We start from the raw sequence: 50762 nt of genomic DNA on the forward strand, positions 1-50762 counted from the left end.
CAGGATCAAACTCTCAAGTTTGATGTTCGAATCTGCAAAGGTGGAATATCCCTCGCAAACCCGCTCATTTTAAGGAGCCTGGCCTACACAAGAAGCAACCTCGTGAAAGGCTGCTTCCACGTTATGGAAACGTGTAAGACATGCAGGTCAGGCTTGGCTTTTTATCCTGAGCACCCGGCACCTTAAAGCTGCCGGACCCAGGGCCGCCGCCCACATGTCCCTTCATCGACAATCACAATGTCAAAGAGCTCACCGACAAGAAACGGCGGACAGTTGTCGTTCCCCGCTATTTCTATCGGGGGACATCTGTCCGTCTATGTTGGCGACCGTCTGGAGCGTGGCGGTTAGTGCCGCGCCCCGTCCGGTGAACAGGCCTCTAGGCCCCTCCTCGATTCGCGTCAACACCCTTTTTGCAATTTTGTTTCAAAGGTTGTGCAACGAGCCGCTATAGCCTCGGCCGAAAGGACCAAATGGTGAGCGAAAGCGCGGATTTCAAGCCGGACAACGGCATCGGGGAAAAGACCGGAGGAAAAGGCGAGGCATTCGGCGACCGCGTGCGCCGCGCGGTCATCTGGCGTTCGGGCAGCCAGATTCTCGCGCAGATCATCACCTGGACCTCGACGCTGTTCGTGATTCGACTGCTCGATCCCGCCGATTACGGCCTTTTCGCGATGACGCAGGTGATTCTGTCCTTCCTCGCCTTCCTCAACGGCTGGGGATTCGCGAGCGCGCTCGTCCAGTCCGATTCGGTCGATCCGTTCCGAATCAGGCAGGCATTTGGGCTGCTGCTGCTGCTCAACGCGATGCTCGCCGCCATCCAGTTCTTCGGCGCGCCGCTCGCCGCCGCCTATTACGGCCAGCCGATCGTCGCCGACCTGCTCCGCATCCAGGCGCTGATCTTTCTCGCGACTCCCTTCATCGCGCTGCCCGAGGTGATGATGTCGCGCGCGCTCGATTTCCGGCGTCAGGCATTCGTCAACCTGCTCGCCGCGCTGGCGGGGGCGAGCACCGCGCTCGGCTGCGCGCTCGCCGGCTTCGGCGTATGGACGCTCGTCTATGCCCCCATCGCGATGTTCTGGACGCGCGCAATCGGCCTGACGCTCGTCGCGCGCCTGCTCGTATGGCCGAGTTTCGATTTCCGGGGCTGCGGGCAGATCATCGGCTTCGGTTCCGCGATTCTCTTCACCCAGCTCTTCTGGCTGGTGCAGAGCCAGGCCGACATCGTCATCGCCGGCCGCCGATTCGAACCGCACGCGCTCGGCCTTTACGCCGAGGCGCTGTTCCTCGCGCAGATCTTCATGGGCAAGTTCGTGCCGCCGCTGAACGAGGTCGCCTTTCCCGCCTATTCGCGAATCAAGACCGACCGCGCGGCGGTGCGCTGGAATTTCCTGAAGACGGTGCGGCTGCTGACGCTCGTCGCGGCCCCCTTCTATTGCGGACTCGCGGTCGTCGCCGCGCCGATGGTCGAGACGCTGTTCGGCATCAAATGGATCGGCATGGTGCCCTATATCCAGATCATCGCGCTCGCGCTGATCTTGATGACGGTCCAGATTCTCTTCTCGCCGGTCAACAGCGCGCTCGGCAAGCCGTGGGTGTCGACGCTCGCGTCAATGGGCGGCGCGATCATCTTTCCGACCGCTTTCCTGATCGGCGCGCAATGGGGGCTGATCGGCATGGCGCGCGCTTGGTTGATCGCGGCGCCGCTGCTGCTGCTGCTGACCGCGCGCCTGTCGGGACCGCTGATCGGCGTGTCGCTGGGCGATGTCGCGCGTGCGATGCTGCCCGGCCTCGCCCCCGCGCTGCTGATGGCGGTCGGAGTCGCCCTCGCCGGCGAAGCGCTCGCGCCGTTCGCGCTTGCCGCGCCGGTCCGGCTCGCGCTGCTCGTCGCGCTGGGCGTGCTGCTCTATGGCGGGCTGCTGTGGTTGTTCGCGCGCGAGGCGCTCGCCGAGGTGCAAAGGGTTGCGTTGCGGCGGTCGGCGCCCGAGTCGCCGTGACCGCCGCCGCGGCGATCAGGACGCGATATAGTCGCGCATCGCGGCCGCCTCGGCCTCGATCTTGTCGATGCGATATTTGACGAGATCGCCGATCGACACGAATCCCACGAGTCGCCCTTCGTCGACCACTGGCAGGTGCCGAATCCGCTTCTGCGTCATCTGTGACAGCGCGCCGATTACCGCCATGCCCGAATCGCACGTCACCGGCGACTTGGTCATCACATCGTCGATCTTGCGGTCGAGCGCATCGGGGCCGTAGGAGGAAATCAGCCGCACCAGGTCGCGCTCGGAAAAAATGCCGACGATCATGTCGCCGTCGAGCACCGGAACCGCGCCGATGCGATGCTGCGCCAGCAGGTCGATCACCGCGCGCACGCTGTCGTCCTGCCGCGCCGAAATCACCGCGCCCGTACGCCCGTAGAGGATGGCTCCAATCGTCATTCCTGCCGCTCCCACCATATATCGTCGCGGCAAAGCCTATCATGATTCGCGCCAAAGCCGAAACGCCAGAGGCCCGCATGCCGTCATTCGGGCTTGGCCTCGGCGCGCGGTTGGTTCATGGGGGGGCATGGTCAAACATTCGCCCCTCGACGATGGCGACACGTCGAAAGTCGCCTGGGCGCGCTATCGCCGGCTGATGCGCGGCATGGCGATCGTCTCGCTGGTCGCCGTCGTCGGCGCGCTCGGCTGGCTGCGCTATACGATGGGCGACGCGCTGACGATTCACATGATGATCGCGACCGCCGCCGGCGTCGGCCTGTCGGTGATGCTCGGCGCGGCGCTGATGGGGCTGGTCTTTCTGTCGAGCGGCAGCGGGCACGACGAAGCGATCGACGATCCCTTCGCCGACGACCCGGACATGAAGAATGACCGATAGCCCGCGCGACCCGATCCTGCGGGTCGTGCCCCAACCGTCCGACATCAACAGCAACGGCCATATCTTCGGCGGCTGGGTGCTGTCGCAGATGGACATCGCGGGTGGCATCGTCGCGGCGCGCATCGCGCAGGGGCCGACCGCGACCGTCGCGATCGAGGCGATGGAATTCATCGCGCCGATCCTGCTTCGCGACCTCATCTCCGTCTATGCGCACCTCGAGCGGCGCGGCCGCACGTCGATGGGCATCCGGATCGAGGTAATCGCGACCCGCGGCCGCGACCAGCGCGAGGTCAAGGTGACCGAGGGGCTTTTCACTTTCGTCGCACTCGACGCGGATCACCGCCCGCGCCCGCTGCCACCGGTCTAGACCTTATTTAGCGCGATAATCGAGCGTCCGGCTGTCGTTGGCCGGCACGGTGACGATCCAGGTGGGCAGACCGTCCTTGCGCGGCAGTTTGCGGAGCCGCGAATCGACCGCTTTCATGTCGTCGATGGCGAACCCGAGTTCGAGGACGACCGCAAAGGGGTTCGCGTTGGTCACGGTCACGCGATAATCTTCGCCTTGCTTGCTCGGCGCATGATGATTGTCGGCGGTGACGAGGACCTGGCGACTTTCGCCGATGACGAGGTTGACCGTCTCGCCAACCGCATGGTCGCGCATCGCGCCCTCGCCCGCGAGCAGTTCCTCGCCGAGCGCCGATTCGAACACCGCGACCTGTCCGCTCGGCAAGGGCACGCCGAGCTTGCCCGCCTCCTTGTTCTCCATCCGCAGCACGATCTGGGTACCTTCGTTTTTCGGTTCGCAGGTCGGACAGGTCCGCAGGCGATGGATGGTGCGGAAAGGCACCTTGTTCTTCGCCAGCAAAGCGACCTGCTTTTGCGCATTGGCCGCAACTGTCACGCGCATCGGCACGCGATAGAGCTTGAGATCGCCCAGATCCTCCAGGCTGGCGGTGCCGGCGACAGCGATCGCCATCGGCGAATCCATCAGGCTTGCCTCGCGCCGCTGCGCGGTGACTACGATATCGTAACCCGCCATTGCGGCGGGCGCCGGCGGTGGAGGGGGCGGTGGCCGGATGCCGTTGCGCCCGCTGCCGGTCGGGAAGCAGGACAGGCGAAGCTGCGGCTGCGGCGGCGCCTCGACCAGCTCATCGAAATCCTGCTCGATATTCAGCGTCCCCGCGAGCGCCGACAGATTGGCATCGGCAAAGCTCTCGCCATTGCTGTTGGCGACGGTCAACCAGGCGAAGAGATCGAGCGTCTTCCCGTCGCCCGCGACGCGCGCGACATAATTGCTCGCCCAGTCGAAGCCCGTCGATAAATAGGTGAGCGACACCGTCACCCGCTGTGCGGCCGGACCGCGCGTCGTCACTGACAGCGTCGGCTTTGCGGTCAGCCCCTTCGGCACCCTGTCGTAAAGGAGCATTTCGGGAAGGCCCGAACAGCGCAGCGCCTCATAGCCGGCGGCGGTTCGCAGCACGACGGCGCCGTCGGGACCCGAGCGGATGAAGGCATTCTCTTCGGTGACCTTGCCCGTCGCGCGATCGGTGCGGCGGAGGTGGACGCGATTGCCGAGCGATCCGTCGAGCAGGCTAACGGGCGACAGCAGCGCCGCGTCGCGATTCTTCTGCACCACCCCGCCGGGCAGGCCTGTGACGATCGCCGATACCGCGACCATCCCTTCGGCCACGCCCTCGAAGCGCAGCAGCGATTCGCCCGCCGGCAGGTCGATCGTGCGCTGTTCGGAGATCAGCGCGAAGCCTGCGAGGCTGTCGAGGTCGATCTCGCCGCCTTCGCCGCGTCCGGGATCGCGGAACGCGCTGATCGAAACCAAATCGGGGGCGGTCGAAGTCACGACGCTCTGCGCCGCCGCGGGCGATGCGGACAGAAGCAGTAGCAAAGCAAGCGACCGGCGCATCGCGGCGCGGATCAATAGCGCGTTTCGAAGGTGGCGGTGATCGTCGTCTCGCCATTGGCAGGAACCGTCACGCGCCATCGCGTCCCGTCGCTGTCGAGTCGTTCGCTCTTCCGGCTTTCGGTGATGATGCGCGTGTCGTCCCAATACCAGTCTAGCCCACGCTGGACGAGGTCGATCGTCACCGGCTGCGGCCGCGCATTGGTGAGCAGATAGGACATCGACGAGCGCCAGATCGACGGCGACCGTCGTTCGCGCGATACGACGGTCGCCTTCACCTTGACGTCGAAGGCGTCGCCGGTCTTGAGGCCGAGTTCGCTGCCCATCGGCGTATGGCCGATCCGGCTTTCGCCGATGAACTGCGGGTCGCCGCGCATGTCGCGCTGGTAGAAACGCACCGTCCCGGCGGGCAGCGCGTCGCCCAACCCGCCTTGCGCGCTCGAACTGAACTTGATCACGCTCGCCGCGCTCTGCGGCTCGGTCATATTGTTGAAGCCAGCCACTGTATATTCGTAGATCTTCTGCGCCGGCACCTTCGCCACGTCGAGGAAGCTGACCTGCTTCGTCTGCGCGTTGGCGATCGTCGTGCGCTCGGCCAGCGGATAGAGATAATAGTCGCCCAGCTGTTCGCGCGGCGCGGTCTCGGTGCCCGCGCGGCGCAATTCGCCCGGCGCCACGGGCCGCGGACGATAGACGCCGCCACTGCTCGCCGCATTACCCGCCGACGGCGTGCCCGCGACGAGCAGGGTGCGCGCCCGGTCGAAGGTGGTGCCGGTGGTGTTGGTCAGCGTGACCCAGCCCTGGACGTCGATCGTCCCCGCCTTCTCGTCGTAGAGCGACACATAGTCGGCCGCCCAGCCGAGCCCGCCGGTCAGATAGGACAGCGTCGCCGGCCGCGTTCCGGTGCTCTTGCTCTCCACCGTGATCGACAGCGTCGGCTTGGCGCGCAGGTTCGGCGGAATCTTGTCGAAGATCACCCGCACCGGCAGCCCATCGTCGCGCAATATCTCGATGCGTGACCCGATCTCGAGCACCACGCCGCCGTTGACCGCGAGCACCTTCGCGCGCTCGCGCGTCTCAGCACCGGTCGCGGGATTGATGCGCAGCAGCGTCACCGTCTCGCCGACCGCCTTCTGCATCAGCGCGTTGGGCGACAGCAGGTCATAATCGAAATTCTGTTCGACGATCGCGGTGCCCGCGGCGCTGAACGACACCGTCTGCGGCCGGATCTGCGCCGACACGTCGGGAAATTCCTGGCGCGTCCGGCCGGCGGGGAAGGATATCTGCCGGATATCCTGCACCAGCGACTGGCCGCCATTATAGATAGTGACCGACAGGTCGCCCTGCGCGTTGCCGGCGGCCGGGTCCTGCGCCGCGGCGGAAGCGGCGCCCAGCGCCAGTGTCAGAAAGCAAAGGCTTGCCATGGCTTGCATGAAAAACTCCCCCGAACGGTGGTTCGGGGGAGGCTATGGCATGTCGATGGCAAAAACCAGCGTCGAATCGAGGACTTATTCCGCCGCTTCGACCCCGGTGTCGCGCGTGGCAAGCGTCCGGCGCGTGCGCCGCGGCTTGGGCGCCGGTGCCTCTTCGGCGCCATCCCCGGCGGCGGGAACATCGGCGTTGCGTTCGCTGCGTCCGATCGCGGGGGGCAGTGCGGCGCTGTCGATTCCCGCTGTTTCGCGCGCATCCTCCTCACGCTCGCGCGTGCGGCGCGGGCCGCGGCGCGCGGTGCGCGGTGCGGGGGGCGCATCCTCGGGCGTCTCGCGCTCGGCGCTGCCCCCTTCCTTCATTTCGGTACCGGCTTCGCTGCGATCCTGATCGCGCTCGCGACGGCCGCGGGCGCGCGGCTGGCGATTGCCGCGCCCATCCTCGTCGTCGCGGCGGTCGCGGTTGCCGCGCGTTTCGCCGTCCTGCTCGGTTTCGGTCCGCTCGCCGTCGCTGTCGAGATCGCTCTCGTCATGGCCGTCGAAATCCTCGACCCCGCGTACTTCGCGATGGCGGTCGGGGCTGCGCTCCTGACCGCTCTGCGCCGCCCTTTCCTCCTGGCGGGCGCGGAAATCGCTGTGGACGCGGAAATAATGGTCGGCGAACTGCAGATAATATTCGGTCTGCACCCGGTCGCCCGAAAGCTGCGCGTCGCGCGCGAGATTCTTGTATTTCTCGATCATCTGGACGGCATTGCCGCGCGCCCGGCTGTCGATCCGGTTGGCCTGGTCGACGCCCCCGCGTCCGCCCGACTGCGACCGGTTGTTGCTGTTGTTGTTGCGGCCGCGACGGCGACCGCTCTGCCGGTTGTTCATGTTCAACTGAGACATCCTGTCGAAAGCTAATAAGCTATGCCAACCCCTTTTGGCCGGCGGCACCAAATCGGCGTGCCGCACCCGCGCTCGCTGCGCGGTTCTAGCCCTCTGTCGCCCGCGCCGGACCCAAAGTCCCGCACCGGCATCGCAAGTGGGAAGCAGACCAGCCGGCCCGATGAAGGGACCCCGGTCGGGCCTGTGAGCCGCCCCCTACAGCGCTTTGCGGCGGAAACCAAGAAAATTCTTGTATGGGGGCGCTATCCGACGCGGGTCAGCAAAAGCGCCCGGTCGCGACCACCCAGATCCCGGCGGCACCGTACGGCAAATCCCGCCGCTTCGGCGAGCTCTGCCACCAACATATGCTGTGTGGACCCGATTTCAAGCACCGCCGCGCCGCCGGGGGCGAGATAGTCCGGCAGCATCGGAATGATCCGGCGATAATCGTCGAGCCCGTCCACCCCCGCGAACAGCGCGCTCGCCGGTTCGTATCGGACGACGTCGGGCATCAGCGCCTCGCCGTCGGCGATATAGGGGGGGTTGCACAGGATGAGGTCGAACGATCCGGCCATGCCCGCCATCCAGTCGCCGACGCGGAAGGCGGCGCGGGCCGCGAGCCCGAGGGCCTCCGCATTGGCGCGCGCAAGGGTCAGCGCGGCCTCGCTCGCGTCGATCCCCAGTCCGGTCGCCGCTGGCCATTCGGCGAGCGCCGCCAGCAGCAGCGTCCCCGGCCCGGTGCCGAGGTCGAGGACATGATGCGGCGACCGCGCACCGAAATGATCGAGCGCCGCCTCGATCAGCGTCTCGCTGTCGGGTCGCGGGATCAGCGCACCGGGACCCACCGCGAGCCGGATCGTCCAGAAATCGCGATAGCCGACGATATAGGCGACGGGTTCGTGCGCCAACCGCCGCTCGACGAGCATCGCGAACGCCTCCGGCACGGCGTAGCGGGAGGGATCGAGCAGCAGCGCCGCGCGCTCCACCCCCAGCGCATGCGCCATCAGCAGTTCGGCATCGAGGCGCGGGGTTTCGGACACGGCGGCGAGGCGGGTCGCAGCGGCGCGGAGAGCCAGCCCGACCTCGCTCACGCCGAATTCCGTTCGTGTCGAGCGAAGTCGGGACACTCATCGAGACGATATCGAGCCGAGGGGCATCTCGACTTCGCCCGATGCGAACGGGTTCGGATCAGGCGGGGTGCTCCGAGGCTAATCACCCAGCCCCGCCAGCCGCTGCGCCTGATCCTCGGCGATCAGCGCATCGATCAGTTCGTCCATCTGCCCCTCCAGTATCTCGGGCAGGCGGTGGAGCGTCAGGTTGATGCGGTGGTCGGTCACGCGCCCCTGCGGGAAATTATAAGTGCGGATGCGTTCGGACCGGTCGCCCGACCCGACCATCGACTTGCGCGCCGACGCCTCGGCGCTGTGCGCACGCGCACGTTCGAGGTCATAGAGCCGCGCGCGCAGCACTTGCATCGCCTTCGCGCGATTCTTGTGCTGGCTGCGCTGGTCCTGCTGGATCACGACGAGGCCGGTCGGGATATGGGTGATGCGGATCGCCGAATCGGTCGTGTTGACGTGCTGCCCGCCGGCGCCGGACGAGCGATAGATGTCGACCTTCAGGTCCTTCTCGTCGATCGCGACGTCGACCTCTTCAGCCTCCGGCAGCACCGCGACGGTCGCGGCGCTGGTGTGGATGCGCCCGCCGCTTTCGGTGACGGGAACGCGCTGGACGCGGTGGACGCCGCTCTCGAACTTGAGCTTCGCGAACACCCCCTGCCCCGTCACCGACGCGACGACCTCCTTGTAGCCGCCGACCTCGGCCTCGTTCGCCGAGATGATCTCGACCTTCCAGCCCTGCGCGTCGGCATAGCGGCCGTACATGCGGAGCAGATCCCCCGCGAACAGCGCCGCCTCGTCGCCGCCTGTCCCCGCGCGGATTTCGAGCATCGCCGCGCGCTCGTCGGCGACGTCCTTCGGCAGCAGCCTGACCGCAAGGTCGTGCTCGGCGGCCGGCAGCGCCTCCTTGACCGCGGCGATCTCCTCCTCGGCCATCGCCTTCATCTCGGCGTCGGATAGCATTTCATCCAGCGCCGCCAGCTCGCCGCGCAGCCGCACCACTTCGCGCGCCGCCGCCGCGACGGGCTCCAGCTCCGCGAACTCCTTTGAAGCCGCGACGAAATCGGCGGGCGTCATGTCGCCCGTCGCCATGCGGGCCTGGAGCGCGGCATGGCGCTCGATGATCGCGTCGATCTGTCTGGCCGAAACGTTCGCCATCACCCGATCGAACGAAACAGCGCTTCGGCGCGGGCGGCGGCCTCGCTGCCATCGGTCTTGGCGTTGGTGAAGGGAGCGCCGTCGCGCAGGCTGATCGAAATCAGCGCGCGGGCGCCGATCTTCGCGGCCTTGTCGAAACGCTTGCGCGGCGAACCCGTCGCGACGATGTCCGCCGACACCCGATTGTCGCGCAGAAGGCGAAGTCCGCGCATCGCGAGATCGAACATCGCATCGTCCTCGACCGCGATCACCGCGTCGAGCCGCGTGTCGACGGCATTATCCGCGAGCAGCATCGCCAGTCGCTCAATACCCGCCGCCCAGCCGACCGCCGCGGTCGGCGGCCCGCCGAGCGCCTCGATCAATCCGTCATAGCGTCCGCCGCCCAGCACCGTGCCCTGCGCACCAAGCCGGTCGGTGACGAATTCGAACGCGGTGTGGCGATAATAGTCGAGCCCGCGCACCAGCCGCGCGTTGCGCTCCCACGCCACCCCGGCGGCGTCGAGCCCCGCGGTCACCGCGCCGAAGAAATCCTGCGCCGCCCCGGTCAGAAAGGCGTCGATGTCGGGCGCGCTGTCGGCAATGGGCCGGTCGCGCGGGTCCTTGCTGTCGAGGATGCGCAGCGGATTCTTGTCTAGCCGCGCGAGGCTGTCCTCGGACAGCTCGCCGCGATGGACGGTGAAATGCTCGACCAGCGCCGCACGCCACGCCTCGCGGCTTTCCGCGTCGCCGAGCGTGTTGAGCGTCAGCGTCACCCCCTCGGCGATCCCCAGTTCCTTCAGCAGCTGGTCGGCGAGGACGAGCAGTTCGGCGTCGGCGAGCGGGCTGTCGCTGCCGAGCACTTCGGCATCGAGCTGGTGGAACTGCCGATAGCGGCCCTTCTGCGGCCGCTCGTAGCGGAACAGCGGACCATGCGTTGCGACCTTCAGCGGCGCGAACTGCTGCCAGCCATTGGAGATATAGGCGCGCGCGATTCCGGCGGTGAATTCGGGGCGCAGCGTGATCGATTCGCCGCCGCGATCCTCGAAAGAATACATTTCCTTCGACACGACGTCGGTCGTCTCACCCAGACTGCGCGCGAACACCGCGGTCGGTTCGATCACCGGCACCTCGACGCGCTTGAAGCCATAGAGGCGGCGCACGCGGTCGAAGGTATCGACGACATGCTGGAAACGGTCGGCGAAATCGCCGAGCATGTCCTGGGTGCCGCGCACCGGCTGCGGCGTCGGGATTTTCTTCGCGCGGTCCTTGCTCATGGCCGCGGCGTCTAATGGCTTTTCGTCGAAACGCAAAGGGTCCTCGCAGACCCCGCGCTGGACCTTCGCCGCTTTTCCCGGCAACAGGCTGACCATGAAAATGGCACCGTTCGTCGCAGCGGCCCTGCTGGCCGCTCCCTTCGCCCTCGCCTCCTCCTCCGCCGCCGAGGAGGCCAACAGCCGCCCGCAGCCGGTCGTCCAGCCGCATGTCGTGCCGCTGCCCGCCGACAAGGCCTATCCGGGGACGCTGCAGCTTCGCGTCGATGCGACCGACGTCGCGCGCGGAATCTTCCGCGTCCGCCAGACGATTCCGGTCGCGAAGAGCGGCAAGCTGACCCTCCTCTATCCGCAATGGCTGCCCGGCAAGCATGCGCCGCGCGGCGCGATCGCGGAGATCGCGGGGTTCCGGCCCAGCGCCGGCGAGACGCCGCTGACCTGGGTGCGCCAGCCGACCGACGTCTATGCCTTCGACATCGACATACCGGCGGGCACCAAGAGCATCGACGTCGCCTTCGACTTCCTGTCGCCGACGCGGCCGAGCGAGGGCCGCATCGTCGTCACGCCCGCGATGATGAACCTCCAGTGGGAACAGGTCAGCCTCTACCCGGCCGGCTATTTCACGCGCAACATCCCGGTGCAGCTCGAGGTGATACTGCCCGAGGGCTGGACCGGTGCCGCGGCGCTCGACGGGCTGAAGGTTTCGGGCAACCGCTACAGCTATGCCCCCACCAGCTACGAGACGCTGGTCGACAGCCCGATGTTCGCCGGCAAGTTCTTCCGCAAATGGGACCTCGGGCAGAATGTCACGCTGAACGTCGTCGCCGACGAGGCCAAATATCTGGAGGCGACCCCCGACCAGATCGCGCGCCACGCGGCGCTGGTCGCCGAGACGGTGGCGCTGTTCGGGACGAAGCATTTCGACCGCTACGAATTCCTCCTCGCGCTCACCGAAGAGCTCGGCGGCATCGGCCTCGAACATCATCGCAGCAGCGAGAACAGCCGCGCCACCGACTATTTCACCCGCTGGGACGACAATGATTCGGAGCGCGGGCTGTTGCCGCACGAATTCACCCACAGCTGGAACGGCAAATACCGCCGCCCCGCCAAGCTGTGGACGCCCGATTTCCGGACCCCGATGCAGGGCAATCTGCTGTGGGTCTATGAAGGCCAGACGAGCTTCTGGGACCTCGTACTCGCCGGCCGTTCGGGCATGCAGAGCAAGGATACGGTGCTTGGCGAATGGGCGACCAACGCCGCCTTCTTTGCCGCGCAGGCCGGCCGGGCGTGGCGATCGGTCGAGGACACGACGCTCGACCCGGTGATCGCCGGCCGCAAGCCGCGCCCCTTCCCCAGCGCGACGCGGACCGAGGATTATTACAATGAAGGCTCACTCGTCTGGCTGGAAGCCGACATGATCATCCGGCAGGCGACGAACGACACGAAGAGCCTCGACGATTTCGCCAAAGCCTTCTTTGGCGGCCGCGGCGGTGACTGGGGCGAGGTCACCTATGATTTCGGCGACGTCGTCGCGGCGCTGAACGGCGTCCACCCCTATGACTGGAGCGAGTTTCTGCGCACCCGCCTCCAGACCCCCGGCCAGCCGGCGCCGACCGGCGGCATCGAGAAGGCGGGATACCGGCTCGTCTGGCGCGACGCCCCCAACGCCTATGACCGGGCGCGGATGGCGCGCGCGAAGACCGCCGACCTCACCCACTCGCTCGGCCTGGTGATCGACAAGGACGGCGTCGCCACCAGCATCCTGTGGGACGGCCCGGCCTTTCGCGCCGACATCGTCAACGGCACGAAGATTCTCGCAGTCGACGGCCTCGGCTACAGCCGCGAGCGGATCGAGGCCGCGATCCGCGCCGCCGCCGACGGCAAGACCCCGGTGCGCCTGCTGGTCGAACGCGGCGGCCGCTATCGCACGATCGAGATCGCCTATCATGGCGGCCTGCGCTGGCCACACCTCGAAAAGACCGGCAGCGGGCCGGACTGGTTCGACCGGCTGCTCGCGGCGAAACGCGCGCTCTGATTTCCCTCCCGCTTGCGGGAGGAGTAAGCTCCCCCTCGACTTTGCGCGCCGTCAGGCGCTAAAGGCGCGCGCCATTTCAAAAAAAGACCGAAGGATATTCTCTCCCATGCGTATCGACCTGATCCCGGCCGGCGACAATCCGCCCGACAGCCTGAATGTGCTGATCGAGGTGCCGATCGGCGGCGAGCCGGTGAAATATGAATTCGACAAGGCGTCGGGCGCGCTGTTCGTCGACCGCTTCCTGCACACACCGATGCGCTATCCCGCCAACTACGGTTTCATCCCGCACACGCTGGGCGAGGACGGCGATCCGCTCGACGCGCTCGTCGTCGCGCGCACCTCGGTCATCGCCGGCGCGGTGGTCAAGTGCCGCCCGATCGGCGTGCTTTTGATGGAAGACGACAAGGGCGGCGACGAAAAGCTGCTGTGCGTCCCGATCAACGCGACCTTTCCCTATTATGCCGAAGTGGCGAGCTATCGCTCGATGCCGCCGATCGTCATGCAGCAGATCGAGCATTTCTTCACCCACTACAAGGATCTCGAACCCGGCAAATGGGCCAAGCTCAACGGCTGGGGCGACGTCGACGAAGCCAAGCGGATCATCGTCGAGGGGATCGAGCGCGCCAGGCAGGCCGGCGTCTGAGCCGCAGCGGGCTACGCGCCCTATTCCGGCGCGTCGCCATCCGAAACGAAGCGTATGTCCTGGCGCGGATAGGGGATGCGGATTCCCGCTTCGCCGAACCGGTCCCATATGTCGAGGAACACGCTGCCCTGGATATTGCCCAGCCCCGCCTCGGGGTCCGATATCCAATAGCGCAACTCGTGCTCGACCGCGCGCTCGCCAAAGCCGATGATCCACACCACCGGTTCGGGATCGGACAGGATGCGCGGATTGGTCCGCGCCGCTTCGACCATCAACCGCTGCGCCAGCCGCAGGTCGCAGTCATAGGGAACCGGAACCCGCATCCGCACGCGCACGTCGCGGCTCGAATAGCTCCAGTTCTCGACCGCCTGCGTCATCAGCAGCTCGTTCGGGATCAGGTGCTTCTTGCCGTCGCGGGTCACGACGCTGACCGCACGCACCCCGATCTTCGCGACATAGCCGACATTGGGCACGCCGCCGAGCGTCGCGACGCCCATCGAGGCGGCATCCCCCACCACGATCACGTCGCCCGGCTTGATCGAACGGTCCATCAGCAGGATGATCCCGGCGATCAGGTTGCCGACCGTCTTCTGCAGACCGAAGCCGATCGCCAGCCCCGCTGCCCCCGAAAAGACCGCCAGCGCGGTCAGGTCGATGCCGAGCAGATCGACCCCGAACAGCAGCGCCAGCGTGAACAGCGCGATCGCAATCAGCTTTTCGGCGAGGATGCGCTGCGTGTCGTCGATCTGCCGGTTGCGGCGCAGGACCCACTTGATCGCGCGCAGCACGACGCGCACCGCGACATAGAGCAGCACCGCGACGACCAGCGCCGCGAACAGCGAATAGAGCGACAGGCGATAGTCGCCGATATCGAGCCCGATCGCCTTCATCGCCGCGATCACCTCCGCGACGCCGTGCCGGGCGCTCGCCGCGACGCTCATGCCGCGAGCGCCGCAAGGCCGCGTTCGAGGTCGGCGATCAGGTCGGCCGGGTCCTCGAGTCCGATCGACAGGCGCACCAGCGCATTACGGTCGGCCCACGTCGTCGCGGTGCGAATGCCCGCCGGATCGCTCGGCACGACCAGGCTTTCGTAGCCGCCCCAGCTGAAGCCGATCCCGAAGCGCGCCAGCGCATCGACGAAGCGCGCGCGCGCCGCGTCATCGGCACCCGCCAGCGTGAAGCCGAACAGCCCGCTCGTTCCCGAAAAGTCGCGCGCCCACAGCGCATGGCCCGGATCGCCGGGCAGCGCGGGGTGGAGCACTCGCCCGACTTCCGGCCGCTCGGCCAGCCAGCGCGCGACGGCGAGGCCGTTCTCCGCATGCCGCGCCAGCCGCACGTCGAGCGTCCGCAGACCGCGCAGCATCAGGGCGCAATCATCGGGCGAAACCGAATGGCCGAGCTGGTAAGTCGCCTTGCGCAGCCGCGGCCACAGCGCGGGCGTCGCGGTAAGCGAGCCCATCATCGCATCCGAATGGCCGCCGACATATTTGGTGAGGCTCATCATCGTCACGTCGACGCCATGCGCCAGCGCCGGGAACAGCAGCGGCGTTGCCCAGGTGTTGTCGAGCATCGTCACGACGCCGCGCTCGCGCGCGACGGCCGTGATCGCGGGCACGTCCTGCACCTCGAAGGTCAGGCTGCCGGGCGATTCGAGGAAGATCAGCTTCGTCGCGGGTTCGATCAGCGCGGCGATGTCCTTGCCGATCAGCGGATCATAATAGGTCGTGCGCACGCCATAGCGCTTCAGCATATCGTCGCAGAACAGCCGCGTCGGTTCATAGGCGCTGTCGACCATCAGCAGGTGATCGCCGGGCGCGAGCAGCGCGAGCAGCCCGGCGGTGATCGCCGCGACGCCCGACGGGTAGAGCAAGGTTCCCTCGGCCCCCGGCTCGAAGTCGGTCAGCGCGTCGGCGAGCGCCCAGACGGTGGGCGTCCCCCGCCGGCCATAATAGAGCTTGTCGTGCGTCGCATGGCCCCGCGCGCGGAGATCGGCGACCGAATCGTAGAGGATCGTCGAGGCGCGCCAGACCGGCGGATTGACGACCCCGCCGCCGAGCCGCGGGTCGCCGGTCCATTCGGGCCGCCGCCCGCCCTGCACCAGTTTCGTCGCGGGGCGGAGGCTGTCATCGTCGCTCTTGCTCATCCTCGCCTTGTTAGCGGAGCGCGGCGCAAAATCCAGTGGCCGGCACCTTCCCGCTCGCGCAGCGGGGCCTCAAAATCTCACACGAAGACACGAAGAGGGCCGTTCATGCGCGCACTATTAGCGCGTGAACGGCCCTCTTCGTGTCTTCGTGTGAGTCAAAAAGGGTGCTGCGCGCGGAAGGTTAAACACCGTCCGCGCTTCGCACCGCCGCCTCAGGCCGCGCCGGTCGCCTTCGGGGTTGCCGGGTCGGCGCCCCATTCGGTCCAGCTTCCGTCATAGACCGCGACATCCTCCTTGCCGAGCAGGTGCGCGCCGAAGGCGACGACGGTCGCGGTCATGCCGCTGCCGCAGGTCGTGATGAGCGGCTTGTCGAGATCGATTCCCGCGGCGTCGAAGGCCGCCTTCAGTTCGTCGCCCTGCTTCCAGGTGCCGTCGGCGTTGAAAAGCTGGCTGTGCGGCAGGCTGCGCGAGCCCGGGATGTGGCCCGGCGCCATGCCGGGGCGCGGATCGCGCTCTTCGCCGGTGAAGCGCGCCGCGGGGCGCGCGTCGACGACCTGTTCGGCGCCGCTGTCGACGTTCGCGAGCATCTGGTCCTTGCTGCGCACCGCCTTCGCATCGCGCCACACCGTGAAGTGGCGGTGGCGCAGCGTCTGCTTGCCCATTTCGAGCGGGCGCCCTTCGGCCTTCCACTTGGCGAGGCCGCCATCGAGGAGCGCGACGTCGTGCGCGCCGAACAGCTTGAGCAGCCACCAGGCGCGCGCCGCGCTTTTCAGCGGGCTGTCGTCATAAAGCACGATGCGGCTGCCGTCGCCGAGGCCGAGCGACTGCATCCGGCTCGCGAACTTCTCGGGCGGCGGCGCCATATTCTCGACATCGCTGTGCGAATCGGCCAGCTCGGTCAGGTCCATGAAAACCGCGCCGGGGATGTGACCCGCCTCATATTCCGCGCGCGCGTCGCGGTCGGTCCCCACCATGAATTTCGTCGCATCGACGACCCGCAGGTCCGATGCCCCCAGTTCGCGTTCCAGCCAGTCGGTTGACACCAAGGCGTCCATGTCATGCTCCTGTTACGACCCGACGGTGGAACCTGCATTGTCCTGCCCCGCCCGCCGGCCATCCTGCTATGGCTCTTGTCTTTCCGGGGAAGTCGCCAGCCTATGCCCCCGCTTGCCCTTTTTCAAGCGCGCTGCCGCTCTGCCCCAGACGATGCTGCGCCGCAACAAAAATGATGTCTACAGGCTCCGCCGCATCGCCGTCGCGCGGGCGCCCGGCTGGCTGACGACATAGGTCGCGCGGTCGAGCGGAAGCGGCGCCAGACGGTCGCTTTCCTTCGGCCCCGTCTCGCGGCCGATCACGAAGCTGCCCGCGACCTGGCCGAACCCGTCGCCCGCCCCATCCCAATGATAGGTGACGTCGAAGGCGGCCACCGGGACCAGCATCGGCTTGCCCCCCATCGGCAACGGCTCGATCGTCGCGCGCGGCAGCACGACCTCGCCGTCGAGACGCTCGCCCGCGCCCGGCGCCAGCGCCATGTCGTCGCGCAGCACGCTGCCGCCGGCGCCGTCGAAGAAGCGCGCGAGCACCGGCTCGGTCATCGCCGATCCCTGGTTGAGCGCGATGCGGACCATCAACCCGACGGCATCGACCGATCCCTGGTTCGTCAGGTTCAGCGAAAAGCCGAACAGGATCTGGTCGGGCGCGGCACGAATCGAGTGGATTTCCAGCGTCATGCCGATCACCGGCCGTCGTTCGGCCGCGGGCCGGGTGACGAGCGGCGACGGCGGGCGCGGGGCGCCCGGCTGGAAAGGCGCGGGCGGCGCGGCGGGGGCCGGAGGCGCCACGTCGGGCGTCGCCGGAACGGGCGGCGAAGGCGCGGGTGCCGGCGACGGTGTCGGCAAGGGCGCCGGGGGCTGTGAAGCGGCCGGCGGCGGCGCCGGGGTTTCCGGCGCCTCGAAAGGCGCAGCGCCCTCGGGAAGCGGACGACGGCGCCAATACCAGACGCCGGCCGCCAGCGCGGCCAGTGCTGCCAGCAGCCAGGCCCAGAGCGGCGTGTCCGGCGCGGAACCGGAAGGGGAAGCCGGCGGCGCCTCATCATCGGCCGCCGGACTGGGCGTCTCCGCGGCGGGCGTGGATGCCGTCGGTTCCGGTCCGACGGGCAATGGCGATGCGTCGCCGGTCGGCGCGACGGGCACCGGCACGGGAGTCTCGCCGCCGGTCGGTGCAGGCGACGCGGCGCGCGGCGCTACCTCGGCCGCGCGCGGCTCGGCGGGCGCGGTGCGGCGCGGGGTTTCGGGCGCGGCCGCGCCGCCGGTCGCTGGCAGCGTCGGCGCCACCCGCGGTGGCGTGGGACGCGGTGTCGGCGTAGGCGTGGGTGTGACGCGCTCGCCGGGGGCGATCGGCGGCAGACCGTTGTTCGATGGCCCCTGCACCCCGGCCGCGCGGCCATCGTCGGCAGGCGGCAGGCGGAAATCGACCGACGGCCCCGACGGAGCGGGTGACGACGGAGTCGGCGACGGCGCGGACTCGGGCGTCTCGGCCGGCTGCGCCGCGGTCGGGACGGGCCCGCCCAGCCCCAGGGCGAGCGCCATCAACGGCAGCGCTGCTGCCTTGCGTCGCCGATCCAACCTGCTGCCCGTCATCGCCAAACCGTCCGTGACACCCGAATATCGTTCCCTGCCCCTCGATGCGGCCCGGTCGATCGCGAGCCGATGGGGCCGGCGGTCCGCAAAGCGCTTCCGCGCGGGGCGATGAGGCTCTAGACGAAAGCCATGACCGATTCCAGCCATCCCCCGCTCGCCCCCAAACATCTCGGCCAGCCCAGCCAACTGCCCGCCGCGCCGGAGGCGGCGGTACTCGACTATGTGCCCAATCCGCGCAGCGGCGAACTCTATCTGGTGCGCTTCGCGGCGCCCGAATTCACCTCGCTCTGCCCGGTCACCGGCCAGCCCGATTTCGCGCACCTGGTCATCGACTATGCGCCGGGCGATACGATCGTCGAATCGAAGAGCCTCAAGCTGTTCCTCGCCAGCTTCCGCAACCATGCCGGCTTCCACGAGGATTGCACCGTCGGCATCGGGCGTCGCCTGTTCGACGAGATGCGCCCGCGCTGGCTGCGCATCGGCGGCTATTGGTATCCGCGCGGCGGCATCCCGATCGATGTCTTCTGGCAATCCGGCCCGCCGCCCGAGGGGCTGTGGCTCCCCGATCAGGGCGTCGCCCCCTATCGCGGGCGCGGCTGATCCGATATTTCAACAAAAAAGGTGGGATTTCATCTTCCCGTCGCACGACCCTTACATTATTGTCAGCGCATGACCGCCACCGCCCGCCCCCACGACCACGACATCACCGTCGGCCCCGACGCCATCGACTTCATGGGGCACGTCAACAATGCCCATTATCTGAGCTGGGTACAGGAAGCGGTACTTGCCCACTGGCGCAAGATCGCGCCGCCCGAGGCGGTGTCGCAGCATCTGTGGGTCGCGCTGAAGCACGAGATCACCTATCGCCGCCCCGCCTTCCTCGACGACCAAGTGATCGCGACGGTGATCCTCGAAAAGGTCCAGGGCGCGCGCGCCTTTTACGAAACGGTCATCCGGCGCGGCGAAGAGGTGCTGGCCGAAGTCAAGTCGAGCTGGTGCTGCGTAGACGCCGAAACACTCCGCCCGGCGCGGCTGGCGAGCGAGGTGGTGGCGCGCTTCTTCCCGGGCGAAAAAAGCTAAGTTGCCCTTCCAAACTCCGTCATGCCGAACTCGTTTCGGTATCCATGGCCCAAGCCTCTCCTTCGACGCAGCATCAAAGGACAGGTCCTGCCATGGGCCCTGAAACAAGTTGGCAATTATCCCCTTCCGACAGGTGAGCGTTCCCCGGCGAAAGCCGGGGTCCAGATGGCACAGCGCTGCCTCGCATGGACCCCGGCTTTCGCGGCTTTCGCCGGGGATCGCCAGCGTCCCTGTCTCAAGGGTGTAAACGCCAAACAAGCCATGGAGCTTGATCTGGCAGCCGAACCGGCCACCCTTACCGTTCACGCCGCCTCGAACCGGATCGGCAGCCGCTTGAGCCCGCCGACGAACACCGACTCGACCCGCGCGGGTTCACCCGCGAGTTCGATTTTCTTCAGCCGCGGCAGCAGTTCCTCCATCAGGATGCGCATCTCCATCCGCGCGAGATATTGGCCCAGGCAGACATGCGCGCCGAAGCCGAAGGCGATCTGCTGGTTCTTGCGGCGGTCGGGATCGAAAGTGAACGGGTCGTCGAACACCGCCTCGTCGCGGTTGGCGGAGACATAGTTGAGCATCAGCCAGTCGCCTTCGCGGATCGTCTGCCCGCCGACCTCGACATCCGCTTTCGCGCTGCGCATGAAATGCTGCACGGGCGTCGTCCAGCGGATCGCCTCCTCGATCAGCCCGGCTTTCTCCGTTTCCGCGTCGCGGAAGCGTTCGAACAGCGCCGGATTCTTCGCCAGTTCCATCATCGCCCCGGCTGTCGAGGCGCTGGTGGTGTCGTGTCCCGCGGTCGCGACGATCATATAATAGCCTGCCAGTTCGCGGTCGGGGATCGGCCCGCCGTCGATCGTCGCATTGGCGATCACCGTCGCGATGTCCTCGCGCGGGCTGGCGCGGCGGTCGGCGGTCAGTTCGCGGAAATAGGTCTCGAAATCGGCGATGACATAATGGAGCATCGCGATCGCCTGTTCGGCGCTGGTGATCGCCTCGCGGCTGCGATTGAGGTCGGGGTCGGTCGATCCGAACAATTGCTGCGTCAGCATCAGCATCCGCGGCTCGTCCTCGGGCGGCACGCCCAATATGTCCATGATGACGCGCAGCGGATAATGCGCCGCGACGTCGCGTGCGAAATCGCATTCCCCGTCGAAGGACAGCATATGATCGACCGCCTCGCGCGCCAGCTTGCGGACGCGGTCCTCGACGATGCGCAGATTCTTGGGCGCGAACCAGGCCTGCGTCAGCAGGCGGTATTTCATATGGTCGGGGGCGTCCATCTGAACCAGCGAGCGGATGAGATGGCCGTCATTGCCGGGCGTCGCCGCGCGCGCCAGCGCCTCGCCCTCGCGGTTGGTCAGCACCGTCTGGCGGACGCCGTTTGCGAAACGCTGCGGATCGCGGCTGATCGCCATGATGTCGGCGTGGCGCGTCACCAGCCAGAATGGATCGTGATCGGGGTTTTCCGCGACCGCGAGCGGCGCATGGGCCCGCGCCCATGCCAGTTGCTGATGCAGCCCGTCCCATTCGCCATAAGCGACGGGATCGACAATGGCGGCGGCTACCTCTCCAGGCAATATGGGTTTTGTCATGAAACCCAAGCTGCCTCATGTCGCGGGCGGTGTCGAGAGGGATGGAAGCGACGGGTCTGCTTCTCTACTTGAACAGCCCGCCCAAAATCCCGCGCATCAGTTGCCCGCCGAACTTGCCCGCGACCTGGCGGCCAAGGCTGGTTGCTGCGGAGCGGGCGGCCGATTGCACCATCTTTTCCGTGAAGCTGGGTTTCGCCGCCTCGCGCGCCGCCGCCTTCTCTAGCCGCAGCCGTTCGCGCTCCTCGGCCGCCTTGCGCTTCGCCTCCTCCTTGGCGGCGAGCGCCGCCTGCTTGTCGGCCTCGGCCTGCGCCTTCGCCTCGATCGCGGCGGCCTGCGCCTGTTCGGCCTTGGCGGCGAGCAGTTCCTCGGCGCTCTCGCGATTCACCGCTTCGTCATACTTGCCCGCGACCGGAGAGATCGACTGAATGATCGCGCGCTCCTTGACCTCGAGCGGGCCGGCGCGCGAGCAGGGCGGCTTGATCAGCGTGCGCTCGACCGGCGACGGCGCGCCGTCGGCCATCAGCAGCGACACCAGCGCCTCGCCGACTTTCAGCTCGGTGATCTCGCGCGCAACGTCGACCTTGGGGTTGGGGCGGAAAGTGTCGGCGGCCGCCTTCACCGCTTTCTGATCGCGTGGGGTGAAAGCGCGCAGTGCGTGCTGGACGCGGTTGCCGAGTTGGCCCGCGACCGCTTCGGGCACGTCGATCGGGTTCTGGGTGACGAAATAGACGCCGACGCCCTTCGAGCGGATCAGGCGCACAACCTGCTCGATCTTGTCGACGAGCGCCTTGGGCGCGTCGTCGAACAGCAGGTGGGCTTCGTCGAAGAAGAAGACGAGCTTCGGCTTGTCGGGGTCGCCGACCTCGGGCAGCGTCTCGAACATCTCCGACAGCAGCCAGAGCAGAAAGGTCGCATAGAGCTTCGGGCTCGCCATCAGCTTGTCGGCGGCGAGGATGCTGACATAGCCGCGCCCCTGATCGTCGGTGCGGATCATGTCCTGAATGTCGAGCGCGGGCTCGCCGAAGAAATGACTGCCGCCCTGGCTTTCGAGCGTCAGCAGCTGGCGCTGGATCGTCCCGACCGTCGCCTTCGACACATTGCCGTATTTCGTCGTCAGCTCGTCGGCATTCTGCGCGCACCAGGCGAGCATCGCCTGCAGGTCGCCCATGTCGAGCAGCAGCAGATTCTGTTCGTCGGCGACGCGGAAGGCGATCGTCAGCACCCCCTCCTGCACCTCGTTGAGCCCCATCAGCCGTGCAAGCAGCAGCGGCCCCATTTCGGACACGGTGGTGCGCACCGGATGCCCCTGCTCGCCGAACAGGTCCCAGAAGATCACCGGATTGTCGCGATAGGCCCAGCCGCTGTCGCCGATCTCCGCCGCGCGCTTGGCGAAGGGTTCGTGCGTCTTTGCGGTCGGGCTGCCCGCCATCGCCATGCCCGACAGATCGCCCTTCACGTCGGCGACGAAGACGGGTACGCCGACGGCGGAGAAGCTTTCGGCGAGGCCTTGCAGCGTCACCGTCTTGCCGGTGCCGGTCGCGCCGGCGATCAGCCCGTGACGGTTGGCGCGCTTGAGCACGAGCGACTGGCGCGGCCCGTCGGGCGCTCCGCCGCCGCCGAGGCCGATATAGATTTCGGTCGCTTCGCTGCCGTCGCTCACTGTCTCTTCCTTCCCGTTGGACACCCTGCCGGGTCTAGAGCGGAGGCGGAAATCAGGCAATCGGCAAACCTGTTGGTGGTTCGGGCGACGATGACGAAGAAGGGCAGGGGCGACGAGGACAAGGAAATGTCCGGAATCCCCCCCGCCTGAGGTTCCTCACCCCATGATGAAAGCGTTGAGCTTGTTACCGTCGGGGTCGCGGAAATAGCCGGCGTAGAAGCCTTCGCCGCGCGGTCCCGGCGGGCCTTCGCAGGTGCCGCCGTTGGCAAGCGCGATGGCGTGGAGACGCTGGACCTGCTCCGCGTCGCGTGCCTCCAGCGCGACCATCACGCCGTTGCCGACGGTCGCGGGGTTGCCGTCGAAAGGCCGGGTCAGGCCGATCCCGGCGGCGCCGCCTTCCTTGCCCCACGCGATGAAATTATCGAACTCCATCATCCGCGACACACCGAGTTCGGCCGCGATCGCATCATAAAAGGTCGCGGCCCTCGCCAAGTCGTTCGTGCCCAGCGTCACATATCCGATCATTCTGTCATCTCCCGATTCGCGATTATGAGAACATGATAGGAACATCGCGCGGCGAGCGCAAAGAAAAAGGGCGCCGGACCCGAGGATCGCGGCGCCCCTTTCGATGGCCGGACGAGCCGGTCAATTGCCCTTGAGGCGGATCGCGATGAAGGCGGAGGGACCGCCGCGACGCAGGACTTCGAGCAGCACCGCGTCGCGGCCTGCCTTCTTCGCATCGCTCAGCACCTTTGCCAGCGCCTCGCTCGACGTCACCGGCGTGCGGTTGGCGCTGACGATCACGTCGCCGCGGCGCAGCCCCTTGCGGCCGGCATCGCTGCTGCCCGCGGCGGCGACAATCACCAGCCCCTTGGTGCCGGCATCGACGCCGACCGCGCGCGCGATGTCGGAGGTCAGCGTCTGCACCGCGAGGCCGAGCGTATCCTGCACCGTCTGGTCGGCGGTCCCCTTGGGATCGTCGGGCAGCGCCTGATCGTCCTCGGGATCGAAATTGGCGCCGGCAAGCTCCGATTCGGGCGGGCGGGTGCCGACGACGGCGGTCAGGGTCATCGTCTTGCCCTCGCGCACCACCTCGATCGGGATACGCGTCCCCGGCTTGGTGTTGGCGACGATGTAGGACAGCGTCTGCTGCGGGGTCACATCCTTGCCGTTGACCTTGGTCACGACGTCGCCGCGCTTGAGCCCGGCCTTCGCCGCCGCACCGTCTTCCTCGACGCGCTGGACGAACTCGCCGCGATCCTTGGGCAGGCCGAGCGCCGAAGCGAGGTCCTCGTCGACCGGCGCGATGCCGATGCCGAGGTAGCCGCGCTCGATCTTCTCGCCCGAGCGCAGCGCGTTGATCACCGGGATCGCCGCTTCGGCCGGAATCGCGAAATTGACGCCGATGTTCGCGCCGACCGGCGAGATCAGCATGTTGTTGATGCCGACGACATTGCCGTTGAGGTCGAACAGCGGGCCGCCCGAATTGCCGCGGTTGATCGCGGTGTCGGTCTGGATATAGCGGTCATAGGCGCCGCCCTGACCCAGGTTGCGCTGGACCGCCGAGATGATGCCGGCGGTGACCGTCGAGCCGAGGCCGAGCGGATTGCCGATCGCGATCACCCAGTCGCCGACGCGCGCCGCACTGCCGTCGGCGAACTTGACGAAGGGCAGGCCCGTCGCGTCGATCTTGAGCAAGGCGAGGTCGGACGCGACGTCGCGGCCGACGATCCGCGCCTTATATTCCTTCTGGTTGGTCAGCGTCACCGTGACCTGGTTGACTTCCTCGCCGCGCGGGCCGCCGGAAATGACGTGGTTGTTGGTGACGATATAGCCGTCGGTCGAGATCAGGAAGCCCGAGCCGCCGCCCTGCTGTTCCTGCGTGATCGGCTCGCGCGTGCCCGCGAAGGGATTGAGCCGGACGCCGAGTGTAACCTCCTGCTTGGTCGAGATGTTGACCACTGCGGGCTGTAGCTGCTCGACGAGGTCGGCGAAGCTTTCGGGCGCGCCGGCGCGCGGAACGGCCTTGGCGATTTCGCTGCGCTCGTTCTGCGCAACCTGCGCCCCGACGGGCGACTGGGTGACCAGCGCCAGCGCCGTGCCGCCCACCAGCAAGGCCGAAGTGATGCCATAAACATATCGCACGATCGCAAATCCTCTTCTCTCACGAAAAACCCGTGGCCCCGGCGGCGGTTGTCTGCGACCGCGTGGCTGAACGGCAATTGAACATGAACGGCGGTTGCACATCCCGTTCATCGACCGTCCCGCCGCCGGGCAGCGGGTGTCAGCCCCCTCGGAACCGCTTCAGATATTCATTGTCGGGCGACAGGATCAAGGACGATCCACCCTGGTTGTTCTCGCCCAGGAAGGTCTGCCGATAGCTTTGCATCGCCCGATAGAAATCATAGAATTCGGGGTCCTTGCCGAAGCTGGCGGCATAGATGCGCGCCGCCTCGCCGTCGGCGTTGCCGCGGATGATCTGCGCTTCCTTCTCGCCCTCGGCGCGGATCGCGATCGCTTCCTGCTGCCGGGCCGACCGCATGCGGTTGTAGGCCGCGACCAGCGTCGCCCCTTCAGGCAGGTCGGCGCGCTTGATGCGGACGTCGATGATCTCGGCGCCGTACTTCTGCGCCTCGCGGTTGAGCGCGATCTGGATATTGTCCATCACTGCGCCACGCTCGGGCGACAGCAGCGTCGCGAAGGTCCGCTTGCCCAGTTCGTTGCGCAGCGACGAGCCGAGGATCGTCGCGAGCTGCTGCTGCAACCGTTCCTCGGAGCGGATCGCGGTGTACATGCGCACCGGGTTGGTGATGCGGAAGCGCGCGAAGGCATCGACCTGCAGCCGCTGCTGGTCGGTCGAGAGCACCTGCTGGCGCTCCATGTTCACGCCCAGCACGCGCTTGTCGATATACTGGATGCCGTCGATGAAGGGCACGCGCACGACGAGCCCGGCACCCGACCGGCCGAACTGCTCGCCGGACTTGTAGCGGTTCACGGTGCGCTCGATCTCGCCGAAGCGCAGGATCAGCGCCTGCTTGTCCTCGGGCACGATCGCGAGCGTCTGCGACAGCAGGACGAGGAAGGCGAGCAGCCCGACGAGCAGGCGGAGCGGGTTGCGCATCAGCGATTCGAACATCACTGGCCTCCCTTCGCGGGCGCCGCGGCCGCGTCGGCCTCGCTGCTGTTCAGGCGGCGCTGCACTTCGTTAAGCGGCAGATAGGGCGTCACCCCGCGCGCCTCGACGATCGTCTTGTCGACGTTCGACAAAATGCTCTCCATAGTTTCGTAATAGAGCCGCTTGCGGGTCACGCCCGGCGCGAGCCTGTACTGTTCGTAGATCTGGTCGAACGCCGCGGTGTCGCCGCGCGCACGTTCGAGCACCTGCTGCTGATAGGCGCGCGAGCGGTTGATCGCCGATTCGCGCTCCTGCCGTGCCGCGGTGACCTCCTTGAACGCCTCGTCGACCTGGCTCGGCGGATCGGCCTGCCGGATCGCGATGCCCTGAATCGTCACCCCGGCGCGATACTGGTCGAGCAGATCCTGCATCCGCCGCTGCACCTGCGCCTCGATCTCGACGCGGCCCGGGCCGATTGCCTGGACGAGGTCGAAATTGGCGACCGTCGCGCGCATCGAGCTTTCGGCCACCTCGCGGATCGTCCCGTCGGGGTCGGCGAGCTGGAAGAAATAGAGTTCGGGATCGCGCACCGACCAGCGGACCTCATAGGCGAGGTCGACAAGGCTCTGGTCGCGGGTCAGCACGAAATTCTCGTCGGTCGCGTTGGGCGAACCGATCGGCATGGTGCGGATCGCGCGCACGTCCTCCAGCCGAATCCGCTCGAGCGGCGGCGGCAGCGTCCATTTGACGCCCGGGCCGACCGTCCGCGAATAGCTGCCGAGCCGCGTGACGACGCCTTCCTTTTCGGGCGGCACGATATGCACCATCGACAGCAGCACCATGACCAGCACGACCGCGACGATCGCCCATTTCCAGCGCCGCGCCGCCATCGCGACGTCGAAGCCGCCGCCATCGCCGCCGCCGCCCGAGCCGCCACCGCCACCGAAGCCGCGTCCCTTGCGCAGCAGCTCGTCGAGCGCCGAGGGACCGCGCGGCTTGCGTCCGCGCAGCGGGTCGGTCGGGTCGGGCGTCACCCACGGATTGCGCGGGCCGGGCCGCTTGCCGTCGCCGCCGTCATCCTTGCCCCCCTTGGGGCCATTGCCCCAGGGACTGTTTGCCATCTGACTGATCTGATGGAAAAATTGCCGCACTCCCCCGGGGGCGCGGCCTTCCATGTTGCCATCGCTGCCATTGCTCATGCCTGCATTTATAGGGGCGGCGGGCGCGATTAACAGGGGGTGTCTGGATAAAATGGCTGGCAATCCGGCCCATCATGCCTATCTGCGCTGGACATGACCGACCCAGCCCCCGACATCGCCCGCCTGACCGCCACCGCCGCGGAGGCGTCGGCGGGGCGCACATCGGGCTTGCGGCTGCTCGACGACACGGGTCTGCTCGCGGTCGTCCTCGACGTCACCGGCCTTGCCACCGACGAGCGCCAGCCGCTCGAGGACAGAGTGCGCGCCGCGCTGCTGAACGAAGCGGGAGTGCGCGAAGTCCGCGTCGCGATGACCGCCGAAAAGAAGACGCTCACCATCATCGCGGTCGGCAGCGGCAAGGGCGGCGTCGGCAAGTCGACCCTCGCGGCCAATCTGGCGGTCGCGCTGCGGCGGCTGGGGGTCAAGGTCGGGCTGGTCGATGCCGACATCCACGGCCCGTCGCTGCCCCGGCTGATGGACAGCGAGGATGCCAAGCCCGCGTCGCGCGGGTCGAAGCTGGTGCCGGTCGACAATGCCTATGGCGTGCCGATGCTGTCGACCGGGCAGATCGCCGCGCCGGGGCAGGCGATCGCGTGGCGCGGGCCGATGGCCGGGCGCGCGCTCGAACAGCTCATCGACGCAAGCTGGGGCGCAGTCGACACGCTGGTCGTCGACCTGCCCCCCGGCACCGGCGACGTCCAGCTGACCATGATCCAGAAGCACAAGCCGGCGGGCGCGGTGATCGTTTCGACCCCGCAGGACCTGGCGCTGATGGACGCGGCGCGCGCCGTGTCGCTGTTCGAGCAGGTCGAGGTGCCGATCATCGGCCTCGTCGAGAATATGGCGGGCTATGTCTGCCCGCATTGCGGCGGGGTGAGCGACCCGTTCGGCAGCGGCGGCGCCGAGGCGGCGGCGAAGGAGATGGGGCTCGACTTCCTGGGCCGGGTGCCGCTGGCGATGGGCATCCGCCTCGCCAGCGACGGCGGCGTCCCGCCTGCCGCCGGAACCGACCCGCAGGGCGAGCCGTTCCACGCGATAGCGGCGCGCGTCGCCGCATGGCTCGAAGCACGGAAAGGCCGCTAGATGGCGATCAACGACGAAGGCGAAATCCGCGAGTTGCTGAGCCGGCCGCGCCGTATCGCGGTGGTCGGCGCCTCCCCCAATCCGGCGCGCGCCTCGAACGAGGTGCTCGGCTTCCTCGTCCGCCAGGGGCATGACGTGATCGCGGTCAACCCCGGCCACGCGGGCGCGACGATCCACGGCGCACCGGTCGTCGCGACGCTCGCCAATGTCGAACCGCCGGCCGAGATCGTCGACATCTTTCGCAACAGCGCCGAAGCCGGCGCCGCGGTCGACGAGGCGATCGTCCACGGCGCGAAGGCCGTGTGGATGCAGATCGGCGTGATCGACCATGACGCCGCGCGCCGCGCCGAGGCGGCGGGGCTGACCGTGGTCATGGATCGCTGCCCGAAGGTTGAAATTCCGCGGCTGGGACTGTTGAAATAGGAAGCCTGACAGGGGGACTCGCTGACATGAAGCCGTTCTTTGCCGCCACGGCCGCCGCCGCGCTCGCAGCCTGCGCCGCCTCGCCCGCGCAGGCGGACCCGCAGGATGTCTTCTTCGCCGCGCTCGCCGACCATTGCGGCAAGGCTTATGCCGGGCGCCTCGTCAGCGACCAGCAGGCCGACGCCGCGATGCGCGACAAGGCAATGATCGTTCATTTCCGCCGCTGCACCCCCGACCGGATCGAAATCCCCTTCCATATCGAGGGGCTGGCGGAGGACGGCGGCTGGGACCGTTCGCGCACCTGGATTATCACCCGCACCGACGCCGGCCTGCGGCTGAAGCACGACCATCGCCACGCCGACGGATCGAAGGACGAGACGACGATGTACGGCGGCGATACCGCGACCTCCGGCACCGCGACGCGGCAGGAATATCCCGTCGACGCCGAATCGATCGCGCTGTTCGGACGCACCGGAAGCCACGCGTCGACGACCAACGTCTGGGCCGTCGAGACCAGCGATTCGAGCTATGTCTAAGAACTGCGGCGCGAGGGCCGCCTGTTCCGCGTCGCCTTCGACTATGACCGGCCGGTGCCCCCGCCCCCCGCGCCGTGGGGATGGCCGGAATAAAAGCCGCCCCGAAAGCCTTTGCCTCCCCGCCGCGCCCCGCTTATCAGCAGCGGCGATGGCGGGCATTCGCGACACGATCGACACGAAGGGGCGGCGCCTGCCGCCGGTCAGCCGCCGTTCGCTGCTGGTCGGCGCCACCGCGGCGGGCGGGCTGGCGCTCGCCTGGTCGGTGTGGCCGCGCGATTATCGCCCCAACCTGACCGCCGCGCCCGACGAGCATGTCTTCAACGCCTTCCTGAAGATCGGCGACGACGGGCATATCAGCGCGATCGTCCCGCAATGCGAGATGGGCCAGGGCGTCACCACGCTGCTGCCGCAGATCATGGCCGACGAACTGGGCGCCGACTGGCGCACGGTCGCAGTCGAGACCGCGCCGATCAACGCGCTCTACACCAACACGCTGGTCGTCGACGAGGATAGCGCCGCCTTCATGCCGCGCACCGGCGTCCCCGATTTCGTCGCCGACGTGCGCAGCTGGGCGCGGCGCGAATGGGCGGTGCGCCACGCGGTGATGCTGACCGCCAACAGCTCGTCGGTGCGCATGTTCGAAGCGCCGTGTCGCGACGCCGCGGCGCAGGCGCGCGCGCTGCTGATGATGGCCGCAGCGCGGCGCTGGGATGCCGACTGGCAGCAATGCGACACGCAGGACGGCTTCGTCACCCTCGGCGCCCGGAAACTGTCCTTTGGAGAGCTGGCCGCTGCCGCCGCCTTGCTCGAACCGCCTGCCGAGCCCGTTTATCGCGCGTCGAGCGCCGACCCGCTCTATGGCAAGGATCTCACCCGGCTCGACCTGCCGGCGAAGGTCGATGGGTCGGCCAATTACGCCGGCGACATCCGCCTGCCCGACATGGTCTATGCCGCGATCCGCCAGGGACCGTTCGGCGCGACGCGGCTGAAGCGCATCGACCGCAAGGCGGGGCTCGCCTCGCCCGGCGTGCTGTCGGTCGTCGAGCACGAGCGCTGGGTCGCCGCGGTCGCGCGCAACTGGTGGGCCGCGAACCGCGCGCTCGACCGCTTCGCCCCCGAGTTCGAAACCGGCGGAACCCCGATTTCCAGCGACGGCATCGACCGCGCGCTCGCCGCCGCGCTGAAGGGCGACGGCTCTCGCATCGCGCGCAAGGGCGACGTCGAGGACGCGATGGCGGGCCGCGAGCGGATCGCCGCCGACTATCTCGTCGCTCCGGCGCTCCACGCCCCGATCGAGACGCGCACCGCGACCGCCGCGCCTTCGGGCGACCGACTGCGCGTCTGGGTTGCGACGCAGGCGCCCGCGCAGTGCCGCGACGCGATCGCGCGCGCCACGGGTCTGTCCCCCGCCGCCGTGACATTGTTCCCGATGATGGCGGGCGGATCGTTCGACGCCTGCCTCGACCACAGCGTCGCGGTGCAGGCGGCGATCATCGCGCGGCAGGTGAAGCGTCCCGTCCAGCTCTGCTGGTCACGCGCCGAAGAGATCATGCGCGACATGCCGCGTGCGCCCGCGCGCGCGAAGATGACCGCGACGCTCAACGCGGCGGGCGGCATCGACGCGCTCGTCGCGCGGATCGCCGTGCCCTCCACGAATCACGAGGTCCGCGCCCGCCTGTTCGACGGCACGCCCGCCGACGTCGCGCAGCGCGACGCCGCGGGACGGGTCGACGCGGCGGCGGTCGAGGGTGCGGGCGGCGTCTATGCCATTCCGCATCGCGCAGTCGATCATTGCCCCGCCGACATCGGCCTGCCGACCGCACGCTGGCGCGGCAACGCCGACAGCTACACCGCCTTCTTCACCGAATGTTTCGTCGACGAGATGGCGGCGCGCGCCGGGGCCGACGCGTTGTCCTATCGCATGGCGATGCTGGGGCAGGCGCCGCTGCTCGCACGCTGCCTGCTCACCGCGACCAGCCTCGGCGGCTGGGAGGGCGGCCTCGCCGGCACCGCGCAGGGACTGGCCTGCCATTCGATGCGCGGCAGTCATATCGCGCTGATGGCGACCGCGCGCGCCAGCGACAAGGGCTTGCAGGTCGAACAACTCGTCGCGGTGGTCGATGCCGGGCGGTTGGTGAACCCCGCGATCGCGCGGCAGCAGGTGGAGGGCGGGCTGATCTTCGGCCTCGCCGCCGCGGTCGGCGCGACGACCGATTACGAAGGCGGCCTCGCCACAGCGCGCAAGCTGCACCAGATCGGCCTGCCGCGCCTGTCGCAGACGCCGCAGATCCTGATCGAGTTCATCGACAGCGACCGCGACCCCGGCGGGATCGGCGAGATCGGGGTGCCGGTCGTCGCCCCCGCAGTCGCCAACGCGATGTTCGCCGCGACGGGCCGCCGCATCCGTCGCCTGCCGCTGTCGGCGCATCCGCTGTGACGCCGCCGGCCGGCCATAGCGGCGCGCGCATCGGCGTGCTGCTCGTCAATCTCGGCACCCCCGACGCGCCCGAGCCGGGGGCGGTGCGCCGCTATCTGGCCGAATTCCTGTCCGACCGGCGCGTCGTCGAAATCCCGCCCATCCTGTGGCAGCCGATCCTGCGCGGCGCGGTGTTGACCACGCGGCCCGCGAAATCGGCGCGCGCCTATCGGCTGATATGGAGCGATGCGGGCTCGCCGCTCGCCGCGATCACGCGGGCACAGGCCGACGCGCTGCAGGCCGACCTCGGCCCGGCGGCGCGGGTCACTTACGCGATGCGCTATGGCGAGCCGGCGATCGGCCCGGCGATCGACGCGCTGATCGCCGCAGGGTGCGATCGCATCCTCGTCGCGCCGCTCTATCCCCAATATTGCGGCGCGACGACCGCGACCGCGGTCGATGCCGTCGGCGCGCATTTGGCGACGCTGCGCGCGCAGCCGAGCCTGCGTTTCCTGCCGCCCTACCCCGACGACCCCGCCTATATCGGCGCGCTGAAGGCATCGGTCGAAGCGGGGCTGGCGGCGCTCGACTTCGCGCCCGACGTGCTGCTCGCGAGCTTCCACGGCATGCCCGAGCGGACGCGCGCGCTCGGCGATCCCTATCACGACCAGTGCCAGACGACGGCGCGACTTCTATCCGACGCGCTCGGCCGCCCGGTCGAGGTCGCCTTCCAGTCGCGCTTCGGCCGCGCCCGCTGGCTCGAACCCGCAACCGAGGCGACGCTCGCACGGCTGGGCGGCGAAGGCCGCAGCGTCGCGGTCTTCGCCCCCGGCTTCGCCGCCGACTGCCTCGAAACGCTGGAGGAACTGGCGATTCGCGGCAAGCAGGCCTTCGAGCGCGCGGGCGGTCGCGATTTCGCCTATCTGCCCTGCCTCAACGCCAACGCGGCGGGCCTCGCGATGCTGACCGCGCTCGTCCGGCGCGAACTGGCCGGCTGGCTGCCAGGGTAAATGGCCGGTCGGGGAAAGCGCTTACCTCCTGTTTAACTCCTTCGCCTAAGCTGTCGCGGCCCCGCGGCCGGCCGGGCGTTTGATGTGGAGATGGGCCATGAGCGACCTGCAATCGGCGGCGCTGACGCTGGCCGGCGTCACGCTGGTCTTCCTGCTGATCCTGTTCCTGGTCCTGCGCGCGCGACGGCCGCAGACCGAGCCCGCGCCGCGTGCGCCGGCACCGCGCGAGCCGCGCGAGCGGCCGTTCGCGAAGCGGGGCCGGACCCGCGAGGACGAGCCGGCGATCGCGATGGCGCCGTCGCGCCTCGCGCGAATCAAATCGACGCACGCGACCGAAGCCGGCGAAGAAAGCGCGCCGCCCGATCATTTCGACGCGGCCGCGCTCGAAGCGCAGATCGCCGCGGTCGAGCAGCGCGCCGCCGACGCCTCAGCCGTCCCGCCGGAGACACCGATAGCCGACACGTCGGACGAGGCCGCGCTGGCAGCCGCCGGCGTCGTCGTGCGCCTCGTCCCGCAGGTCCCGCTGCGCGACGCGATCTCGACGAGCAGCCGCATCGGCGGCCGCCCGCGCCTGCCCGCGTCGCTCGACTGGCCGCGGATCGATAGCGTCGACGCCGTCTTCGTCGCGCAGATCGCCTGCGACGCGCTGCCCGCCGCGCTGTGGGGTGGGCTCGGACCGCGGCACGGCTCGCTCGCTTTCTTCCGCCATCCGGCCACGAGCGCGCCGCTCGTGCTGCACCTTGCCGAGGGCGGGCCGCCGCGCGATCCGCCGCACGGCGAGCCCTTTCCCGAATGGCCGGTCGACGTGATCGAGGCCGCACCGGGCGAATCGGAAAGCGAAGCAGCGGATACGCCGAAGGATTGGGTCGCCGCGCTGGGCGCGGAGGGCTATGACATCGCCGACCCGGCCTTCCACCCCTTCGATTGGCAGAGCATGTTGGCGATGGCCGACCTGCTCGAAGCGCGGCTCGGCGGGCTGGCAACCGACGCTGCCCTGCCCGCCGGCGCCAGCGACGAACTGGCCGAGGCGGCGCACACCAACCACGACGCCCGCGCGCGCGCCGAGGAGATCATCGCGATTATCCGCGACACGGCAGGCCGGCAGGATTTTTCCGCCGCCGATGCCAGCGCGGTGATGGCGGCGCTGCACGCGATCCGCTGGACGCACGTAACGCACGCGACCGATCCGGAGACGGGCGAGGCACGTGCCGACATCCTCACGCTGCCGCTGACCCGCCACAACGCGCGGGCCGATCTGTGGATCGGCGCCTATCTGCGGCAGGCGTTCGAACAGGCGCAGCGCGGCTGGTGCCGCGACCCCGGCCTTATGTCCGCCCCCGCGCGCGCCTTCTTCGAGCCGCTGTGGCGCGACCTGGCAGAGCGCGCCGCGCCGACGATGGGCGGTGGCGATCCGGGGCGGGAGCCGGGCATGCTGCGGCTGCTGACTTTGCCGGCGAACGGGCTGCTGCCGGGGCTTGCGGGCGGCGGCGCGGACCTTGTGCTGACCGTCGCCGGCGCCGAGTTTGCGGTCGGCGACGTCTCGCGCGTCCGCGCCGGCCGGCGCGTGCCCGAAACGATGCGCGATTGACGTTCCGGTCAACTTGCGACGCTCCCCGCCCCGTCCTAATCAAGGGGTAGAACATCTGTGGGAGAGCAACAGACATGACACGCGTCGCAATCGTCACCGGCGGCACCCGCGGCATCGGCGAAGCCATTTCGCTGAAGCTGCAGGGCATGGGCATCACCGTCGTCGCCAACTATGCCGGCAATGACGAAAAGGCGCGCGCCTTTACCGAGCGCACCGGGATAGCGGCCTATAAATGGGACGTCGGCGACCATCAGGCGTGCCTCGACGGCTGCGTGCGGGTCGCGGACGAGGTCGGGCCGATCGACATCGTCGTCAATAATGCCGGCATCACCCGCGACGGCACGCTCGCCCGCATGAGCTACGACGACTGGCACGACGTGATGCGCATCAACCTCGGCGGCTGCTTCAACATGGCGAAGGCGACCTTTCCCGGCATGGTCGAGCGCGGCTGGGGCCGCATCGTCAACATCGGGTCGATCAACGGCCAGGCGGGGCAATATGGCCAGGTCAACTATGCCGCCGCCAAATCGGGCATCCACGGCTTCACCAAGGCGCTGGCGCAGGAAGGCGCGAAGAAGGGCGTGACGGTCAACGCGATCGCGCCCGGCTACATCGACACCGACATGGTCGCCGCGGTGCCCGCGCCGGTGCTTGAGAAGATCGTCGCCAAGATCCCCGTCGGCCGCCTCGGCCAGGCCGACGAGATCGCGCGCGGCGTCGCCTTCCTGTGCAGCGAAGACGCCGGCTTCGTGACCGGATCGACGATGAGCATCAACGGCGGGCAGCACATGTATTGACGGCGGCAGGCGTGTAACGAAGGCGGTCGCGAAGCGAACGACGAGTTAGGCGCCGGTGCCGCAAAGCGGCAGCCGCCGGCTCGGCCAGCGGGGCGGTCGGCCCGAAGGCTGGCCGAACCCGTCTGACGTCACGGCGGCGGCTTTGCCGTCGCCGCGAGTGCCCGCCTTTCCGTCGGGCATCTCGACTTCGCCGGATGCGGACGGCAGATAGGTTGAATGGCCGACACCCCACCTTTCCACCCCCCCGTCAAGCGATCGGTGACCATCGCCGGTCATCCGACCTCGATCAGCCTCGAACCGATGTTCTGGGATGCGCTCGAGGCAGAGGCCCGGCGGCGGGCTCTGCCCGTCAACGCCCTCGTCGCGCGGATCGACGTCGAGCGGATGGAAGCGGACGACCCGCCGAACCTGACCTCGGCGATCCGTCAGTGGCTGTGGCGGGAAAGAGGCTGGTGAATTGGCCGCTCATGATTGGCCGGTGAGCAGCGCCCCCGCCACCGCAGCCCCGAATGCCGCACCGCTGTCGGGCGCGAAATTCAGGAAGAGTTGCGGTTCGATCAGTTCAAGTTCCATGATCGCGAGGCCGCCGCGGCCGTCGCCGATCATGTCGACGCGGGCATAGATGGTCGCAGCCGGCGCCGCCGCCAGCGCGCTTTCAGCCAGCGAACGCGCCGCCGCGCTCGCCGTCCATATCTCTTCGCGCCCGCCGAATTGCGGCTGGACGCGGAAATCGCCCGCCGCCGGGCGCTTGACGATCGCGTGGCTGTAGCGGCCGCCGAACAGGAAAAGCGAATATTCCCCCTCGGCAAGCACGCCGGGCATGAAGGGCTGAATCAGCCGCCGCTGCCCGCGCGCATCGGGCGGGACGGTGGCGTCCGCCGCCAGCCGGTGCGTGCCGTCTGACCCCGCCGACACCGGCGGCTTCACGACCAGCTCTTCGGCGCCGAGCGCCGCGCGCGCGGCGGCCAATGCGTCGTCGTCGAGCGCCGTGACCTCGATCGTCGGCACCACGGCGACACCCTTCGCGCCCAGTTCGGCGAGATAGGCCTTGTCGCTGTTCCAGCGCAGCACCAGCACCGGATTGACGACCCGCAGCCCCTCGGCTTCGAGCCGGTCGAGCAGCGCATACCAGCGGGCGGATGCGCGCGGATAGCCCCAGGCGAGCAGCGGCAGGATCAGGCCGAATCCCGAAAGATCGCCCGGATCGGTCCACACCCGCGGCTCGACCGCCAGCCCGGCGGCGGTCAGCGCCGCGGTCTTGCGCGCGAGCGCCGGATGCCAATGTTCGCCATAGTCGGCGGCCGGGACGAGGATCGCGACGCGCGGCTGATAGGGCATGACGACGTCCGCCGCTCCGTCATTGCGAGGAGCGAAGCGACGCGGCAATCCCGAGCGGGCCATAACCGCTCCGGATTGCTTCGCTCCGCTCGCAATGACGACGCGGGCCTGTCATCGACCTATCGCCCCAACAATCCGCGCGCCTGCCCGGCGATGTGCGAGAGCATGGCGCCGTTCGGGCTGGGAATCGTCCGCGCACGGTCGACGACGCTGCGGAACTGCGCGACGCGCGCCGCATGCTCGGCGAGCCATTTCGTCACCGCCGCGTCGAGATCGCCCTTCGGCAGCCCGGCGAGGAAGCCGAGGCGCATCTGCTGGAAATCGCGCGCGAGGCTGTTGACAAGCAGCCGCTCCCACGGATCGGCGGGGCTCATGTGCGCGGCGAGCGTCTGCGCCCAGTCGAGCCCCAGCGCCTCGCCCAGATGGGTAAAGGCGGTCGTCACCCCGACCTCGTCGTCGCCGCGCCGTTCGGCGAGGTCGACGATGCCGATCGCGCCGTCGGTCTTGAACAGGCGCACCACCGCGGCAGTCAGCGCCTCGGGCGCGCCGGCATCAAGCAACTGCTTGCTGAGCATGTCCCACTGGCGCCGGACCGATTCGCTGAGCAGCGTGTCGACCGTCATCGTCAGCCGGTCGACGCCGGGCTCCAGGCGCGCGACCACCGGTCCCGGCTGGGTGAGCGTCGGGCTGATCCGCAGCAGGTCCGCCATCTGCGAGGTCATCGCCGACGCAGCTTGGCTGAACAGCGACAGGCGGATCGATTCGTCGATCTTCGCAGTGTCGAGCGACGCCCAGATCTCGCGCACGTCGAGCAGACGCTCGACCGCGACGAAGGCCGCCGCGATGTCGCCGAGCGAGCGTCCCTCCTCCTCGACCAGTTCGAAGGGATGAACGACGCCCATGCGGTTGACGATGCGGTTGGCGAGCTTGGTCGCGATGATCTCACGCCGCAGCTGGTGCTCGGCGATCGCCTTGCCGAAATCGCGCTGCATCTCGGCCGGGAAGGCCGCCGCGAGATCGCCCGCTAGCGCCGGATCGTCGGGCAGGTCGCTCGCCTCAATCGCGTCCTGAAGCGCGAGCTTCGCGGTCGAGATCAGGATCGCGAGTTCGGGCCGGGTCAGCCCGCGCCCTTCCTGCGCGCGGCGAAGCAGTTCGTCGTTCGCGGCGAGCCCTTCGACCTTGCGGTCGAGCCGCCCCGACGCCTCGAACGTCTCCATGATTCGCACCAGCGACGGCACCGCGCCGGCACCGCCCTTTTCGGCGATCGACAGCGCAAGCGCCTGGAGCCGGTTGTCCTCGAGCACCAGCGCTGCGACATCGTCGGTCATGCGGACGAGCAGCGCGTCGCGATCGGCCTGCGCCAGCCGGCCCTCGGCCATCTCGCGGTTGAGCGCGATCTTGATGTTGACCTCGTTGTCCGAGCAGTCGACGCCGGCGCTGTTGTCCACGAAGTCGGCGTTGATCCGCCCGCCCCGCATCGCGAAGGCGATGCGCGCCGCCTGTGTCACGCCTAGGTTGGCGCCCTCGCCGACGACGCGGACGCGCAGGTCCTCCGCATCGACGCGCAGCGCATCGTTGGCGGGGTCGCCGACCTCGGCATTGTTCTGGCTCGCCGCCTTCAGATAGGTGCCGATGCCGCCGAACCACAGCAGGTCGACCGGCGCCTTGAGGATCGCGGAGATCAGCGCCGTCGGTTCGATCTCCGACACCGACAGGCCGAGCGCCGCCTGCACCTCGGGGGTCAGCGCGATGCTCTTCTGGCTGCGCGGGAAGACGCCGCCGCCCTTCGAGATCAGCTTGCGGTCATAATCGTCCCAACTCGACCGCGGCAGCCTGAACAGCCGCTCGCGCTCCTTCCAGCTTTTGGTCGGATCGGGATCGGGGTCGAGGAAGATGTGGCGATGGTCGAAGGCGGCGACCAGCTTGATCGCCTTCGACAGCAGCATGCCGTTGCCGAACACGTCGCCCGACATGTCGCCGCAGCCGACGACGCGCACCGTGTCGGTCTGCACATCAACGCCCATCTCGGCGAAATGGCGCTGGACCGAGACCCAGGCGCCGCGCGCGGTGATGCCCATGCCCTTGTGGTCATAGCCATGCGACCCGCCGCTCGCGAACGCGTCGCCCAACCAGAAGTCGCGCTCCATCGCCAGCGCATTGGCGACGTCGGAGAAGGTCGCGGTGCCCTTGTCGGCGGCGACGACGAAATAAGGGTCCTCGCCGTCGCGGATCACCACGTCCTTCGGATGCACGACCTTGCCGCCCACGAGATTGTCGGTGATCGACAGCAGCGAACGGATGAAGATGCGATAGCATTCCTTGCCTTCGGCGAACCAGGCATCGCGGTCCTCCGCCGGGTTGGGCAGCGCCTTCGGATAGAAGCCGCCCTTCGCGCCGGTCGGCACGATCACGGCGTTCTTGACGCGCTGCGCCTTCATCAGGCCGAGAATCTCGGTGCGGAAGTCGTCGCGCCGGTCGGACCAGCGCAGCCCGCCGCGCGCGACCGGGCCGGCGCGCAGATGGACGCCCTCGACGCGGGGGCTGTATACCCACACCTCGCGCCACGGCAGCGGCTTGGGCAGGCCGGGAACCTGCGCGCTGTCGATCTTGAACGCCAGCGCCTCGGCCGCCGCGGGGGCGAAGGCGTTGGTGCGCAGCGTCGCGCCGATCACCGCGTGGAACAGCCGCAGGATGCGGTCGTCGTCAATCGACTTGATGCCCGCGAAGCCCGCCCTGATCTGCGCATCGAGCGCCTCGGCGCGCGCCGCGTCGCGGCTCTTCGGATCGTGGAGCGCGCAGAACCGTTCGATCAGCGCCGCGGTCAGCGCGGGCGCGTGGCGCAGCGCCGCGACGACGGTGTCCATGCCATAGCTCGACCCGCCCTGGCGCAGATAGCGGAACCAGGCGCGCAGCCAGACGATCGCCTGCGGTTCGGTCTGCGTGACCAGCACCAGTTCGTTGAACGCGTCATTCTCCGCCCGGCCGTCGAGCACCGCGGCGATCGCGCCCTCGATCGTCTCGACATGCGGCAGCAACGCCAGTTCGTCGACATTGGCGGGAAGGCGCAGCGTGAAATCGTGGATGAAGGTCGGCTCGCCTTCCCCCTCCTCGTCGCCGCCCGAGCGGACGTGCAGTTCGGTCGGCAGTTCCTCGAGCACCTCGAAGCCGAAATGCTCGAGCGCCGGCACGACGTCGGACAGCGCCAGCGGGCCGGCGGCGCTATAGACCTTGAGCCGCAGGCGGTCGTCGCCGTCGAGGCTCTTCCTCGCGAGGCGGACGCTGCGCGGCCGGTCGGCATCGAGGTCGCGCAGGCGCAGGATATCGCGCGCCGCCTCTTCGGGGTCATAGAGGTTGCGGTAATTGGGCGGGAACAGCGGGGCGAAGCGCGCCGCGAGCGCCGCCGCGCGCCCGGCGTCGCCGTGCCGCGCGAGCGCCGCCTCGACCTCCGGCTGCCAGCCGCGCACCATCTGTTCGAGCTGGGCGTTGAGCGCCGCCGCATCGGGCACGACGCCGTCGCCGCGCAGGTCGAGCGTGTAGCGGAGCAGCGCCGCGCCGCCGTCTTCGAGCACCATCGTCCAGCCGATCACGCCGGCCTTCGCTTCGCGCGCGAGCAGCGATTCGACCGCGAGACGGCGGCCCGTCGACACCTCGTCGCGGGGCAGCCAGACGAAAGCGAACAGGTGGCGGCCGAGCGCGCTCTGCACCATCACGATCTTCGGGCGCGGCCTATCGGTGATCGACATCGAAGTGAGCACCAGTTCCTCGAGCGCGGAGCCGTCGAACGCGATCAGCAGGTCGTGCGGCAACGCGGTCAGCGCATGCGCGAGCGCCTTGCCGGCGTGCCCTGCGGGATCGAAGCCGAATTTCGTCATCAGCGCGTCGAGTTGCGCGCGCAGCATCGGCACCTTGGCGGGCGGGGTCGACAGCGCCTGGCTGGTCCACAGGCCGGCGTGGATCGACAGCCGCTCCGCCTTCTTGCCCTTATATTCGGGGACGATGACCAGATCGAGCAGCACGCGGCGATGCACTGACGACAGCCGGTTCGACTTGATCAGCAGCGGCGCATGGCCGGTGCCCGCCTTCGCCTTCGCATCGAACCACTGGAAGGCCGCGGCGAGCGCGTTGGCCGACACGAGCTGCGAACTGCCGCTTGCCGAAATGCCGAGCGGATCGTGGACCGCGCCGTCGCGCGTGCGCCATTCGTGGCCGAGCTGCGTCATCGCGCCGCCCTCGAACCAGCGCAGCAGTTCGGCGCCCTCGCCGTCGGCGCGCATCGCGGCATCGGCGAGCATCGCGGCGCGCATCGCCTTCCAGTCGGCGACTGCGGCACGCACGTCGGCGAGCGCCGCTTCGAGCCCGTCGATCAGGCGCCGGCGCGCGCGTGCGTCGCCGCGCTCCAGCTCCATGTAGATGACCGATTCGCGCGTCGCGCCCGCCTTGCCCGAATCGACCCCGGTCAGCTTGCCTTTCGCATCGCGGTCGACCGAGACGACGGGGTGGAGGATACGGTGGATGACCAGCCCCTGCGCCCCAACGATCTGCGAGGTCGAATCGACGAGGAAGGGCATGTCGTCGTTGACGACCGCGAGGCGCATCCGCCGGTCGATTCCGTCGGTCGCGATCGGTTCGATCAGCAGCGACGGCTTGCCGGGCGCGCGTTCGAGCGAGGCCCGCGCGACGAACTCGCCCGCCGCGGCAAGTGCCTTGGCGTCAAGGTCGTCCCCTTCGCCGGGGAGGGCGCTGCCGTGCAGCGCGGCTTGATAGGCTTTGGAAATTTTTGCAGGCGCCTGCGCCGCCGGCGCAATAGAGGCTTCCGGCGCTTCGGTATCGGTAAGAGGCATGATGGTGTCGTATCCCCGAGCCAAGGTTGGCAGGCCTCGCCGGGAACCGGCCGGTCCGCTCGATCCGATCCCTATGCGCCTCCGGCGCGCGCGGCTCAAGCCCTCCCCCGCCCTAGCGTAAAATAATTTCAAGCTTCGGTTTGTCTGTTACGCGAGGCGCGGTCGGCCAGCCTCCCGCACCCCCGTCAAATCCCAGCTTTCATCGAAGTTTCGCCGGCGGACGGAGCGGGCGTCAGGCGGCCGGAGCGATGGCGATCGCCTTCTTCGCAAGCCGCGCAACCAACGCCGGATCGTCGGCCGCCTTGGCGACGACGCCGATATGGCCGCCGGGCATCGTCCGCGCGATCAGCACGACGAACTCGGCATCGCCCGCATCATGCTCTAGCAGCACCGCGGGCGGCGCGGCGCGCAGCGCTTCGAGCCGCGCACCGCCGGCATCCGCCGTCTCGCGGCGCGGGCGGCGGCTGGCGCGCGCATCCTTGACCAGTCCCTTGAGCCCGCCCGGATAGCGGTCGAGATAGGCGGCAAGCGCGCCCCGCCCGACGCCCTCCTCGCGCGCATGTCCCAGCACACAGGCATATTCAGCGAGCCGCGTCTTGTCGTAGCCGGCGCCGAAGACGAGCTTGACCACCGGCGTCATCGGCGCGCGCAGCTGGGCCCGGATTCCGGCATCCTCGATCAGCGCGGCAAAAGCCTGCGGCTGCGTCTCGGCGGCCAGCGCGAAATCCCAGGCGCGCTCGACCGCCGCATAGAGCGCGTGGCGGCTGCGGCTGTCGGCGCTCTGCGCGCGCTCCGCGGTTTCGCGGGCAAGCGCCAGCCAATCGGCGAGTTCCGCCGTCTCGTCGAGCGCGGCGGGCGCGCTTTCGTCCGCGTCCCCAGCGCCGTCGAGCGTCAGCGGGCGGCGCGCACGAACGCTGGCGGCGGCATCGGGCGCCAGCGCCGCGAAGCCCGGCTCGGCCGCGTCGTCCATATGGCCCGAATCGGGACCGTCGGCCCAGACCGGCACCGGCGCGGTGAGCGGCGGCGCGCTGCGCAGCGCCTGTTCGACCGACAATTGCAGTTCCTCCGCCTGGTCGGCGGGCGCCGCTTCCTTCCAGTTGATCACGCCGAGGATGAAATCGATCGTGTCGTCGTCGGACGAGAAAGGCAGCAGGATGCCGCGATACATGATGGTGATGCCGCGGTCGTTGATGAACTCGGCCTCAAAGCCGATCGGGGCGCGGTTGGCGATGATCTGGAGATAATGGTCGGTCAGCCGCGACAGCAGCGACCGGCCGGGGATCTGGCTGATATACTGGACGTCCTCGTCGATTTCGGATTCGGCGCGCAGCCGCTCGCCCAGAAAGGCGACCGCCGGATTCTCGATTCCGGCAGTGAAATCGAGCAGCACCGCATGCGGCCCGAAATCGCCGACATTGTCGAGGTCGAGGTCCTCGGCCGACGGATAGGAACGGTCGCCGAGCAGCGAGGCCCAGTGGTTATAGGCCCGGACCTGCATCCGCCGCTCGTCGACCCCGACGGCCGGCGGCGCGTCGATGGCGCCGTCGTCCTGGTCATGGCTGCCCGAAAGCAGGCCGCGCATGCTGTCCATCATCTGTCCCCAGTCGCAATCATCGGCGGATTCATGCACCGGGACTGGTAAAAGCGGCGTAAACGATGCGCCGACGCCGTCAGGCGAGGCTGGTGTCGATCGGCAGGCCGGCCTTCAGCGTCAGCGTCACCGGCGTGCGCTCGGCAATGTCGGCGAGCCGCGCCTGCTGGTCGGCATCGAGGCCGACGATCGCCAGCCGGCGGTCGATGCGCCGTTCCTCCTGGCCGTGGAGGCGCAGCGAAACCTCGACCGATTCGAGCGGCCAGCCCTTACGGTCGGCGTACATGCGCAGCGTGATCGCGGTGCAGGCGCCGAGGCTGGCGAGCAACAGGTCATAGGGCGCGAAGCCCGCCCCCTGCCCGCCCAGCGCCGGCGGCTCGTCGGCGACAAGCGCGCGGCCGCCCACCTCTATCGCGGTGCGATAGCGGTCTCTGCCGATGCGTGCGATGCCCTGCGCCATGCGAGTCTCCCTGTCCGGTGAGCCCTCATGCTATCAGCCGGGTGTGGCCCCGATCAATGCGCAGCGTCCGGCCGAATACCGCCTTTCGCCGCCCGATCTCCCCCTCCCGCAAGCGGGAGGGGTCGGGGGTGGGCGACAACGCCGCAACGGCTCACCCCGCTGCGACAGAGCGGCGCACGCCAATCAATCACTTCCCTTTCCGTTCGTGTCGAGCAAAGTCGAGACACGAACGGAAGGATGCGGGAATATGGAGCGCCCACCGCTTCAGCGGCCGCGACGCCCGATGATTCCCCGAAAAGCCCCTATCCGACGAAAGCGCGCTCGATCACGAAATCGCCCGGCGCCGCGTTCGACCCTTCCCGGAATCCCAGCGCCTCGAAGCGCGCCTGGAGGTCGCGGATCATCGCCATGCTGCCGCACATCATGATGCGGTCGGTCGCCGGATCGAAATGCGGCGCGCCAGTCAGCGGATGGCCAAACAGGCGGCCGCTGTCGATCAGCGCGCCGATCCGCCCGGTCGACCGGAACGCCTCGCGCGTCACGGTGGGCAGATAGTGGAACTGCAGCAGCGCCTGGTCCTGCACCAGCGGGTCGCCGGCAAGCTGGCTCTCCAGTTCCTCGCGGAAGGCGAGGTCGCTGACCTGCCGCGCGCAATGGACGAGCAGTATTTCGTTGAAGCGTTCGTAGATGTCGGGGTCGCGCGCGAGGCTGAGGAAAGGCGCGAGGCCGGTGCCCGTCGACAGCAGGAACAGCCGCCGCCCCGGCAGCAGCGCGTCGGCGACCAGCGTCCCCGTCGGCTTGCGGCCGAGATAGAGCGGATCGCCCGGCGCGATCGCCTGAAGGCGCGAGGTGAGTGGCCCGTCGGGTACCTTGATCGACAGGAACTCGAGCTCGTCGGCATAGGCGGGGCTGGCGATCGAATAGGCGCGCAGCAGCGGCCGCCCCTCGCCCGGCAGGCCGAGCAGCACGAATTCGCCCGACCGGAAGCGGAAGCTCGGCGGGCGGGTGATCGAGAAGCTGAACAGATGATCGTTCCAGTGCCGCACGCGCAGCACCTCCTCCACGGTCAGCGAGGCGGAAGGCGCGAGTTTCGCGGCGGCGGCGATGCGATCGCTCATGTCGATGGTCCTGACAGGCTGGGAGAGGGCGTGGTGAGGTGCGAAAGGTCGAATCCGGCTGCTGCGAGTTGCGAGGCGGCGGCGTCGATCGCCGCGAGCGCGGGCGCAACGCTCGCCTCGTCGACCAGCAGGCCGAGCGTCGCGCGCGCCGTGTCCGTCCCGCCTGACGCCGCGTCGCTCCACAGGCGGAGCAGGATCGCCTCGACCTCGCCAATGCGCGCGCAGCCCATCGGCGCGAACGCCAGCCGGGTGCGCGAGCCGCTGACGAGCAGCGCGAAGGCGACGTGGACATCGGGCAGCGCGGCGAGCGCGCCGACGCCCGCGAAGCCGCGGTGCAGCGCGCGCGCCGGGCAGCATCCGCGCTCGATCGCCAGCGCCCACCCGCGCATCGCCCACAGCAGAAGGCGCCCGCCGTTGCAGAGGCTCTCCACGGGACGATCGACAAGCGCGTACATCTGTTCCTCCTGCGGCCGGGCGCAGGCCGGCGGTCGCGGATCGCCATACATACTATTGAGAGTCATTTGCAATTACAGATTGACCCGTCGCGCGATAATTGCGGCCGAACCGTCCATTGAAGCGCGATGCCATCGGTCGGACTCATTGCGAGCCCGGATCAGGTCTGGGTTTGCAATGACGAAGAGGGTCAATCCAGAGCCATCAGGCCTAGCATTCGGGTTCGCGTTCCGCGCTGCCTCCGGCCCGCGTCAAAAGGCCTTTCTCACATTATCGCGGCGTGCCAGCTTCAGCGCATGACCTTCGTCATTTCGTGAATGCAGGCGACTCCCCTCCCGCCAGCGGGAGGGGCAGCGAGGCTTGCGAACTTGTTCGCTAGCCGCAGCGGGGTGGGCCTCCGCACCACCGCTGCTCTCCTTCGACCTCTCCCACATGCAGGAGGGGAAGTCGGAAGGACGCAGCGTGACCTTCATATACTTTGGAATAATATTGCGCGCTTCCCGAAGTCCCTGTCCCGCGAAGGCGGGAACCCGGAGCGTCGGGACGCCAACGCCGGCCCTTCATCATCCACCCGCCTCAATGGGAATCCTAATAGGCAGGCTCACCACCGCCCAGCACCGTTTCCGCCTGCGCGGTCAGCCAGGCCATCGCCGCGGCCCAGGGTTGATGACCGTGGCTGATCCGCGCCACGCCGAGCGCCGCCAGTTCGGCATGCGTCGGCCCGACGGACGAGCGGAGGATGTTGACCGGCAGCGGCGAAGCTTCGCAGATTGCACCGATGCACCCCGCGTCGGCGAGGAAGGGCACGAACAGCGACCCGGCGCCCGCGTCGGAATAGGCGCGCGCGCGTTCTAGCGTTGCGGCGACGAGCGCAGCGCCGTCCTTCCCGGCATCCCACCCGCGAAACACATCGCAGCGCGCGTTGACGAAAAGGCCGGTATCGGCGGCGGCGCGATAGCGTGCCTGCGCCGCTGCGATCGGCAGCAGTTCCGACGCGCCGGGCAGTCGATCCTCGATATTGACCCCTGCGGCGCCCGCCTCCCGCGCCCGGCTTATCGAGGCGCCGACCGCCGCCGGGTCGGCGCCGTAGCCCGATTCCATGTCGATCGTCACCGGGAGGTCGGTGACGTCGAGGATGCGGCGCAGATTTTCGAGGGCGTCATCGAGCGGAAAATCCTCTCCGTCGGCGCGGCCCTGCGCGCCCGCGACGCCATAGCTGCCCGTCGCGATCGCACGGGCGCCCGCCGCCGCGACCGCCTTCGCGCTGCCCGCATCCCAGATGTTGACGAGGATCAGCGGGTCGCCGGGAACGTGCAGCGCCCGGAATGCGGCGATCGCGCTCGATGATGTTGGAGTCATGGGATTTCCCTTTTCAGAAGTTCGCGCTTGATCGGCAGGCCATAGGCATAGCCGCCGAGCGAGCCGTCGCTGCGCACCACCCGGTGGCACGGGATCAGCACCGCAACATTGTTGGCGCCGTTGGCGCTTCCCGCCGCGCGCACCGCCTTCGGCTTGCCGACTGCGGCGGCGATGTCGGCATAGCTGCGCGTCTCGCCTGCCGGAATCTTTCGAAGCTCGCGCCACACCGCTTCCTGAAAGGCAGTGCCCTTCACGTCGATCGGGATATGGTCGAAGCCGGCCGCCGGCGTCTCGACCGCTTCGATCACCTGCGTCAGCAGCGCCGCGAAGGCCGCGTCGCCCTCGACGAGCGTCGCGGCGGGGAAGCGCTCCTCCAGCGCCTCACGTCCCTCGGCGAAGGACAGGCGGCACACGCCCTTCCCGGTCGCCGCGACGAGCATGTCGCCGAGACTGGTCGGCACCACCGCCCAGTGAATCGTCACGCCCTTGCCGCCGTTTACCCACGCCGAAGCCGTCATTCCCATGCGTCCCTCCATATTGTCATAGAATCGCGATGGCCCCGAAAAGCCGGCGTCGTAGATTGCGTCGGTCACCCGCGCGCCCTCGCTCAGCGCCGTCCGCGCGCGCTCCTCGCGCAGCGCGCGGGCATAGGCGGCGGGCGACAGGCCGGTGTGGCGGGTGAAGACGCGCTGGAAATGCGTCGGCGAATAGCCGGTGCGCGCGGCGAGATCGGCGAGCGCAAGCGGCTCCTCGCTGCCCTTGATCGCCGCGATCGCGGCAATCACCGCGCCCTCGTCGCGCGCAACGTCGTCGGGCAGGCAGCGCTTGCAGGGACGCAGCCCCGCCGCGCGCGCCGCCGCGCCATCGGCGAAGAAGCGGACGTTGGCGCGTGCCGGGTGCCGCGCTGCGCAACTCGGCCGGCAATAGATGCCCGTCGTCAGTACCCCGGTGACAAAGCGCCCGTCGAGTGCCCGGTCGCGGCGCTGCACCGCGGCCCAGCATTCGTCGTCGGTCATGGTCCCGGCGCTCATGTCGCGTCCCTTTCGATCCGCGCGGCGAAACAGCCGTATGCGGCATTATGCGCGTCGATATAGGCGGTCGCGTCGTCGGCGAACAGGGCGCGCAGTTCGTCGCACACCGGCAGCGGCGCATCGCGACAGGGAACCGCCAGCATCCCGGCGCGAGAAGAAATGGCATAGGTTATGAGGGTCATGGACCGTCCTCTCTTCGTGTCGCACCCGTCTGCCATGTGCCGCCGCGGCGCGCGTCCCGATGCTTGCGTTCAAAGCGCGTCTCACTAATCTGCCGCGCCATGACCCGCCTTCTCCCCCTGCTGCTCGCCTTTTTCGCCATCGTCCTGCCCGCGCGGGCCGCCGACGATATCAGCGCCGCCTCGCGCAGCGTCGTGCGCGTCGTCACCGTCGCGATGATGGAGGGCGAGGTGGTCGGCTTCGGCCACGGCAGCGGCATCGCGATCACCCCGACGCGCATCCTGACCAACGCGCATGTCGTCGAATCGGCGGTCCGCTATCCGAACAATGTCGCGCTCGGCGTCGTCCCGTCGGAGGGGCAGAAAAGCTATCCCGCCAGGCTGATCGCGATCGACACCGCGCGCGACCTCGCGCTGATCGAGATGGGCGAGGGCCGGCTGCCCGCCGCCGCCATCTATACCGGGCCGCTCGAATCGGGGACCGACGTCGTCGCGCTCGGCTATCCGGGCAACGTCGACCTCGCGACCGCGCGCAGCGCCGCCGACTATATTACCCCGCGCACGCCCGTACGCAGCGAAGGCAACATGTCGAACGTTCAGGCGGTCGACGGCATCGCGACGCTCGTCCACACCGCCAAGATCTCGCGCGGCAATTCGGGCGGCCCGCTCGTCGACGCCTGCGGGCGCGTCGTCGGGATCAACACCTTCATCACCCGCGCCGACGACGGCGATTCGCCCTTCGCCTTCGCCATCTCGGTGCGCGAGATCGCGCGCTTCCTCGCCGACGCCGGACAGCAATATACGAGCGTCGGCACCGCCTGCCTGTCGATGGCGGAGGCGACCGCGCGCGACCGGGCGGCGCTCGACGCCGAAACCCGCGCGGCGGCCGAGGCCGAGGCCGCGAAGACGGCGGCGGCGCGGCTCGACCGCGAACTGAAACAGGCGCGCGCCGAAGAAGCGGCGCTGGCGTCGCGCGAGAACCGCATCGCGCTGGCCGGGGTCCTGTTCGTCATCGGCGCGCTCGCCGCCGGAGCCGGGCTGCTCTTCTACAGCCAGAAGGCGATGCGCAACGCGAAGATCGCCGGCGGCGCGGGCGCGGTGCTGATGATCGGCGCCGCGATCCTGTTCGTGACGCGCCCCGACGCGCATGCCGAAATTGCTGGAGAAACGGAACAGGCGCCGGCGCCCGATGTCGCGCCGAAGCTGGCGCAGGGGAACTTCCTCTGCACGATCCAGCCCGACCGCAGCCGCATCACCGTATCGTCGACCATCGACGTGCCGGTCGAGATCGGCGGGGACGGCTGCATCAACCGGCGGACCCAATATGCGCAGGGCACCGACGGCCGCTGGCAGCGCATCCTCGTCCCGAACGAGGAGGCGACGGTGACGATCGCCTCGATCGACGACGGCGCCCACGAATATCGCGTCGAACGCTATCTGCTCGACGCCGAGACGATGGCGAAGGCGCGCGCGCTCCGCGCCGCGGCGGAGATCAAGGGCTGCGCCGCCGACCCGCAGGCGCTCGCCGCCTTCGCGACCCAGCAGGACGCGATCAAGGGCGCGCTGCCGCCGACGCCGAACGAGCGGCTCGTCTATCGCTGCCAGAAGGTCGCCGGTTCGGCGGCGGCCACACCTTGACGTGACCTGTTAAAAGACCTATTAACAGGTCATGGGAAAGCCGCTTCTCGCCGACTTCGGCATCAGCATCTCGGAACTCAAGAAGAATCCGTCCGCCGCCATCCGCGCCGCCGATGGCGCCCCCGTCGCGATCCTCAACCGCAACACGCCCGAAGCCTATCTGGTCCCCGCCGACGCGTGGGAAGCGATCCTCGATGCGCTCGACGACATCGAACTGGCGCGGATCGTCAGGGAGCGTCAGGGGCAGGAACGGATAAGGGTCAGCATTGACGACCTATAATCTCGATTTCTTCAAAGACGCCAAGAAGGAATGGGATCGGCTGGACAAGAGTGTCCGCGCCCAGTTTCGCAAAAAGCTGACCCAGCGGCTGGCAAATCCGCACATCCCATCCGCTCGCCTGTCCGGCATGGCCAATTGTTACAAGATCAAGCTGCGTTCGGCTGGATACCGGCTGATCTATCAAGTCGAGGATGAAACGATCACGGTGGTTGTCGTCGCCATCGGTAAGCGCGAACGGAACGAGGCCTATGAGGAGGCGAAGCGGCGGCTTTAGCCCCCGCACGCCCTGAACAGCATCAGCGTCCGCTCGCGCGCAAGCTCCGCGCTCGGTTCGTGATAATCCTTGCGGCGGTCGCTGTTGAAACCGTGTCCGGCCTCATAGACGAAGATCTGCGCAGTCGGATGCTCGCGAGTGATCAGCGCCTCCACGCCCTCCATCGGAATCCCCGCATCAAAGCGGCCGAAATGGGCGATGGCCGCGCATTGCGGCGCCTGGTCGGCGAACTGCGTCGGGACGAGGCTGCCGTAATAGCAGGAAGCCGCGGCGAGGTCGGGGCTGGTCTGCGCCATCCGCCACGCGACCGAGCCGCCATAACAATAGCCGGTTATGAAGACCGGACCCCCGGAACCATTGGCGCCCTTCAGCGCGTCGATGCAGGTCTGCGCGTCCTTCAGGCTCTGCTCGAACGGGTGGAGCTGTCGCGCCAGTTCGACCGCGCGTTCGAACTGCGGTCCAGAATAGTCGCTCTCGAACCCCGGATGCTCGCGGTCGAACAGCGCGGGCGCCAGCACCTCATAGCCGTCGGCGGCATATTCGTCACACAGCTCGCGGATATGGTCGGTGACGCCGAATATCTCCTGGATCAGGACGAGCCCGCCCCGGCGCTCGCCTTCGGGCTGCGCGTGATAGACGGCGATCTCGGCGCCATCGTCCATCGTCATGCGGATCATCTCGCCCATACACTTCCCTCTCTTCCGTTCGTCCCCGGACCTGATCCGGGGTTGTCGAAGGGCCGTTCTTCCTTGACCGGTGTTTGAAGAAAGAACGGCACTTCGACAAGCTCGGTGCGAACGGACGTAGCAGGGTGCTCGATTCCCCCCACCCTCGCCTTGCATTGCAGCAAAATCGTTGCTACGCGCGCCGCGACTTTGCAGCGGGGGCATTTTCGGATGCCGGAAACCCGCGCAGCCATCCCCCTCGGGATCGTTAAAGAAGGACTTTCGCGCGTGGAGAATTCCGGCGGCATTCAGGGCAACATCACGGCGGGCCTCGCGGGCCGCTATGCCAGCGCGCTGTTCGATCTGGCGCGCGAATCGGACGCCATCGACAGCGTCCGTCAGAGCCTGGCGACCCTCAAGGCCGGGCTCGCCGAATCGGCGGACCTCGCCGCGCTGACCCAGAGCCCGGTCGTCGGCCGCGCCGACGCCGCGAAGGCGGTCGCGGCGGTCGCGAAATCGCTGGGGCTGGATTCGCTGACCACCAAATTCCTGGGCGTGCTCGCCGAGAATCGTCGCCTCGCTGATCTGGGCGGGATGATCGACGCGTTCGACGCCATCGTCTCCGCGCATCGCGGCGAAGTGACCGCGAAGGTGACGAGCGCGCATCCGCTCAGCGCCGAGCAACTCAAGGCGCTCGCCGCCAACCTCAAGACCCGTGTCGGCCGCGACGTTCAGATCGCGACGACCGTCGACCCCGCCATCCTCGGCGGCCTCGTCGTCCAGCTGGGCAGCCAGCTGATCGACGGCAGCATCCGTACCCGTCTCAACAGTTTCGCCCAGGCGATGAAGGGCTGAAAGCCCGTACGCCAAATGCCCCGATGAAAGGCTGAATAATGGAAATCCGCGCCGCTGAAATCAGCAAGGTCATCAAGGACCAGATCGCCAATTTCGGGACCGACGCCACGGTCAGCGA

At 68.4% G+C, this 50762-nt stretch carries 46 protein-coding genes; 19 read left to right on the top strand and 27 right to left on the bottom strand.

Features of this window, described 5'->3' with window-relative positions; all coding sequences use genetic code 11:
- Positions 1-470 precede the first annotated feature (470 nt).
- Positions 471-1994, top strand: coding sequence for a lipopolysaccharide biosynthesis protein (locus tag ABS88_RS16380; protein WP_082737352.1), 1524 nt, complete (start codon positions 471-473; stop codon positions 1992-1994).
- A gap of 15 nt (positions 1995-2009) precedes the next feature.
- On the opposite strand, the gene ABS88_RS16385 is transcribed toward ABS88_RS16380, so the two are convergent.
- A complete protein-coding gene (locus tag ABS88_RS16385) occupies positions 2010-2435 on the bottom strand; it encodes a CBS domain-containing protein (protein ID WP_067110775.1) in 426 nt (141 codons plus the stop codon).
- Between the two features lie 127 nt (positions 2436-2562).
- Between ABS88_RS16385 and ABS88_RS16390 the strand changes: the two genes are divergently transcribed.
- Complete coding sequence (locus ABS88_RS16390; RefSeq protein WP_067110772.1) at positions 2563-2871, top strand: hypothetical protein; 309 nt, start codon at positions 2563-2565, stop codon at positions 2869-2871.
- Positions 2861-3238, top strand: a complete 378-nt coding sequence (locus ABS88_RS16395) for an acyl-CoA thioesterase (protein ID WP_067110769.1) — start codon at positions 2861-2863, stop codon at positions 3236-3238. Before ABS88_RS16390 ends, ABS88_RS16395 begins: the two co-directional genes overlap by 11 nt.
- 3 nt (positions 3239-3241) lie before the next feature.
- Here ABS88_RS16395 and ABS88_RS16400 read toward each other — a convergent pair whose 3' ends face one another.
- The 6 genes from ABS88_RS16400 to hisS form a co-directional block, all read right to left on the bottom strand.
- Complete coding sequence (locus ABS88_RS16400) at positions 3242-4726, bottom strand: DUF4139 domain-containing protein (RefSeq protein WP_286750161.1); 1485 nt, start codon at positions 4724-4726, stop codon at positions 3242-3244.
- Positions 4727-4800: 74 nt separating this feature from the next.
- Positions 4801-6219 (bottom strand): DUF4139 domain-containing protein, encoded by a 1419-nt coding sequence (locus ABS88_RS16405; protein ID WP_067110767.1) that lies wholly within the window; start codon positions 6217-6219, stop codon positions 4801-4803.
- 75 nt (positions 6220-6294) lie between these two features.
- Positions 6295-7086: a DUF4167 domain-containing protein gene (locus ABS88_RS16410; RefSeq protein WP_286750175.1), complete on the bottom strand. Its 792-nt coding sequence runs from the start codon at positions 7084-7086 to the stop codon at positions 6295-6297.
- A gap of 257 nt (positions 7087-7343) precedes the next feature.
- The gene (gene prmC / locus ABS88_RS16415; protein WP_286750162.1) at positions 7344-8171 is read right to left on the bottom strand and encodes a peptide chain release factor N(5)-glutamine methyltransferase; all 828 of its coding nucleotides are present in this window, start codon (positions 8169-8171) and stop codon (positions 7344-7346) included.
- 117 nt (positions 8172-8288) lie between these two features.
- On the bottom strand, positions 8289-9356 hold the full coding sequence (prfA, locus tag ABS88_RS16420) for a peptide chain release factor 1 (protein ID WP_067110760.1): 1068 nt from the start codon (positions 9354-9356) through the stop codon (positions 8289-8291).
- Positions 9356-10609, bottom strand: a complete 1254-nt coding sequence (gene hisS, locus ABS88_RS16425; RefSeq protein WP_067110757.1) for a histidine--tRNA ligase — start codon at positions 10607-10609, stop codon at positions 9356-9358. Before hisS ends, prfA begins: the two co-directional genes overlap by 1 nt.
- 94 nt (positions 10610-10703) lie before the next feature.
- Here hisS and ABS88_RS16430 point away from each other — a divergent pair, with 94 nt between their 5' ends.
- Entirely contained in the window at positions 10704-12641 is a 1938-nt protein-coding gene (locus ABS88_RS16430; protein ID WP_286750163.1) for a M61 family metallopeptidase, read from the top strand.
- A 106-nt stretch (positions 12642-12747) separates the two neighbouring features.
- Entirely contained in the window at positions 12748-13284 is a 537-nt protein-coding gene (gene ppa / locus ABS88_RS16435; protein WP_067110754.1) for an inorganic diphosphatase, read from the top strand.
- A gap of 20 nt (positions 13285-13304) precedes the next feature.
- Here ppa and ABS88_RS16440 read toward each other — a convergent pair whose 3' ends face one another.
- The 4 genes from ABS88_RS16440 to ABS88_RS16455 form a co-directional block, all read right to left on the bottom strand.
- Positions 13305-14225, bottom strand: coding sequence for a mechanosensitive ion channel family protein (locus ABS88_RS16440; protein WP_067186127.1), 921 nt, complete (start codon positions 14223-14225; stop codon positions 13305-13307).
- Entirely contained in the window at positions 14222-15427 is a 1206-nt protein-coding gene (gene metC / locus ABS88_RS16445; RefSeq protein WP_286750164.1) for a cystathionine beta-lyase, read from the bottom strand. The genes ABS88_RS16440 and metC overlap by 4 nt, the downstream gene beginning before the upstream one ends.
- A 212-nt stretch (positions 15428-15639) precedes the next feature.
- Entirely contained in the window at positions 15640-16482 is an 843-nt protein-coding gene (gene sseA / locus ABS88_RS16450; protein ID WP_286750165.1) for a 3-mercaptopyruvate sulfurtransferase, read from the bottom strand.
- Between the two features lie 177 nt (positions 16483-16659).
- Positions 16660-18015: a hypothetical protein gene (locus tag ABS88_RS16455; protein WP_286750176.1), complete on the bottom strand. Its 1356-nt coding sequence runs from the start codon at positions 18013-18015 to the stop codon at positions 16660-16662.
- A 180-nt stretch (positions 18016-18195) separates the two neighbouring features.
- Between ABS88_RS16455 and queF the strand changes: the two genes are divergently transcribed.
- Together queF and ABS88_RS16465 are read left to right on the top strand one after the other, a co-directional pair.
- A complete protein-coding gene (queF, locus tag ABS88_RS16460) occupies positions 18196-18666 on the top strand; it encodes a preQ(1) synthase (protein WP_286750166.1) in 471 nt (156 codons plus the stop codon).
- 69 nt (positions 18667-18735) lie between these two features.
- Entirely contained in the window at positions 18736-19146 is a 411-nt protein-coding gene (locus ABS88_RS16465) for an acyl-CoA thioesterase (protein WP_286750167.1), read from the top strand.
- Between the two features lie 302 nt (positions 19147-19448).
- On the opposite strand, the gene ABS88_RS16470 is transcribed toward ABS88_RS16465, so the two are convergent.
- From ABS88_RS16470 to hflK, 6 genes are all read right to left on the bottom strand, one after another.
- On the bottom strand, positions 19449-20735 hold the full coding sequence (locus ABS88_RS16470; RefSeq protein WP_286750168.1) for a cytochrome P450: 1287 nt from the start codon (positions 20733-20735) through the stop codon (positions 19449-19451).
- Between the two features lie 64 nt (positions 20736-20799).
- The gene (locus ABS88_RS16475) at positions 20800-22395 is read right to left on the bottom strand and encodes a helicase HerA-like domain-containing protein (RefSeq protein ID WP_475282874.1); all 1596 of its coding nucleotides are present in this window, start codon (positions 22393-22395) and stop codon (positions 20800-20802) included.
- Positions 22396-22551: 156 nt separating this feature from the next.
- Positions 22552-22920: a VOC family protein gene (locus ABS88_RS16480; protein ID WP_067186135.1), complete on the bottom strand. Its 369-nt coding sequence runs from the start codon at positions 22918-22920 to the stop codon at positions 22552-22554.
- 120 nt (positions 22921-23040) lie between these two features.
- Complete coding sequence (locus tag ABS88_RS16485; RefSeq protein ID WP_286750169.1) at positions 23041-24540, bottom strand: trypsin-like peptidase domain-containing protein; 1500 nt, start codon at positions 24538-24540, stop codon at positions 23041-23043.
- 139 nt (positions 24541-24679) lie between these two features.
- A complete protein-coding gene (gene hflC / locus ABS88_RS16490; RefSeq protein WP_067110943.1) occupies positions 24680-25531 on the bottom strand; it encodes a protease modulator HflC in 852 nt (283 codons plus the stop codon).
- Entirely contained in the window at positions 25531-26631 is a 1101-nt protein-coding gene (gene hflK, locus ABS88_RS16495) for a protease modulator HflK (RefSeq protein WP_311880123.1), read from the bottom strand. The genes hflC and hflK overlap by 1 nt, the downstream gene beginning before the upstream one ends.
- A 171-nt stretch (positions 26632-26802) precedes the next feature.
- On the opposite strand from hflK, the gene ABS88_RS16500 reads away from it, so the two are divergent.
- From ABS88_RS16500 to ABS88_RS16535, 8 genes are all read left to right on the top strand, one after another.
- The gene (locus ABS88_RS16500) at positions 26803-27792 is read left to right on the top strand and encodes an Mrp/NBP35 family ATP-binding protein (RefSeq protein WP_286750170.1); all 990 of its coding nucleotides are present in this window, start codon (positions 26803-26805) and stop codon (positions 27790-27792) included.
- On the top strand, positions 27793-28215 hold the full coding sequence (locus tag ABS88_RS16505; protein WP_067110954.1) for a CoA-binding protein: 423 nt from the start codon (positions 27793-27795) through the stop codon (positions 28213-28215). It abuts the gene before it with no gap.
- A 26-nt stretch (positions 28216-28241) separates the two neighbouring features.
- Positions 28242-28751 carry a hypothetical protein gene (locus ABS88_RS16510; protein WP_286750171.1) on the top strand — a complete coding sequence of 170 codons (510 nt, stop codon included), beginning with the start codon at positions 28242-28244 and terminating at the stop codon, positions 28749-28751.
- Between the two features lie 148 nt (positions 28752-28899).
- The gene (locus ABS88_RS16515) at positions 28900-31188 is read left to right on the top strand and encodes a xanthine dehydrogenase family protein molybdopterin-binding subunit (RefSeq protein ID WP_286750172.1); all 2289 of its coding nucleotides are present in this window, start codon (positions 28900-28902) and stop codon (positions 31186-31188) included.
- Entirely contained in the window at positions 31185-32177 is a 993-nt protein-coding gene (hemH, locus tag ABS88_RS16520) for a ferrochelatase (protein WP_286750173.1), read from the top strand. The genes ABS88_RS16515 and hemH overlap by 4 nt, the downstream gene beginning before the upstream one ends.
- Before the next feature lie 97 nt (positions 32178-32274).
- Positions 32275-33765, top strand: coding sequence for a DUF1963 domain-containing protein (locus tag ABS88_RS16525; protein WP_067186146.1), 1491 nt, complete (start codon positions 32275-32277; stop codon positions 33763-33765).
- A 74-nt stretch (positions 33766-33839) separates the two neighbouring features.
- Positions 33840-34562: an acetoacetyl-CoA reductase gene (phbB, locus tag ABS88_RS16530; protein WP_067110968.1), complete on the top strand. Its 723-nt coding sequence runs from the start codon at positions 33840-33842 to the stop codon at positions 34560-34562.
- A gap of 216 nt (positions 34563-34778) precedes the next feature.
- Positions 34779-35018 carry a ribbon-helix-helix domain-containing protein gene (locus tag ABS88_RS16535; protein ID WP_067110971.1) on the top strand — a complete coding sequence of 80 codons (240 nt, stop codon included), beginning with the start codon at positions 34779-34781 and terminating at the stop codon, positions 35016-35018.
- 9 nt (positions 35019-35027) lie between these two features.
- On the opposite strand, the gene ABS88_RS16540 is transcribed toward ABS88_RS16535, so the two are convergent.
- From ABS88_RS16540 to ABS88_RS25055, 9 genes are all read right to left on the bottom strand, one after another.
- On the bottom strand, positions 35028-35900 hold the full coding sequence (locus ABS88_RS16540; RefSeq protein WP_067186148.1) for an ATP-grasp domain-containing protein: 873 nt from the start codon (positions 35898-35900) through the stop codon (positions 35028-35030).
- A gap of 119 nt (positions 35901-36019) precedes the next feature.
- Positions 36020-40741, bottom strand: a complete 4722-nt coding sequence (locus ABS88_RS16545) for an NAD-glutamate dehydrogenase (protein ID WP_082737357.1) — start codon at positions 40739-40741, stop codon at positions 36020-36022.
- A gap of 232 nt (positions 40742-40973) precedes the next feature.
- Positions 40974-42332 (bottom strand): PAS domain-containing protein, encoded by a 1359-nt coding sequence (locus tag ABS88_RS16550; protein WP_067110978.1) that lies wholly within the window; start codon positions 42330-42332, stop codon positions 40974-40976.
- A gap of 79 nt (positions 42333-42411) precedes the next feature.
- Complete coding sequence (locus ABS88_RS16555; protein ID WP_067110979.1) at positions 42412-42792, bottom strand: OsmC family protein; 381 nt, start codon at positions 42790-42792, stop codon at positions 42412-42414.
- Positions 42793-43094: 302 nt separating this feature from the next.
- A complete protein-coding gene (locus ABS88_RS16560) occupies positions 43095-43910 on the bottom strand; it encodes a ferredoxin--NADP reductase (protein ID WP_067186150.1) in 816 nt (271 codons plus the stop codon).
- Positions 43907-44365 carry a hypothetical protein gene (locus ABS88_RS16565; RefSeq protein ID WP_148650925.1) on the bottom strand — a complete coding sequence of 153 codons (459 nt, stop codon included), beginning with the start codon at positions 44363-44365 and terminating at the stop codon, positions 43907-43909. The genes ABS88_RS16560 and ABS88_RS16565 overlap by 4 nt, the downstream gene beginning before the upstream one ends.
- Positions 44366-44951: 586 nt before the next feature.
- Positions 44952-45722, bottom strand: coding sequence for an isocitrate lyase/PEP mutase family protein (locus ABS88_RS16570; RefSeq protein ID WP_067186152.1), 771 nt, complete (start codon positions 45720-45722; stop codon positions 44952-44954).
- Positions 45719-46753, bottom strand: a complete 1035-nt coding sequence (gene ada / locus ABS88_RS16575) for a bifunctional DNA-binding transcriptional regulator/O6-methylguanine-DNA methyltransferase Ada (RefSeq protein ID WP_067112978.1) — start codon at positions 46751-46753, stop codon at positions 45719-45721. The genes ABS88_RS16570 and ada overlap by 4 nt, the downstream gene beginning before the upstream one ends.
- Positions 46750-46935, bottom strand: a complete 186-nt coding sequence (locus ABS88_RS25055; protein WP_067186154.1) for a DUF1203 domain-containing protein — start codon at positions 46933-46935, stop codon at positions 46750-46752. Before ABS88_RS25055 ends, ada begins: the two co-directional genes overlap by 4 nt.
- Positions 46936-47034: 99 nt before the next feature.
- Here ABS88_RS25055 and ABS88_RS16585 point away from each other — a divergent pair, with 99 nt between their 5' ends.
- From ABS88_RS16585 to ABS88_RS16595, 3 genes are read left to right on the top strand one after another with little or no spacing between them, the layout of a single operon-like run.
- Positions 47035-48570 (top strand): S1C family serine protease, encoded by a 1536-nt coding sequence (locus tag ABS88_RS16585; protein ID WP_286750174.1) that lies wholly within the window; start codon positions 47035-47037, stop codon positions 48568-48570.
- Positions 48571-48601: 31 nt separating this feature from the next.
- Positions 48602-48850, top strand: coding sequence for a type II toxin-antitoxin system Phd/YefM family antitoxin (locus ABS88_RS16590; RefSeq protein ID WP_067112971.1), 249 nt, complete (start codon positions 48602-48604; stop codon positions 48848-48850).
- A complete protein-coding gene (locus ABS88_RS16595; protein ID WP_067186158.1) occupies positions 48837-49124 on the top strand; it encodes a type II toxin-antitoxin system RelE family toxin in 288 nt (95 codons plus the stop codon). Before ABS88_RS16590 ends, ABS88_RS16595 begins: the two co-directional genes overlap by 14 nt.
- On the opposite strand, the gene ABS88_RS16600 is transcribed toward ABS88_RS16595, so the two are convergent.
- A complete protein-coding gene (locus ABS88_RS16600) occupies positions 49121-49810 on the bottom strand; it encodes a dienelactone hydrolase family protein (protein WP_067186160.1) in 690 nt (229 codons plus the stop codon). The two genes, ABS88_RS16595 and ABS88_RS16600, sit on opposite strands and share 4 nt — an antisense overlap.
- A gap of 267 nt (positions 49811-50077) precedes the next feature.
- On the opposite strand from ABS88_RS16600, the gene ABS88_RS16605 reads away from it, so the two are divergent.
- A complete protein-coding gene (locus ABS88_RS16605) occupies positions 50078-50644 on the top strand; it encodes a F0F1 ATP synthase subunit delta (protein ID WP_067186162.1) in 567 nt (188 codons plus the stop codon).
- Positions 50645-50762 lie beyond the last annotated feature (118 nt).

It is taken from the genome of Sphingopyxis sp. SCN 67-31 (assembly GCF_001725095.1).

Bases quoted from the DNA above. Each gene is read 5' to 3' on its own strand.
- ABS88_RS16380 (WP_082737352.1), top strand. From the start codon at position 471: ATGGTGAGCGAAAGCGCGGATTTCAAGCCGGACAACGGCATCGGGGAA.
- ABS88_RS16385 (WP_067110775.1), bottom strand. From the start codon at position 2,435: ATGACGATTGGAGCCATCCTCTACGGGCGTACGGGCGCGGTGATTTCG.
- ABS88_RS16390 (WP_067110772.1), top strand. From the start codon at position 2,563: ATGGTCAAACATTCGCCCCTCGACGATGGCGACACGTCGAAAGTCGCC.
- ABS88_RS16395 (WP_067110769.1), top strand. From the start codon at position 2,861: ATGACCGATAGCCCGCGCGACCCGATCCTGCGGGTCGTGCCCCAACCG.
- ABS88_RS16405 (WP_067110767.1), bottom strand. From the start codon at position 6,219: ATGCAAGCCATGGCAAGCCTTTGCTTTCTGACACTGGCGCTGGGCGCC.
- ABS88_RS16410 (WP_286750175.1), bottom strand. From the start codon at position 7,086: ATGAACAACCGGCAGAGCGGTCGCCGTCGCGGCCGCAACAACAACAGC.
- prfA (WP_067110760.1), bottom strand. From the start codon at position 9,356: ATGGCGAACGTTTCGGCCAGACAGATCGACGCGATCATCGAGCGCCAT.
- hisS (WP_067110757.1), bottom strand. From the start codon at position 10,609: ATGAGCAAGGACCGCGCGAAGAAAATCCCGACGCCGCAGCCGGTGCGC.
- ABS88_RS16430 (WP_286750163.1), top strand. From the start codon at position 10,704: ATGAAAATGGCACCGTTCGTCGCAGCGGCCCTGCTGGCCGCTCCCTTC.
- ppa (WP_067110754.1), top strand. From the start codon at position 12,748: ATGCGTATCGACCTGATCCCGGCCGGCGACAATCCGCCCGACAGCCTG.
- ABS88_RS16440 (WP_067186127.1), bottom strand. From the start codon at position 14,225: ATGAGCGTCGCGGCGAGCGCCCGGCACGGCGTCGCGGAGGTGATCGCG.
- metC (WP_286750164.1), bottom strand. From the start codon at position 15,427: ATGAGCAAGAGCGACGATGACAGCCTCCGCCCCGCGACGAAACTGGTG.
- sseA (WP_286750165.1), bottom strand. From the start codon at position 16,482: ATGGACGCCTTGGTGTCAACCGACTGGCTGGAACGCGAACTGGGGGCA.
- ABS88_RS16455 (WP_286750176.1), bottom strand. From the start codon at position 18,015: ATGGCGCTCGCCCTGGGGCTGGGCGGGCCCGTCCCGACCGCGGCGCAG.
- queF (WP_286750166.1), top strand. From the start codon at position 18,196: ATGACCGATTCCAGCCATCCCCCGCTCGCCCCCAAACATCTCGGCCAG.
- ABS88_RS16465 (WP_286750167.1), top strand. From the start codon at position 18,736: ATGACCGCCACCGCCCGCCCCCACGACCACGACATCACCGTCGGCCCC.
- ABS88_RS16470 (WP_286750168.1), bottom strand. From the start codon at position 20,735: ATGACAAAACCCATATTGCCTGGAGAGGTAGCCGCCGCCATTGTCGAT.
- ABS88_RS16480 (WP_067186135.1), bottom strand. From the start codon at position 22,920: ATGATCGGATATGTGACGCTGGGCACGAACGACTTGGCGAGGGCCGCG.
- hflC (WP_067110943.1), bottom strand. From the start codon at position 25,531: ATGTTCGAATCGCTGATGCGCAACCCGCTCCGCCTGCTCGTCGGGCTG.
- hflK (WP_311880123.1), bottom strand. From the start codon at position 26,631: ATGGCAAACAGTCCCTGGGGCAATGGCCCCAAGGGGGGCAAGGATGAC.
- ABS88_RS16500 (WP_286750170.1), top strand. From the start codon at position 26,803: ATGACCGACCCAGCCCCCGACATCGCCCGCCTGACCGCCACCGCCGCG.
- ABS88_RS16505 (WP_067110954.1), top strand. From the start codon at position 27,793: ATGGCGATCAACGACGAAGGCGAAATCCGCGAGTTGCTGAGCCGGCCG.
- ABS88_RS16510 (WP_286750171.1), top strand. From the start codon at position 28,242: ATGAAGCCGTTCTTTGCCGCCACGGCCGCCGCCGCGCTCGCAGCCTGC.
- ABS88_RS16515 (WP_286750172.1), top strand. From the start codon at position 28,900: ATGGCGGGCATTCGCGACACGATCGACACGAAGGGGCGGCGCCTGCCG.
- ABS88_RS16525 (WP_067186146.1), top strand. From the start codon at position 32,275: ATGAGCGACCTGCAATCGGCGGCGCTGACGCTGGCCGGCGTCACGCTG.
- phbB (WP_067110968.1), top strand. From the start codon at position 33,840: ATGACACGCGTCGCAATCGTCACCGGCGGCACCCGCGGCATCGGCGAA.
- ABS88_RS16535 (WP_067110971.1), top strand. From the start codon at position 34,779: ATGGCCGACACCCCACCTTTCCACCCCCCCGTCAAGCGATCGGTGACC.
- ABS88_RS16540 (WP_067186148.1), bottom strand. From the start codon at position 35,900: ATGCCCTATCAGCCGCGCGTCGCGATCCTCGTCCCGGCCGCCGACTAT.
- ABS88_RS16545 (WP_082737357.1), bottom strand. From the start codon at position 40,741: ATGCCTCTTACCGATACCGAAGCGCCGGAAGCCTCTATTGCGCCGGCG.
- ABS88_RS16550 (WP_067110978.1), bottom strand. From the start codon at position 42,332: ATGGACAGCATGCGCGGCCTGCTTTCGGGCAGCCATGACCAGGACGAC.
- ABS88_RS16555 (WP_067110979.1), bottom strand. From the start codon at position 42,792: ATGGCGCAGGGCATCGCACGCATCGGCAGAGACCGCTATCGCACCGCG.
- ABS88_RS16560 (WP_067186150.1), bottom strand. From the start codon at position 43,910: ATGAGCGATCGCATCGCCGCCGCCGCGAAACTCGCGCCTTCCGCCTCG.
- ABS88_RS16565 (WP_148650925.1), bottom strand. From the start codon at position 44,365: ATGTACGCGCTTGTCGATCGTCCCGTGGAGAGCCTCTGCAACGGCGGG.
- ABS88_RS16570 (WP_067186152.1), bottom strand. From the start codon at position 45,722: ATGACTCCAACATCATCGAGCGCGATCGCCGCATTCCGGGCGCTGCAC.
- ada (WP_067112978.1), bottom strand. From the start codon at position 46,753: ATGAGCGCCGGGACCATGACCGACGACGAATGCTGGGCCGCGGTGCAG.
- ABS88_RS25055 (WP_067186154.1), bottom strand. From the start codon at position 46,935: ATGACCCTCATAACCTATGCCATTTCTTCTCGCGCCGGGATGCTGGCG.
- ABS88_RS16585 (WP_286750174.1), top strand. From the start codon at position 47,035: ATGACCCGCCTTCTCCCCCTGCTGCTCGCCTTTTTCGCCATCGTCCTG.
- ABS88_RS16590 (WP_067112971.1), top strand. From the start codon at position 48,602: ATGGGAAAGCCGCTTCTCGCCGACTTCGGCATCAGCATCTCGGAACTC.
- ABS88_RS16600 (WP_067186160.1), bottom strand. From the start codon at position 49,810: ATGGGCGAGATGATCCGCATGACGATGGACGATGGCGCCGAGATCGCC.